At 72.6% G+C, this 56,093-nt stretch carries 50 protein-coding genes, 1 tRNA gene and 1 pseudogene (2 of these 52 running past the window's edge); 20 read left to right on the top strand and 32 right to left on the bottom strand.

Annotated features, from left to right (window positions below; genetic code table 11):
- A protein-coding gene (locus tag BF93_RS07860) for a TetR/AcrR family transcriptional regulator (protein WP_038371754.1) crosses the window boundary here: on the top strand, window positions 1–209 show its 3' end. The gene continues 397 nt to the left of window position 1, outside the view; the window shows 209 of its 606 coding nt (coding positions 398–606); its start codon lies off the left edge, out of view; it ends in the stop codon at window positions 207–209.
- Window positions 210–255: 46 nt separating this feature from the next.
- Here BF93_RS07860 and BF93_RS07855 read toward each other — a convergent pair whose 3' ends face one another.
- The gene (locus tag BF93_RS07855; protein WP_038371753.1) at window positions 256–1,152 is read right to left on the bottom strand and encodes a GNAT family N-acetyltransferase; all 897 of its coding nucleotides are present in this window, start codon (window positions 1,150–1,152) and stop codon (window positions 256–258) included.
- A gap of 84 nt (window positions 1,153–1,236) precedes the next feature.
- Between BF93_RS07855 and BF93_RS07850 the strand changes: the two genes are divergently transcribed.
- Window positions 1,237–2,700 (top strand): protein adenylyltransferase SelO, encoded by a 1,464-nt coding sequence (locus BF93_RS07850; RefSeq protein WP_051486681.1) that lies wholly within the window; start codon window positions 1,237–1,239, stop codon window positions 2,698–2,700.
- A 7-nt stretch (window positions 2,701–2,707) separates the two neighbouring features.
- Here BF93_RS07850 and BF93_RS18925 read toward each other — a convergent pair whose 3' ends face one another.
- Entirely contained in the window at window positions 2,708–3,775 is a 1,068-nt protein-coding gene (locus BF93_RS18925; RefSeq protein ID WP_051486680.1) for a lactonase family protein, read from the bottom strand.
- A 322-nt stretch (window positions 3,776–4,097) separates the two neighbouring features.
- On the opposite strand from BF93_RS18925, the gene BF93_RS18920 reads away from it, so the two are divergent.
- From BF93_RS18920 to BF93_RS18915, 3 genes are all read left to right on the top strand, one after another.
- Complete coding sequence (locus tag BF93_RS18920; protein ID WP_198025380.1) at window positions 4,098–6,122, top strand: HNH endonuclease signature motif containing protein; 2,025 nt, start codon at window positions 4,098–4,100, stop codon at window positions 6,120–6,122.
- Between the two features lie 63 nt (window positions 6,123–6,185).
- Entirely contained in the window at window positions 6,186–6,593 is a 408-nt protein-coding gene (locus tag BF93_RS07835; protein ID WP_038371752.1) for a DUF6157 family protein, read from the top strand.
- Between the two features lie 46 nt (window positions 6,594–6,639).
- On the top strand, window positions 6,640–7,497 hold the full coding sequence (locus tag BF93_RS18915) for a helix-turn-helix domain-containing protein (RefSeq protein WP_051486678.1): 858 nt from the start codon (window positions 6,640–6,642) through the stop codon (window positions 7,495–7,497).
- Here the strand turns inward: BF93_RS18915 and BF93_RS07825 are convergent.
- Together BF93_RS07825 and BF93_RS07820 are read right to left on the bottom strand one after the other, a co-directional pair.
- On the bottom strand, window positions 7,398–8,609 hold the full coding sequence (locus tag BF93_RS07825) for an MFS transporter (protein WP_084148381.1): 1,212 nt from the start codon (window positions 8,607–8,609) through the stop codon (window positions 7,398–7,400). The two genes, BF93_RS18915 and BF93_RS07825, sit on opposite strands and share 100 nt — an antisense overlap.
- Before the next feature lie 93 nt (window positions 8,610–8,702).
- A complete protein-coding gene (locus BF93_RS07820) occupies window positions 8,703–9,683 on the bottom strand; it encodes a hypothetical protein (protein WP_156954082.1) in 981 nt (326 codons plus the stop codon).
- A 147-nt stretch (window positions 9,684–9,830) separates the two neighbouring features.
- Here BF93_RS07820 and BF93_RS07815 point away from each other — a divergent pair, with 147 nt between their 5' ends.
- Both BF93_RS07815 and BF93_RS07810 read left to right on the top strand, forming a co-directional pair.
- Window positions 9,831–10,619: a YceI family protein gene (locus BF93_RS07815; RefSeq protein ID WP_051486677.1), complete on the top strand. Its 789-nt coding sequence runs from the start codon at window positions 9,831–9,833 to the stop codon at window positions 10,617–10,619.
- A gap of 21 nt (window positions 10,620–10,640) precedes the next feature.
- Entirely contained in the window at window positions 10,641–11,120 is a 480-nt protein-coding gene (locus BF93_RS07810) for an SRPBCC family protein (RefSeq protein WP_038371749.1), read from the top strand.
- A 94-nt stretch (window positions 11,121–11,214) separates the two neighbouring features.
- Here the strand turns inward: BF93_RS07810 and BF93_RS07805 are convergent.
- The 13 genes from BF93_RS07805 to BF93_RS07745 form a co-directional block, all read right to left on the bottom strand.
- Window positions 11,215–11,302 (bottom strand) — tRNA-Ser (locus BF93_RS07805).
- A 63-nt stretch (window positions 11,303–11,365) separates the two neighbouring features.
- A complete protein-coding gene (locus tag BF93_RS07800) occupies window positions 11,366–12,928 on the bottom strand; it encodes a GMC family oxidoreductase (RefSeq protein WP_038371747.1) in 1,563 nt (520 codons plus the stop codon).
- A 14-nt stretch (window positions 12,929–12,942) separates the two neighbouring features.
- Window positions 12,943–14,439, bottom strand: a complete 1,497-nt coding sequence (locus tag BF93_RS07795; RefSeq protein WP_038371746.1) for an aldehyde dehydrogenase family protein — start codon at window positions 14,437–14,439, stop codon at window positions 12,943–12,945.
- A 39-nt stretch (window positions 14,440–14,478) separates the two neighbouring features.
- Window positions 14,479–16,566, bottom strand: coding sequence for a choline BCCT transporter BetT (betT, locus tag BF93_RS07790; RefSeq protein WP_084148362.1), 2,088 nt, complete (start codon window positions 16,564–16,566; stop codon window positions 14,479–14,481).
- Window positions 16,567–16,703: 137 nt separating this feature from the next.
- Window positions 16,704–18,317: a cation:proton antiporter family protein gene (locus BF93_RS07785; protein ID WP_051486676.1), complete on the bottom strand. Its 1,614-nt coding sequence runs from the start codon at window positions 18,315–18,317 to the stop codon at window positions 16,704–16,706.
- Between the two features lie 145 nt (window positions 18,318–18,462).
- Window positions 18,463–20,403, bottom strand: coding sequence for an N-acetylglucosamine-specific PTS transporter subunit IIBC (gene nagE, locus BF93_RS07780; RefSeq protein ID WP_051486675.1), 1,941 nt, complete (start codon window positions 20,401–20,403; stop codon window positions 18,463–18,465).
- A gap of 165 nt (window positions 20,404–20,568) precedes the next feature.
- Window positions 20,569–21,495, bottom strand: a complete 927-nt coding sequence (locus BF93_RS07775) for a TolB family protein (RefSeq protein WP_038371743.1) — start codon at window positions 21,493–21,495, stop codon at window positions 20,569–20,571.
- A 121-nt stretch (window positions 21,496–21,616) separates the two neighbouring features.
- Window positions 21,617–22,510, bottom strand: a complete 894-nt coding sequence (locus BF93_RS07770; RefSeq protein WP_232226255.1) for an ABC transporter ATP-binding protein — start codon at window positions 22,508–22,510, stop codon at window positions 21,617–21,619.
- Entirely contained in the window at window positions 22,507–23,466 is a 960-nt protein-coding gene (locus tag BF93_RS07765) for an ABC transporter ATP-binding protein (RefSeq protein ID WP_084148361.1), read from the bottom strand. Before BF93_RS07765 ends, BF93_RS07770 begins: the two co-directional genes overlap by 4 nt.
- Window positions 23,463–24,470, bottom strand: coding sequence for an ABC transporter permease (locus tag BF93_RS07760; RefSeq protein ID WP_051486674.1), 1,008 nt, complete (start codon window positions 24,468–24,470; stop codon window positions 23,463–23,465). The genes BF93_RS07765 and BF93_RS07760 overlap by 4 nt, the downstream gene beginning before the upstream one ends.
- 1 nt (window position 24,471) lies before the next feature.
- On the bottom strand, window positions 24,472–25,482 hold the full coding sequence (locus BF93_RS07755; protein ID WP_038371742.1) for an ABC transporter permease: 1,011 nt from the start codon (window positions 25,480–25,482) through the stop codon (window positions 24,472–24,474).
- A 9-nt stretch (window positions 25,483–25,491) separates the two neighbouring features.
- Complete coding sequence (locus BF93_RS07750) at window positions 25,492–27,309, bottom strand: ABC transporter substrate-binding protein (protein ID WP_038371740.1); 1,818 nt, start codon at window positions 27,307–27,309, stop codon at window positions 25,492–25,494.
- Between the two features lie 138 nt (window positions 27,310–27,447).
- On the bottom strand, window positions 27,448–28,482 hold the full coding sequence (locus tag BF93_RS07745) for a LacI family DNA-binding transcriptional regulator (RefSeq protein ID WP_038371738.1): 1,035 nt from the start codon (window positions 28,480–28,482) through the stop codon (window positions 27,448–27,450).
- 189 nt (window positions 28,483–28,671) lie between these two features.
- On the opposite strand from BF93_RS07745, the gene BF93_RS07740 reads away from it, so the two are divergent.
- Window positions 28,672–30,831: a S9 family peptidase gene (locus BF93_RS07740; protein WP_038371736.1), complete on the top strand. Its 2,160-nt coding sequence runs from the start codon at window positions 28,672–28,674 to the stop codon at window positions 30,829–30,831.
- Between the two features lie 459 nt (window positions 30,832–31,290).
- Here the strand turns inward: BF93_RS07740 and BF93_RS07735 are convergent, their stop codons facing one another.
- From BF93_RS07735 to BF93_RS07695, 9 genes are all read right to left on the bottom strand, one after another.
- Window positions 31,291–32,454: a hydroxymethylglutaryl-CoA synthase gene (locus BF93_RS07735; protein WP_038371735.1), complete on the bottom strand. Its 1,164-nt coding sequence runs from the start codon at window positions 32,452–32,454 to the stop codon at window positions 31,291–31,293.
- Entirely contained in the window at window positions 32,451–33,545 is a 1,095-nt protein-coding gene (locus BF93_RS07730) for a hydroxymethylglutaryl-CoA reductase (RefSeq protein WP_038371734.1), read from the bottom strand. The genes BF93_RS07735 and BF93_RS07730 overlap by 4 nt, the downstream gene beginning before the upstream one ends.
- Window positions 33,542–34,654, bottom strand: coding sequence for a type 2 isopentenyl-diphosphate Delta-isomerase (gene fni / locus BF93_RS07725; protein ID WP_051486673.1), 1,113 nt, complete (start codon window positions 34,652–34,654; stop codon window positions 33,542–33,544). The genes BF93_RS07730 and fni overlap by 4 nt, the downstream gene beginning before the upstream one ends.
- Window positions 34,644–35,783 carry a phosphomevalonate kinase gene (locus BF93_RS07720; RefSeq protein ID WP_038371732.1) on the bottom strand — a complete coding sequence of 380 codons (1,140 nt, stop codon included), beginning with the start codon at window positions 35,781–35,783 and terminating at the stop codon, window positions 34,644–34,646. The genes fni and BF93_RS07720 overlap by 11 nt, the downstream gene beginning before the upstream one ends.
- Complete coding sequence (gene mvaD / locus BF93_RS07715; protein ID WP_038371731.1) at window positions 35,780–36,775, bottom strand: diphosphomevalonate decarboxylase; 996 nt, start codon at window positions 36,773–36,775, stop codon at window positions 35,780–35,782. The genes BF93_RS07720 and mvaD overlap by 4 nt, the downstream gene beginning before the upstream one ends.
- Complete coding sequence (gene mvk, locus BF93_RS07710) at window positions 36,772–37,917, bottom strand: mevalonate kinase (RefSeq protein ID WP_051486672.1); 1,146 nt, start codon at window positions 37,915–37,917, stop codon at window positions 36,772–36,774. The genes mvaD and mvk overlap by 4 nt, the downstream gene beginning before the upstream one ends.
- Window positions 37,918–38,280: 363 nt before the next feature.
- Entirely contained in the window at window positions 38,281–39,123 is an 843-nt protein-coding gene (locus tag BF93_RS07705) for a MetQ/NlpA family ABC transporter substrate-binding protein (protein ID WP_038371729.1), read from the bottom strand.
- Between the two features lie 55 nt (window positions 39,124–39,178).
- The gene (locus tag BF93_RS07700) at window positions 39,179–39,871 is read right to left on the bottom strand and encodes a methionine ABC transporter permease (RefSeq protein WP_038371727.1); all 693 of its coding nucleotides are present in this window, start codon (window positions 39,869–39,871) and stop codon (window positions 39,179–39,181) included.
- Window positions 39,868–40,893, bottom strand: a complete 1,026-nt coding sequence (locus tag BF93_RS07695; protein ID WP_038371726.1) for a methionine ABC transporter ATP-binding protein — start codon at window positions 40,891–40,893, stop codon at window positions 39,868–39,870. The genes BF93_RS07700 and BF93_RS07695 overlap by 4 nt, the downstream gene beginning before the upstream one ends.
- A gap of 303 nt (window positions 40,894–41,196) precedes the next feature.
- Here BF93_RS07695 and BF93_RS07690 point away from each other — a divergent pair, with 303 nt between their 5' ends.
- The 5 genes and pseudogenes from BF93_RS07690 (at window position 41,197) to BF93_RS20265 (ending at window position 45,275) form a co-directional block, all read left to right on the top strand.
- Window positions 41,197–42,105, top strand: coding sequence for a Rossmann-fold NAD(P)-binding domain-containing protein (locus tag BF93_RS07690; RefSeq protein WP_232226254.1), 909 nt, complete (start codon window positions 41,197–41,199; stop codon window positions 42,103–42,105).
- A 161-nt stretch (window positions 42,106–42,266) separates the two neighbouring features.
- Window positions 42,267–43,382 (top strand): ACR3 family arsenite efflux transporter, encoded by a 1,116-nt coding sequence (arsB, locus tag BF93_RS07685; RefSeq protein ID WP_269519545.1) that lies wholly within the window; start codon window positions 42,267–42,269, stop codon window positions 43,380–43,382.
- The gene (locus BF93_RS07680) at window positions 43,379–44,404 is read left to right on the top strand and encodes a metalloregulator ArsR/SmtB family transcription factor (RefSeq protein WP_038371723.1); all 1,026 of its coding nucleotides are present in this window, start codon (window positions 43,379–43,381) and stop codon (window positions 44,402–44,404) included. Before arsB ends, BF93_RS07680 begins: the two co-directional genes overlap by 4 nt.
- Window positions 44,405–44,414: 10 nt before the next feature.
- Window positions 44,415–44,831, top strand: a pseudogene (locus BF93_RS20270) (arsenate reductase ArsC); the annotation flags it as partial.
- A gap of 42 nt (window positions 44,832–44,873) precedes the next feature.
- Window positions 44,874–45,275 (top strand): arsenate-mycothiol transferase ArsC, encoded by a 402-nt coding sequence (locus tag BF93_RS20265; protein ID WP_415749459.1) that lies wholly within the window; start codon window positions 44,874–44,876, stop codon window positions 45,273–45,275.
- Between the two features lie 17 nt (window positions 45,276–45,292).
- Here BF93_RS20265 and BF93_RS19545 read toward each other — a convergent pair whose 3' ends face one another.
- On the bottom strand, window positions 45,293–45,460 hold the full coding sequence (locus BF93_RS19545; protein WP_156954081.1) for a hypothetical protein: 168 nt from the start codon (window positions 45,458–45,460) through the stop codon (window positions 45,293–45,295).
- A 100-nt stretch (window positions 45,461–45,560) separates the two neighbouring features.
- Complete coding sequence (locus BF93_RS07670) at window positions 45,561–46,211, bottom strand: cyclase family protein (protein WP_038371719.1); 651 nt, start codon at window positions 46,209–46,211, stop codon at window positions 45,561–45,563.
- An 83-nt stretch (window positions 46,212–46,294) separates the two neighbouring features.
- Here BF93_RS07670 and BF93_RS07665 point away from each other — a divergent pair, with 83 nt between their 5' ends.
- The 6 genes from BF93_RS07665 (at window position 46,295) to BF93_RS07640 (ending at window position 51,338) form a co-directional block, all read left to right on the top strand.
- The gene (locus BF93_RS07665) at window positions 46,295–47,176 is read left to right on the top strand and encodes a GNAT family N-acetyltransferase (RefSeq protein WP_038371718.1); all 882 of its coding nucleotides are present in this window, start codon (window positions 46,295–46,297) and stop codon (window positions 47,174–47,176) included.
- A gap of 138 nt (window positions 47,177–47,314) precedes the next feature.
- Entirely contained in the window at window positions 47,315–47,587 is a 273-nt protein-coding gene (locus BF93_RS07660) for a hypothetical protein (protein ID WP_038371717.1), read from the top strand.
- An 8-nt stretch (window positions 47,588–47,595) separates the two neighbouring features.
- Window positions 47,596–48,579 (top strand): ABC transporter ATP-binding protein, encoded by a 984-nt coding sequence (locus tag BF93_RS07655; RefSeq protein ID WP_232226252.1) that lies wholly within the window; start codon window positions 47,596–47,598, stop codon window positions 48,577–48,579.
- Complete coding sequence (locus tag BF93_RS07650) at window positions 48,576–49,403, top strand: ABC transporter permease (RefSeq protein WP_051486671.1); 828 nt, start codon at window positions 48,576–48,578, stop codon at window positions 49,401–49,403. The genes BF93_RS07655 and BF93_RS07650 overlap by 4 nt, the downstream gene beginning before the upstream one ends.
- Before the next feature lie 67 nt (window positions 49,404–49,470).
- Window positions 49,471–50,730: a sensor histidine kinase gene (locus BF93_RS07645; protein ID WP_051486670.1), complete on the top strand. Its 1,260-nt coding sequence runs from the start codon at window positions 49,471–49,473 to the stop codon at window positions 50,728–50,730.
- Window positions 50,727–51,338, top strand: coding sequence for a response regulator transcription factor (locus BF93_RS07640; RefSeq protein WP_038371715.1), 612 nt, complete (start codon window positions 50,727–50,729; stop codon window positions 51,336–51,338). The genes BF93_RS07645 and BF93_RS07640 overlap by 4 nt, the downstream gene beginning before the upstream one ends.
- A gap of 25 nt (window positions 51,339–51,363) precedes the next feature.
- Here the strand turns inward: BF93_RS07640 and BF93_RS07635 are convergent, their stop codons facing one another.
- Both BF93_RS07635 and BF93_RS19540 read right to left on the bottom strand, forming a co-directional pair.
- A complete protein-coding gene (locus BF93_RS07635; protein ID WP_038371714.1) occupies window positions 51,364–51,732 on the bottom strand; it encodes a hypothetical protein in 369 nt (122 codons plus the stop codon).
- 21 nt (window positions 51,733–51,753) lie between these two features.
- Entirely contained in the window at window positions 51,754–52,263 is a 510-nt protein-coding gene (locus tag BF93_RS19540) for a hypothetical protein (protein WP_156954080.1), read from the bottom strand.
- Window positions 52,264–52,321: 58 nt separating this feature from the next.
- Here BF93_RS19540 and BF93_RS19535 point away from each other — a divergent pair, with 58 nt between their 5' ends.
- The gene (locus BF93_RS19535; RefSeq protein ID WP_156954079.1) at window positions 52,322–53,668 is read left to right on the top strand and encodes a chymotrypsin family serine protease; all 1,347 of its coding nucleotides are present in this window, start codon (window positions 52,322–52,324) and stop codon (window positions 53,666–53,668) included.
- Window positions 53,669–54,391: 723 nt separating this feature from the next.
- Here the strand turns inward: BF93_RS19535 and BF93_RS07620 are convergent.
- Together BF93_RS07620 and BF93_RS07615 are read right to left on the bottom strand one after the other, a co-directional pair.
- Entirely contained in the window at window positions 54,392–55,423 is a 1,032-nt protein-coding gene (locus tag BF93_RS07620; RefSeq protein ID WP_038371710.1) for an ABC transporter substrate-binding protein, read from the bottom strand.
- 43 nt (window positions 55,424–55,466) lie between these two features.
- Window positions 55,467–56,093: the 3' portion of an ABC transporter permease gene (locus BF93_RS07615; protein ID WP_051486669.1), read on the bottom strand. Its footprint extends 243 nt past the window's final position; only the last 627 of its 870 coding nucleotides appear in the window; its start codon lies off the right edge, out of view; the stop codon is at window positions 55,467–55,469.

Genomic DNA, 56,093 nt, shown 5'->3' with positions numbered 1-56,093 from the left:
CGGCCCGCTTCGAGCGGGTGCGCGAGGACCTCGAGCAGCGGCTGCGCCGCGAGCAGGCCGAGGGCCGCATGCGCGCCGACGTCGACGTCCGCCACGTCGCCGCCCTCATCGTCGCCGCCTCCGACGGCCTCCAGATCCAGTGGCTGCTGGAGCCCTCCGTCGAGCTGCAGGCCAGCCTGGAGACCTTCGGGCGGCTGCTCGCCCCCTGACCGGCCCGCCCCTGTCCGGCGCGCCCGATGCCGGCGGCGGCACCGCTCAGGCGCGGGAGAGGTCGTGCGTGTCCGCGCCCCGCGCGAAGCCGGCCGATCGATAGGTCGCGACGGCCGCCGCATTGGCGGCCGGGGTCGCCACGACCGCGCCCGAGGCGCCCATCTCGCGCAGCGCCTCGAGGCCGGCCCGGGTGATCAGCCGGCCCAGGCCGCGGCCGCGGTGCTCCGCATGCACCCCCATCGGCTCCACCAGACCCGGCAGACCCGGCCCGGCGGACCACACGGTGACCGTGGCGACGGGCGCCCCGTCCCGGTCCCGGGCGAGCAGGCAGCGGGCGCGGCGGGCCGCCGGAGCGGCCGCCATGGCCTGCCATCGGCGAGGGTCCGGGACGGTGCGCATCCCGAACGCCGAGGCCAGCACCTCCCCGACCGCGCGGGTGTCCTCCGGGCCCGCGACGACCGTGCGCACCCCGCTGCGCTCCTGCTCCGCGGCCGCCGCGCCGCCGCCGGCCGGGTGCTGCGCGAGATCGCAGTGCAGCAGCGCCCAGGCCTCGTCGGTGCGCCACCCCCGCTCCCGCAGCGCCTCGGGCAGCGCCTCGCTCCCGCGGACCGCCAGGGAGGCCGGGCCCTCCGGCAGCACGTCGCGCTCGGGATCGGTCGCATCGGCCGCGATGCTCCGGGCGAGCTCGCGGTCCGATCCCGCGCCGGGAGCCAGCGCCACCCGGGCGAGGCCCGGCCCGTCGAGCAGGCCGATGCCCAGCACCTCCTCGCCGCGACTCCACACCCGCAGCGCGGCGGCCGTGGCCTCCGCCCCGAGCCGCTGATGCCAGCCCAGGTCCCCCGGATGCAGCTCGTGCGCGGACCCGTGCGCCCACCATCGGCGCAGCGTGTCGTCCAGCGCGGGCAGGTCGCGGGCCTCGGGGGTGATGCGGCGGATGTCCATGGCCCGATCCCACCAGAGGTCCGCGCGCGGCGCATCGGAATATCCCGCGCCGCCGGCCCCGGGCCGGGCGCGTACCGTGGAGGGGTGAGCACCCCCTCCGCGTCGCCGACGAGGACCGCGCCGCCGCTGCGCCAGAGCTATGCGGCCGCGGTCCCCGAGCTCTCCGTGCCCTGGCGCGCCGAGGCCATGCCCGATCCGCGGATGGTGCTGCTGAACCAGGACCTCGCCCGCGAGCTGGGCCTGGACCCGGAGCATCTGCGCAGCCCCGAAGGCCTGGCCCTGCTCACCGGCGCCACCGACCTGCCGACCACGGCGCAGGCCTACGGGGGCCACCAGTTCGGCTCCCCGAACCCGCACCTCGGCGACGGCCGCGCGCTGCTGCTGGGCGACCTCGTCGACACCCGCGGGCAGCAGCGGGACCTGCACCTCAAGGGCTCGGGGCGCACCCCCTTCTCCCGCGCCGGGGACGGGCGCGCCCCGCTGCGGCCGATGCTGCGCGAGATGGTGATCGGCGAGGCCCTGCACGCCCTCGGCATCCCGACCACCCGCGCCCTCGCCGTGCTCACCACCGGCGAGAGGATCCAGCGCCACGACCCCGCGCCCGAGCAGGGCGCCCTGCTCGTCCGGGTGGCCGCGAGCCACCTGCGGGTGGGCACCGTGCAGTACGCCGCCTGGACGCAGGAGCCCGACGTCCTGGCCTCGCTGGTCCGCTACGCGATCGCGCGCCACCACCCTGCTGCGGCCGATGCCGAGGTGCCGGCCCTCGCCCTGCTCGAGGCCGTCGCCGAGGCGCAGGCCTCGCTCCTGGCGCAGTGGATGTGCGCCGGCTTCGTGCACGGGGTGATGAACACCGACAACATGACGCTGCCCGGGGAGTCGATCGACTTCGGCCCCTGCGCCTTCCTCGACGTGCACGACCCGCGCGCCGTGTTCAGCTCCATCGACCGCGGCGGCCGCTACGCCTACGGCAACCAGCCCGGCATCGCCCTGTGGAACCTCTCGCGACTGGCCGAGGCGCTGCTGCCGCTCATCGACGCCGTCCCCGATGCCGCCGTCGACGCGGCGACCGCGGTGCTCGAGGGCTTCGAGGGCGCCTACCGCACCGCCTGGTCCCACCGGATGCGCGCGAAGCTGGGCCTGCGCGAGGACGCTCCCGAGGAGCAGGTGCTCGACCTGGGCGCAGAGCTGCTGGACCTCCTCGCCGCGCGCGGCGAGGACCGCACGGAGTTCTTCCGCGCGCTCGCGGAGGGCGGCGGCGCCGCGGATCCGGCGCTGTCCGCATGGGAGGCGCGCCGCCTCGCGCTGGCCGGCACATCGGCCGCAAAACGGGCCGCGTCCACCGCGCGCATGCTCGCCGCGAATCCCGTGGTCATCCCCCGCAACCACGCCCTGGACGCGGCGCTGGACGCGGCGGAGGGCGGGGACCTGGCGCCCGTCGAGCGGATCCTGGAGGCCGTCCGCGACCCCTTCGTGCGACGGCCCGGGCTCGAGGACCTCGAGACCGCCCCGGCCGGGTCCCCGGGCTTCATCACCTACTGCGGCACCTGAGCGGCCCTCAGCCCGCAGTCGCCGCCGCGGTGGCGACGATGCAGGCGGGGCTCGGGACGGGGACGGCGTCGACGAGCTGGAGCCCGCCGTCGCCGGTGACGCGGAACCGGGTCACCGCGTCGGAGCGGTTGTTGGCCACCAGGAGCCACGCGTCCCCCGGCTGCTCCTCCACCAGCAGGCAGAACCATGGCCAGGCGCCGCCGCTGGGCACGATCTCCCGCCGATGCGGCACGCCCTGCGCGTCCACGTCGAAGATCGCGATCGAGTCGTGCCCGCGGTTGGTGGCATACAGCCGCGACCCGTCCGCCGAGACGCTCAGGTGCGCCGCCCAGGTCTCCCCGACGAACTCCTCCGGCACCGTGGAGGTCCTCGCGATCCGCGTGAGCGCGCCGTCCTCACCGACCCGCACCGTCTCGAGGGTGCTGTCGAGCTCGCAGAGGATGTGCAGGACCCCGTCCCCGGGCACGATGTGCCGCGGCCCCGAGCCCGGCGCGGTCCGGTGCACCACCTGCACCGGCCCGAAGCCGCCTGCCGGATCGAGCGGGGCCGAGAGGATCTCGTCGGTGCCGAGGTCCGCCATCAGCACCGCATCCCACGCGGCGGTGACGATGCCGCAGTGGGGGTGGCTGCGCTCCTGCCGCGGGTGCGGGCCGCTGCCGGACCCGGCGTGCTGCGCCAGCAGGCGCGGCACGCGCGGGGCAGGGTCGACAGAGCCGGCGGGGCCGGCAGGGCCGCTGTCGAAGAGCGACCAGCCCCCGGGAGGGGCCGTGACGACCAGGCGCCGCCCGTCCGGGGCGACGGCGAGATAGCAGCCGCCCTGTGCGCCCTCCGCGACCTGCGCGAGGACCTCCTCGTGCTGCGGGTCCCAGCGCAGCAGCGCCGAGTCCTCCTCGGTGTTGCGCAGCAGCAGGAGCGTGCCGTCGAGCGGGTCGCGCTCGGCCCAGAACACGGCGTCCGGGGAGCCCGGGACCGGCTGCGCGGCCAGGCGCTCCCCCGCCTCGAGGGTCCAGAGGCCGGCCTGCAGGTCCTCCTGCCCCTCCCGGTTGCTCCAGGTCGTCACCGCGTATCGCGCCATGGCCCCGTCCGTCCCTCCTGCGCCTGCCGGCCTCGTCTCGTCTGCGTCCGATGCTAGCCCCCGCGGCGGTCTCCCGATCATCGCGAGGAGAAGATCCTCGCAATTGTCAATACCGGTGCCGAAAATGTGGATGACCGGGCAGTGGGGAGGAGAAGCGAGAATGGGGATAACCAGGGCGTCGGAGACCGTTCGAGCAGGCCACAGGGGAATTGGGGGCGATGCATCGCCACGGAAGTCGACCTCCGTAGAAATCTTCCAGAAATTGTCCACATCGGTGGACTGCGTGGCGACACAGGCGTAGACTCGACGTAGTTTCGAACGTATGCACGAAGTCCGCACAGGCGCGGAGAGCGGTCTGCGGGAGGGGGTGGGAGCGGTGCTCCAGGAGATGCCGTCGGAGGACCACGGCGCGCCGGATCCGGCGTCCGCCGGCTCTTCGGCCGCCCGGCCGCCGTCCCGCCCCACGGACGGGGCCGATGCGGCGCCGGGCAGGCCGGAGGTGCGGATCTCCCCGACGACGATCCCGCGCGGAGAGTCCTGGCGCATCGAGGATCCGCGGTACGCGCACCGGAGGATGCAGTACCGCCGGGCGATGGCGGACGGCACCCCGCTCCCCGTCGCGGCCGTGCCGGACGAGCCCCTGGAGAGCGTCGCAGGCTTCGTCGCCGCGGCGCCCGCGAGCACGAAGCGGATCCGGGCCCGGGACCCCCGCACGCGGGAGTCCCTGCCGTCGCGGCTGCCGGAGGGGTGGGAGATGAGCGAGGCCGCCCAGGCCATCTGGGATGCCGGCGCCGCCGAGGGCCCCGTGCTCGCAGCCCGCAACCGGGCCCTCGCCGTGCTGTGGCAGCCGGAGGACGACGCCGACTCCGACGGCGACTGCCACGCCCTGGTGGCCGCGCAGGCGCTGCGCGTGCCCCTGCGCCGCGCCCAGTACATGATCCGGGACGCCCACCATGCGGTCACGACGTTCTCGGCCTGCCATGAGCTCCTGGAGCAGGGCGCCTTCCCGGCCTCGTGGTTCACCAGGATGCTGCGCGACACCCGTGACCTCTCCACCGTCTCCCGCGAGGGCATCGATGCGCTGGTCTCGTCCTGGGACCTGCGGATCGGTGCGGAGCGCTTCGAGATCCGGCTGCGGGAGATCATCCGCTGGGCGGAGGACCTCGAGGCGAAGCAGGCCCAGCAGGACCAGGACGCCCCCTCCGAGGTCGAGCGCTCCGTGGGCGTCATGGACCTGGGGCGCGGCATGTCCTGCCTCCAGGTCACCGGCCCCACCCCGGAGATCGCCTCCCTCGCGCGGCGCCTGGACGTCTCCGCCCGCGCGGTCCAGGCGGCCCAGCGCGCCGCGCTGAAGAACGGCGACGGCATCCCGTGGGACGTGGACGGGCTGGTCGAGCAGTCGGGCCACTCGCTCCGGGTCGGTGTGCTGCGCTACCTCCTGCTGACCAAGGCGTCCCTGCAGACCGACGGGATCGACGTCCCCCAGGACCGGTTCCGGCTGAACGTCACGGTCCCCGTGATGACGCTGCTGGGACGGTCCGAGGCGCCGGGCACGCTGGAGGGGACCTCCCCGCTGCCCGCGGATCTGGCCCGCGCCCTCGCCGGGGGCGAGGGGACCTGGTACCGCGTGCTCACGGATCCCTGCACGGGCGCGTTCCTCCCGCTCGCCGCGACGACGTACCGCCCCACCGCCGCGATGCTCGAGCACCTCCGTCACCTCAATCCCACCTGCGCCGTCCCCGGATGCCGGCGGGCCATCTCGATGGGCGCCCAGGCCGACCACATCGAGGAGTTCCTCGCCGGCGGCCCCACGAGCATCGAGAACCTGCACTGGCTGTGCGAGCACCACCACCAGGAGAAGACGGCCGGCCTCCTCGACCCGACCCGCCTGCACCCGGCGCGCCGGGCGGCGGACGGCACCTGGGAAGCAGGGCGGACCCGATGGCTCATCGGCTCCGGCGACGGCCACCACGTCATCACCGAGGAGCGCGATGACGTCGACCTCCTCGGCGCGATGTCGGTGCGCCGGCTCGCGGAGCACTACCGCGACCACCCCGACGGACCGTGCCGCCGCGACTGTCTCGACGGCGCCCGGCATCGGCCCGATGGTCCCCCCGATCCGCCGCCCGAGGGCGATGACGATGGCGGCAGCCTGCCCGGAACGAGCCCGCCCGAGGACGCACCGCGCGTGATCGAGCTGCCCTCCTGGTCGGAGCAGTGGCCGCGCCTGTGGGCGTGGATGCGCTCCGAGGACCGGCGGGGGACCGCCGTGGACCAGCCGCTGCCCCCGCCGCCGGAGCCCCCGGGCGGCGGGGACTGGGGACCCGCCGGCCCCCCGCCCTTCTGAGGCAGCGGGGCGGGTGTCGCGAACGTCCTATCCGCCCCGCGCCCGCGCCGCGAGGATGGGCCGATGAGCACGACCAACTACTACGACACGTTCATCCAGGTGGCCGAGGACTGCCCGGTCCAGCAGGCCGCGACCCCGCCCGAGCGCCCCTCCCCGACGGTCGCGCGGCTCCAGTTCGAGCTCCTGCGCGCCGAGCCCTACGCGATGACTTCGGACGATCTGCTCTTCGCCGTCCACGCCCGGCGCAAGGACATCCCCGAGCAGGATCGCGACCAGGCGCGCACCGCGTTCTTCGCCCGCTCGCAGGCGTGCCTGCGCGCCTCGCCGCTCCCCCAGCGCTACGGCTGGGGCATCCACCATGACGCCGAGGGAAGGATCGCCCTGGTCGCGGCGGGCACCGAGGACTACCGCCGCTTCGCCGAGGACGAGGATCTGGCGCAGGTGCGGGCGATGCGCTCCTCGCGCCGCTGACCCCGCCCCGGGGAATCCCCGGCGGCGCCCGGGCGTTGTGCGCGCCATGAGCCCCTCGCGCGATGATCAGGTCCCCCGGTGGCGCATCGAGGGCTCGGCCAGCATCGACGTTCCCGCCGGCGGCCCCGTGCTCCCGCGGCGCTCCTCGCTGTGGATCCTCGTGCGGTCCGGGAGCATCGGCCTGGGCTGCGGCAGCGCGCAGCTGGAGCTGGAGGCCGGCGACGCCGCCTACCTGCACCGCGCGCGGCTGCACCGCATCACCGCGCTGACCGACGCCCGCGTCGACCTCGCCGATCTGCGGCGGGACCAGGCCGGCACCTCGGACCGACCCCTGGTCGTGCGGGGCTTCGCCGATCGCCAGAGCGGTGTGGTCTCCCTGCTCTCGCAGTGCCCGGTGACCCCGCAGCTGCGCATCTCCCGCCCCGGCGTGGCCGACGCCTACGGCGACCTGCTCGGCTCGGCGATGCTCAGCGAATCGGCGGTGGCGGGCCTTCCCCGCCCCGACGCCGTGGTCCGCACGGTCGCGGCGCTGCTGGAGGACAGCCCGCATCGGCCGTGGACGCTCGCCGAGCTCGCGGCCGCCGCGCACGTGGGCACGACCGCGCTGGTGGATCGCTTCCGGCGGGAGACGGGCCTGGCGCCCATGCAGTACCTGCGGCGGGTGCGGATCGAACGGGCGATGGACGAGCTGCATCGCGGCGACCGGCCGGTCGCCGCGATCGCCCGGGATGCCGGCTACGGCTCCGCCGAGGCCTTCGTGCGGGCCTTCCGGGCGCTCACCGGCTCGACGCCGGGGCGCTGGCGTCAGTCCGCGCGGGGACGGACCCGGATGGAGGCGTACCCGATGGCTGCGAGCCCCGCGAACACGGCGCCGAGGGCCATGGTGGCGGCCGGGCCGCGCTGATCCACGATCAGCCCTCCCACGATCGCGCCCAGCATGATGGCGATCTGGAACGCGGTGACCTGCAGCGCGATGGCGGACTCCACGCGACGCGGCTCGACGGCGGCGACCCACAGCTGGGAGACCACGGGCACCATGTTGAATCCGAGGCCCCAGGCGATCACGGCGACGGCGAGGACCGGGACCTGATCGGTCGTGGCCATGCCGATCAGGGCGAGCATGAGGATGGCGGGGCCCGCGGCGGCGGCCCAGCGGAGCCGGCGGGAGGCCCAGCCGCCGGCGAGGTTCCCCAGCAGACCGCCGAGGCCCCAGGCCAGCAGCAGCACCGCGACCACGGAGACGTCGACCGCCTCGATCGCGACGCGGATGTACGGGTAGGCGGTGAAGTTCGCGAAGGCGGCCAGCCCCACCACGAGCACGCCCGCGATCAGGCGGCGGTTGGTCAGGGTCGCCCGCATCATCGCGAAGCCGGCGCCGGGCGCCGCCGGCACGGGCGGCAGCAGCCGCCACAGGAGCACGCCCGCGGCGAACGTGACCACGGAGACCAGCACGAACACGGCCCGCCAGCCGATCAGGTCCCCGAGCACCGAGGAGACGGGCACGCCGATGATGGTGGCGGTGCTGGTGCCCAGGGCGACGGTGGTCGAGACCAGGGCGGGCCTCCCGGTGACGTGCACGCCCACCCCGAAGGCGAAGGACCAGAAGCCGGCGAGCGCCGCCCCCAGCAGCACGCGGGCGGCGAGCACGACGGCCAGGCTCGGGGCGATCGAGACGACGAGGTTGGAGACCACGGCGAGGGCCAGCAGGCCGAGCATGACGGTGCGGCGGTCCGCGCGCGGCAGCACGGCGGCGATGGTGGGGGCGGTGAGGGCGCCGGCCAGCGCCGTCGCGGCGACCGCCAGACCGGCCCGCCCCTCGCTCACGCCGAGATCGGCGGCCATGCCCGGCAGCACGCCGGCGGGGATGAACTCGGAGCCGACCAGGGAGGCCGTGCCGGCGGAGAGCGCGAGGGCCGTCACCACCGGGTGGTGGGCCCGGCCGGCGGGGCGCGGCGCGGAGGCGGGCGCGTCCTCGGGTCCGCTCGGGGCGAGGGTGCGGGGCGAGGAGCTTGTCATGGTGACAGCATCGCCCATGCGGGCGACCCATGACTGATCGGACCGCCGCACGGATTGATCGTGCGACCGCCGGGGGCCGCCGGGGGCACGGCGTCAGGGGGCGGTCGGGGTGCTGGTCCCGGTGCGGGAGGAGGCGGCGGTCGGAGGCAGCGGCGATGCGGTCTCCTCGAGGGGACGCAGCGTCTCCGGGGCGGCGACCTCCCCCTGGCGGGCGGCGCGGCGGGCCCGGAAGCGCACGCTGGCCAGGACGATCGTGAACACGAGGAACAGCGCGCCGAGGGCGGGCCCGCCGCCGCCGCTGAGGAAGGTCCAGACCGCGGCGCCCGCCCGGTTCGAGAGCAGGCCGTCGATCGCGGGGTCCGGCAGCAGCACCACCGCGGACAGGGCCGGCACCGCCAGGCCCGGCAGGACCAGGGAGTAGGGCGACCAGCGGGTGACGAGGATCCCGAGCACGATCAGCACCGCCCCGACCAGGATGCAGGCCGCCGCGACCACGTCCAGCCGGAAGTCGAAGGTCATCAGCGCCTGGTAGACCCCCCTGCTGTATCCCCAGACCAGCGCGAGCGCCCCGAGCAGGAGCATCGCCGGCACCGCGATCATCCCCAGCAGGGCGGTGATCGCGGGCGCCGCGGGACGGCGGCGGGCGAGGGCGAGCGCCCCGCCCATCGCCGCGGTGATCGGCAGCAGGGCGACGGGCAGCCCGAATCCGATCGCGTCGAGCACGAGGGTCGGCAGGATCGGGCTCCGGCTCCAGAAGGCCTCCATGAGGGCCGGCACCGCGGCCGTCGCCACCGCCGCCAGCGCGTACACCGCCGTGACCAGCAGTCCGGCGGAGCTCCACACCCCCGTCAGCGCCAGGATCACCAGCAGCAGGATGCCGATGAGGATCAGGCCCAGCCCTCTCAGCACCATCGGCTCGGTCAGGTCCGGCACGCGGTCCAGCCGGTAGAAGGTCGTCTGGACGTACTGGTTCCAGGTGCGGCTGCCGTCGGCGAGCAGCGCCAGGGAGAGGGGCGCCAGCACCAGCCCGATCAGCGCCGTGAGTATCCGCGGAAGAATCCTCGAACCGTTCATGCCAGGAGCTCCTCGTGCTGTCCTGCGACGACGACGGGCCTCGATGCCCGCCGCGTCCGGGTCTCCTCTGCAGTCTAGGGCCGATGCTCAGCGGACGCACAGCTCGTCGAGGGCACCGGGACAGGTCCGCATCCCTACGATCAGCACATGAGCAGCCACGGCGACCATCGCCCGCCCCCGTCCTCCGATCCGTCCGGCCCGGTGCGGCGGCGCCGCCTCTCCTCCCGCGCGCTGACCGGGATCGTCGCCGCGGCGGCCGTGCTCGTCCTGGGGCTCGGCGGGTTCCTCATCGGCTCCCGCATCTACGCCGACCAGCGCAATGCCGCAGCCCCGGAGGCCTTCACCGCCACCGCGGAGGCCTCCGCTGCGAGCGACGGCGGCGGCGGCGGGAGCACCGGTGCGCCGGCGGCCGGCGAGGTCGAGGGGACCTGGACGGTCGCCGAGGGATCGCAGGCCGGCTACCGGGTCGCCGAGGTCCTCAACGGCCAGGACGTCACCGTCGTGGGCCGCACGTCGTTCGTCACCGGCAGCGCCGAGATCACCGGGACGTCCCTCTCCGAGACGCGGATCGTCGTGGACCTGGCCTCCGTGGAGACCGACGCGGCCCAGCGCGACGAGTACTTCCGCACCCGGGCGATCGACACCGCGGCCCACCCCGAGGCCGTCTTCACCCTCACCGCGCCGGTCGACGTCGCGGCCCTGGCCGAGACCGGCACCGCGACCGTCACCGTCCCGGGGACGCTCGAGATCAACGGGCAGACCCAGGACGTCCGGATCGCGCTGACCCTCGCCCGGTCGCAGGACGGCGCCCTGACCGTCGTCGGCGCGGCCGATGCGACCTGGTCCGACTACGGCGTGGAGGCCCCGGACCTCGGCTTCGTGAGCGTCGAGGACGCCGGGCAGATCGAGTTCTCCCTGGTCCTCGCGGCGGCCTGAGCGCGCGGTACGGTGCTGGCCATGACCTATGCGCTCCACGGCTCGCTCCCCGTCCCCGCCACCCCGATGCAGACCTACGCCCTGCTCAGCGACGTGCCCCGCACCGGGGAATGGAGCATCCAGACCGAGGTCGTCGCCTGGGAGGGCGATGCCCGCGGCGTCGGGGCGACGTTCTCCGGCCGCAACCGCACCGCGCAGCGGGAATGGACCACCGTCTCCCGCGTGATCGAGGACGTGCCCGGCGAGGCCTTCGCCTGGGCCGTCGGCCCGGGAGAGGCGATCTGGGGATACCGGATGGCGCCGCACGAGGAGGGCACCCTGCTGACGCTGCACACCGCCTTCACCGAGCGCACCGCGGAGTACTTCGTCGAGCGCTTCGGGGAGGACGCCGCCCGCGAGGAGGAGATCCGCCGCCGGGCCGCCGAGGAGGGCATCCCCGCCACCCTCGAGCGCATCGCCGGGATCCTCGCGCGGGAGCACGGGGACGCACCCGAGGAGTGACCCAGCCTCCGCCCCGCACCGGTCCCGACATGACGAAAGCCCCCGCCACACGGCGGGGGCCTTCGAAGACCGGGATGAATCCCCTGGTCAGGAGCGGTAGCGGCGGGATTTGAACCCGCGGTACGGGGTTACCGTACACATCATTTCGAGTGATGCACCTTCGGCCGCTCGGACACGCTACCGCCGGATATCCTACGTCTCCCCCGCGCCGCGACCAAACGGGCCGGCGCCCGCCGCGAGTCAGATCACGTTCCGGTGCGGATCATCTCGGCGCACTTCTCGCCGATCATCATCACGGTGATGTTGGGGTTGACCGTGACGATCTCCGGCATCACCGACGCGTCGGCCACCCGCAGGCCGCGCACGCCCTTGACCCGCAGCTGCGGGTCCAGCGGGGCGGCCGGGTCGTCGGCCGCGCCCATCGGCACCGTGCCCACGGGATGGTAGACGGTGTTGTGGGTGCGGCGGATGTACTCGGCGAGCTGCTCGTCGGTGGTCGCCTCGGCTCCGGGCGCCAGCTCGCGTCCGGCCCACTCGGCCATCGCCGGCTGCGCCATGATCTCGCGGGCCTGGCGGATGCCGGCGATCATCACCCGCATGTCATGGCCCTCCGGGTCGGTGAAGTAGCGCGGATCGACCTTGGGCTTGTCGCGGAAGTCGATCGAGCGCAGCCGCACCGTCCCGGTGGAGCGGGCGTGCGTGACGTTGGGGGTCAGGCAGATCATCTCGTCGGCGGTGGGATAGCCGGCGCGGTAGGTGTGCATGTCGAAGGGCACCGAGCCGTAGTGCATCATCAGGTCCGGCCGGTCCAGGCCCTCCTGCGTGGCGGCGAAGATGCCGATCTCCCACCACTGGGTGGACTCGCGGACCATCGGTCGCTTCGCCTCCCACTGGACGACGCCCTCCGGGTGGTCCTGCAGCGTCGAGCCGACGCCGGGAGAGTCCACCAGCACCTCGATGCCGACCTCCTCGAGGTGCTCGCGGGGACCGATGCCGGAGAGCATGAGCAGCTGCGGGGTGTTGATCGCCCCGGCGGAGACGATCACCTCGCGCCGCGCCGCGATGCGGGTGCGGCGGCCGAAGGCGTTGTCGAGGACCTGCACGCCCGTGCAGGTCCCGGTCTCGTCGACGTCCAGCTTCGCGACCCACGAGTCGGTGAGGATCGTGAGGTTCTCCCGCTCGAGGATCGGATGCAGGTAGGACACCGAGGAGGAGGAGCGGGTGCCGTCGGCCCTGCGGTTGACCTGGAAGAAGTTCGCGCCGCGCACCACCGTCTCGCCGGTGTTGAACCGCGCGCGCGGGATGCCCGCCTGCTCGCAGGCGTCCAGCAGGGCGACGCCGCACGGATCGGTCGGCGGCACGTTCATGAGCCGCACCGGCCCGTCGTGGCCGTGCAGCGGGCCCTCGTCCTCGTTGTCCTCGAGCTTGGTGAACAGCGGGAAGGTGCTCTCGGCCTCCCAGCCCTCGGCGCCGTGCTCGTGCGCCCACTCGTCGAGGTCCTCGCGCGGGGCCCAGAAGGCGATGCACGAGTTGTGGGAGGAGCAGCCGCCGAGGACCTTCGCCCGGGCGTGGCGCATGAAGGAGTTCCCGTTCTCCTGCTCCTCGATCGGGTAGTCCCAGTCGAAGCCGGACTCGAGCAGCTCCATCCAGCGGTCCAGCTGCAGCACCACGTCGTGGTCGGTGTCATGCGGGCCGGCCTCGAGCAGGCCGACGCTGACGTCGGGGTCCTCGCTCAGCCGGGCGGCGACCGCGGCGCCGGCGGAGCCGCCGCCGACGACGACGTAGTCGAAGGTGCGGGTCGTCTTCATGGGTGGGTGCTCCCTCACTTCTCGGTGCCGGCGGTGCTGCCGTGGTCCGCGAACCAGCCGGTCACGGCCGGCGCGAGGTTCTGGTAGATGTGCTTGACCTCCTGGTACTCGACCAGGCCCGTCGGCCCCAGCTCGCGGCCGACGCCGGACTGCTTGAACCCGCCCCACTCCGCCTGCGGCAGGTAGGGGTGGAAGTCGTTGATCCAGATGGTCCCGTGGCGCAGGCGGCGCGCGACGCGCTGGGCGCGGCCGGCGTCCTGCGTCCACACGGCGCCGGCGAGGCCGTAGATCGTGTCGTTGGCGGTGGCGACGGCCTCGTCCTCGCTGCGGAAGGTCTCCACGGTGACCACAGGGCCGAAGGCCTCGTCCCGCACCACGCTCATACCGCGGCGCACCTGGTCCAGCACGGTGGGGAGGTAGTAGAAGCCGGAGGCGAGATCGCCCTCGCCGAACCGGCCGCCGCAGCGCAGCCGCGCCCCCTCGGCGATGCCGGCCTGCACATAGGCGTGGACCTTGTCGCGGTGCTGGGCGGAGATCAGCGCGCCCGTCTCCGCGTCCTCGTCGAAGGGGCCGCCCAGGCGGATCCCCTCGGCGCGGCGCACCAGCTCGTCGACGAAGTCCTCGGCGATCGACTCCTCGAGGATCAGCCGGGCCCCGGCCGAGCACACCTGGCCGGAGTGGACGAAGGCGGCGTTCAGGGCGTTGTCCAGGGCGGCGTCGAGGTCGGCATCGGCGAAGACGACATCGGGGTTCTTGCCGCCCAGCTCGAGGGCGACCTTCTTGACGGTGGCGGCGGCATTGGCGGCCAGCAGCCGGCCGGTCGCCAGGCCCCCGGTGAAGGAGACCATGTCGACGTCGGGGTCGGTGGACAGCGGCGTGCCGCAGGCGGCCCCGGCGCCGAGGACCAGGTTCGCGACGCCGGCGGGCAGCTCGAGCTCCTCGAGCACCTGCATCATGAGGATCGCGGTGTGCGGGGTGAGCTCGGCGGGCTTGAGCACGAAGGCGTTGCCGGCCGCGAGCGCCGGCGCGATCTTCCATGCGGCCTGCAGCAGCGGGTAGTTCCACGGGGTGATCAGGGTGCACACGCCCACGGGCTCGTGCTCGATGCGGCTGGCCACGCCCGCGTTCCCGGCGTCGACCACGCGGCCGGCGTCCTGGCCGGCGAGCTTGCCGAAGTAGTCGAAGCAGGCGGCGATGTCGTCCATGTCGATGCGGGACTCGACGATCCGCTTGCCGGTGTCCAGCGACTCGGCGCGGGCGAACTCCTCCTTCCGCTCCCGCAGCCGGGCGGCCGCGCGCAGCAGAAGGTCCCCGCGCTCGGCGGCGGGGACGGAGGACCAGACGCCGGAGTCCACGGCCCGGCGGGCGGCGCGGATCGCGGCGACGGAGTCGCGGTCATCGGCCTCGTCGACGATGGCGACGACCTCGCCGTTCGCGGGACAGCGGATCTCGCGGGTGCCGCCGCCGATGGCGGACGTCCACTCGCCGTCGATGTACAGGGTGCGGAGCATGGTGCCTCCTCGAGGGGCGGTCGGGGGTCGCGGCGCCGCTCAGGGCGCGGCGTCGGTGCGGAAGTCGTCCTGCCAGTCGGTGACGACGGGATTCTCCTCGGTGATGGCCGCGCCGCGCCGCCCCTCGGAGATCCGCAGGAACTCCAGGTGCGACTCGTAGTGGCCGAGGACATCGGCGATGAGCTGCTCCGCGGTGTAGCCGAACACGTCGTACCCGTGGGAGCCGGTCGCGGTGAACACCTCGAGCCGGTAGTAGCGGCCGCGCTCGCTGACGGTGCGGTAGGCGAAGGCCGGCAGCTCCCGGCCGACGGGATAGATCTGGTAGGTGAAGTCCTGCTGGTCGGGGAACCGGGCCCGCAGCAGCAGCGAGTCGACCTCGCTGCCCTCGACCTCGCAGCGCTCGAGCTCGGCGTCCACCCCTGTGGTCTCCAGCTCCTGGGCGAGGGACTCGAGCGCGGGCCGGGCGACGGTGTCGAGGTAGCGGATGCTCTGGGCGCGCTGGGGGAAGCCCATCGACCGCTTCAGGCGCTGGCGCCAGCTGGTCTCCTGCGCGCCGAAGCGGCTGGGGACCGTCGCCCGATATCCCTCGCGCTGGCGGGCCTCGATCCGCAGGGCGCGCAGCAGGGAGGCCATCACCAGGTACAGCAGCACCGAGACCGGCAGCCCGATGATGAGGGTGGCCGCCTGCAGCGTGGGCACGCCGCCCACCAGCAGCATCGCCAGGGTCAGCAGGCCGGTGGCGACCGCCCAGAACACGCGCAGCCACACCTGGCCGTCCTGCTTCGGATCCTCGATGATCGAGGTGAAGTTCGCGAGGACGAGCGCCCCGGAATCGGCCGATGTCACATAGAACAGGAATCCGGTGAGCAGCGCGACCGCGATCACCGCGGGCGCCGCAGGATACTGCTGGAGCAGATCGAAGAACGCCCGTTCGGGAAGATTCATGGCGGTCTCGGCGAATGCCACGTCACCGCGCATCGCGATCTCGAGGGTCGAATTCCCGAAGATCGACACGAAGATCGTGATGAACGCGAAGGGGATGGCGAGCACGCCGGCCACGAACTGGCGGATCGTCCGCCCGCGCGAGATCCGCGCCAGGAACAGGCCCACGAACGGGGCCCACGCCACCCACCATGCCCAGAAGAACAGGGTCCACGTCTGCATCCAGGCATCGGGCTGCTCCCAGGCGAAGGTGTCCATGAGCATCCCGGAGAACCCGGTGGCGAAGTCGCCGACGTTCATGACCAGGCCGTCCAGCAGCCGGCGCGTCTCGCCCGTGACGAGGATCCACACCAGCAGCGCGATCGCGAGGAGCACGTTGAGCTCGGAGAGGCGGCGGATCCCCTTCTCGACGCCCGTGGCCGAGGAGATCGTCGCCAGCGCCACCGCGAGCACGATCAGGGAGATCCGGGCGGCCACGCCGTCCGGCGTCCCGAACAGCACGTGCATGCCGTAGCTGAGCTGGACCACGCCGATGCCCAGCGTGGTGGCGATCCCGAAGACGGTCCCGAGCACCGCGAGGATGTCCACGCTGTGCCCCGCCCAGCCGTCGACCTTCCTGCCGAACAGCGGCGCGAGCAGGGAGCGGATGCTCAGCGGCAGGTTCCAGCGGTAGGCGAAGAAGGCGAAGGCACCGCCCATCAGCGCATACATCGCCCAGCCGACGGGGCCGTAGTGGAACAGCGTCCACACGATCGCCTGCCGTGCGGCGTCGACCGTTCCGCCCTCGCCGACGGGCGGGGCCAGGTACTGGGCGGCCGGCTCCGAGACGGCGAAGAACATCAGGTCGATGCCGATGCCCGCCGCGAAGAGCATCGCCGTCCAAGTGAACAGGCTGAACTGGGGCGTGGCGTGGTCCGGTCCCAGCCGGATGCGGCCGGCCGAGGACAGCGCCAGGTAGAGCACGAAGACGACCACCACCGCCGCGGTGAGCACGAAGTACCAGCCGAAGCTCGTGGAGATCCACGCCACGACCGTGGTGATGACCGCGCCGGCGCTGTCCCGGGCGATGATCGCCCACAGCGCGGTGGCGAGGATGACGGCCGCGGAGCCGATGAGGACGGGCCACCGGGGAGCGGGATCGTGCACGGTGCGGGATCCGGTCGTCGTCGCCTGCGTCTGCACCATGCTCACCCGTCTGCGTTTCGTATCGTCCGTGCGTCATCGATCTCGTCTGTTCGGCGCACGCCGGGGCGCAGCCGAGGCCGAGTGTAACAAATCGGCGATCCCGTCGTTCCGGAGGGTGATTTCCTCGCCGATTTCCTCTACGATTCTCCGTCGGCCTCCGCGTTCCCGGAGGAGGTTTCCGTGGGCGGCAGCGCGAGGTCCGCCAGGGCGATCCCGGCGCCCGAGTACAGGTTCAGCACCGAGCCCACGCCCTCCGCCTCGAGGTGCTCGACCTGGTCCTGGTGCTGGGCCACGGCGGCGACCGTCCCGGCGAAGTCCGCCTCGCGCAGCTGCTGGAGGGCGAAGACGTTCGAGTCATGGATGGGCATGGCCAGGATGACCGTCTGCACGAAGCCGCCGGTGCGGATCCGATGCCAGAAGTCGAGGTCCGTCGCGTCCCCCTCGACGACGTGGTAGCCCTGGGCGTGCAGGCGCTGGACCACGCCGTGGTCGTTGTCCACCCCCAGCACCCGGCGCTCCCCCGTCTCGAGCAGCCGCTCGTAGGTGGCCCGGCCCACCCGGCCCATGCCGAAGACGACCACGTCCACCCCGGTGGTGTCGATCGGCCGGTCGGCCTCGCGCAGACGGGACGGATCGGCCTCGGGCAGGCGCTCGACCAGCCGGGCGATGATCCGTGCGGAGCGGGCGTTGAGCACCGAGGAGATCACCATGCCGAGGGCGACGGCGATCGCCACCACGGCCAGCCACCGCTGCCCGAGCAGGCCGCCGCCCACCCCCACCGCCGCGACGATGAGGGAGAACTCCGAGAAGTTGCCCAGCACCAGGCCGATCCGCAGCGAGGTCCGGTTGCGCAGCCCGAACAAGCGGCTGAGCAGGGCGAAGCTGATGATCGTGGTGGGCAGCAGCACCGCGCACAGCAGCACCGCCAGCACCAGGTCCTGCCAGCGCGGCACGACCTCGAGGCCGATGGTCAGGAAGAACCCGACCAGCAGCAGCTCCTTGATCCCGAACAGCGCCTTGGACAGGTCCAGCGCCCGCGGATGCGAGGCCAGCAGCATGCCGATCACCAGCGCGCCGAGGTCGCCCTCGATGCCGACCAGCTCGAACAGGGCGTAGCCGGGCCCGATCGCCGCGACCACGCCGAACAGGATCAGCAGCTCCCCCCAGCCGACCAGGTCGAGGACCTGCCGCAGCACCCAGGCGGCCGGGATCAGCAGCAGGACCACGGCGATCGCCCAGGGGCTCGGCGCATGCCCCTCGCTGCCGGAGATGAAGGCGACCGCGGCGAGATCCTGGATGACGAGGATGGCGATCGCCGTCTGCCCGTACAGGGAGCCGTCGTCCGAGCGCTCCTCGAGCACCTTGACGCACAGCACCGTCGAGGAGAACGACAGGGCGAAGCCGACCAGCGCCAGGGTGCGCCAGCCGCCGTCGAGGTCCGCCAGGCCCAGCGCGCCGGCCAGCAGCAGCGTCACCGCCCCCAGGACCATGCTGACGGCCATGTCGGCGGCGGCCGTGCCGAAGGCCTCGGGGCGCAGGATGGTCCGGGCGTCGAACTTCAGGCCGATGGTGAACAGCAGCAGGGTGACGCCCAGGTGCGAGGCCTGCTCGAGCCCGGGGAACGGGGTGACGCCCAGGGCCCCCAGCAGGAACCCGGCCACCAGGAAGCCCACCAGCGGCGGCACCCGCAGCAGGTGCGCGACGATGCCCAGGACGGTGGCCGTCCCCAGCGTCGCCACGATCTCGACCATGGTCGGGGTCCTCACCTCGGATCACCAGGGCACGGGCTTCCCTGCCTGCTCCGATGCTAGCGCCGCGGGGTCCTCCCGGAGGGGCCGCGTGCGGAATCGGCCGTGCCCTGGCGCGGGGGCAGGGCACGGCCGAATCCGGACCCGCTCAGACCAGCTCGAGGTGGGATCCCTTGCGGTTCAGGGCGATCACGGGCGTGATGGTGGGGTGGCCCGCCGCGCGGATCGCCTCGAGATCCGCCGTGATCAGCGGGTCGCCGGCCTCGACCCGCTGCCCTGCGGCGACGTGGGTGGTGAAGCCCGCGCCCTTCATCTGCACCGTGTCGACGCCGACGTGGATCAGCACCTCCGTGCCGTCGTCCAGCTGCAGCGCCACGGCGTGCCCGGTGTCGAAGACATGGGCGACGGTCCCCGCGGCCGGGGCGACGACCTCGCCCGAGGCGGGCTCGATCGCGAGGCCCGGGCCCATGATGCCGCCCGCGAAGGTTGCGTCCGGCACGTCCTCGAGGGCGACGATCCGCCCCGCGAGCGGCTGGCGCAGGCGGACGATCTCGGTGAGGAACCCGGCGCCCGGGGCGGCCTCGGCCGCCGCGGGGGCGTCATCGGCCTCGACGGGGGCCGAGGGGGCCTCCACCCGGCCGGCGATCAGATCGTCCATGGCGTCCTTCACGAACTGCACGTTCAGGCCGTAGATGACCTGCACGGAGGTCCCGCCGGGCTTCATGACGCCGGCGGCGCCGGCGCGCTTGAGGGCGGGCTCGTCGATCACGGAGACGTCGGCCAGCTCCATGCGGAGGCGGGTCGCGCAGTTCTCGAGGTCGACGATGTTCTTCGGGCCGCCGAGCGCGGCCAGGAAGGCGGCGCCGGTGCCCAGGAAGCCGCCCGCCGCGGCGGAGCCCTCGGCGCCGTCCCCGCCCTCGGCGAGATCGGCCGCGTCCTCGCGGCCCGGGGTCTTCAGACGGAACTTCAGGATGATGAACCGGAAGGTCAGGAAGTACACGACGAACCAGAACACGCCCATCACCGGGATCGCCCACGGGTTCTGGGCCATCGGGTTCACCCAGCCCAGCACGAGGTCGATGAACCCGCCGGAGAAGCCGAAGCCCATGCGCACCGGCAGCATCGCGCTGACCGCCATGGAGATGCCCATGAACAGGGCGTGGACCACGTACAGGCCGGGGGCCAGGAACATGAAGGCGAACTCGAGGGGCTCGGTGACGCCGACGAAGAAGGAGGAGACCGCCCCGGAGAGCAGGATGCCGGCGGCGATCTTCTTCCGCGCGGTGAGCGCGGTGGTGTACATCGCCAGGGCCGCGCCGGGCAGGCCGAACATCATCACGGGGAAGAAGCCGGTCATGTACTGGCCGGTCACGCCGCGCGTGCCCTCGCCGCTCTGGAAGTTCACCAGGTCGTTGATGCCCGCGACGTCGAACCAGAACACCGAGTTCAGCGCGTGGTGCAGGCCCAGCGGGATCAGCATGCGGTTGAGGAAGCCGTAGATCCCGGCGCCGATCGGCCCCTGGGTCACGATGAACTCGCCGAACAGGACCAGGCCCGTGTACACCAGCGGCCAGATGACGAACAGCGCCAGCGCCACGACGAGCGACATGCCGGCGGTGACGATCGCGACCGAGCGGCGACCGGAGAAGAACGACAGCGCGTCCGGCAGCTTGGTGTCCTTGAACGTGTCGTAGGCATAGGCGCCGATCAGGCCGCAGATGATGCCGACGAAGACGTTCTCGACCTTGGTGAACGCCGGGTCGACGTCCGCGACCTCCGCGATCCCGCGGAACTTCGCGACGTTGTCCGGGCTCAGCAGCGTGGTCACCGTCAGCCAGGAGACGAGGCCGGCGAGCGCCGCGGTGCCGTCCGCCTTCGAGGCCATGCCGATGGCGACGCCGATCGCGAACAGGACGGGCATGTTGTCCAGCAGCGCGCCGCCGGCGGCGGAGAAGAACACCGCGACCACGTTGCTCTCGCCGCCGGAGGCGCTCGTGATCCAGTACCCGATGCCGGAGAGGATCGCGGCCACGGGCAGGACGGCGACGGGCAGCATCAGCGATCTGCCGAGTCGTTGGAAGAACTTCATCGATACCTCCGGGGGCGGGGACGCGCGGGGTCGGCGTCGTCGTCAGGTGGCGCGGGGTCGGCGACACGGGTGCTGACGAGAGATTACCGTCCGAATCGCCCGAAGTGTGAGCGAAGCTGGCACTTTTCGTGTGCGTTCAACCACGTTCGATCACGTGGCGCTCGCTCAGGAGAAGGGGTAGGCGACGAAGGCGAAGCGGGTGGAGTCCGGGGCCCAGCTGTTGACGTTGATCGTGCCCTGGCCTCCCGGCACCGGGTACTGGCGCACGGGACGGGACCAGTCCGGCAGCTCGACGAGCTTGACCACGACGGGCCGGTCCTCGGGATGGCCGAGGGTGCCCGCCGGGTAGGACAGGTAGCTCGCCCAGCGGCCGTCGGGCGAGGGATGCGGGAACCAGTCGACGGTGCCGCTGGTGAGCAGGTGCTGCGGGCCGTCGCCGCGGGCCTCGTCGAAGGTCGGCGCATCGGCGTTGACGGGAGGGCGCGGGGCCTCGGGGGCGGCGTCCGGGGCGTCGGCGCGCACCCGCGTGATCTGCGCATGGCCGGGGGTGGAGGTGAAGGCCTCGCTCGAGCACAGGATCCAGGCGCCGTCGGGCGTCCACTCGGGCCCGTCGACGTGGCCGTGCCCGGTGGGGACCTCGGTGCGGGCGCCGGTGGCGAGGTCCTGGACGATCACGCGGCCGATCCAGCGCTCGTCCACGTCCACGTAGGCGATGCGCCGCCCGTCCGGGGAGATGCCGTGCAGGAAGTGCCCGCCCTCCCCCTCGGTGACGGCCTCGACGGGCCCGCCGGTCAGGGCGCCCCGGTAGATCTGGCCGTCCTGCGCGGACATGAGGATGTGCTCCCCGTCCGGGTGCAGGACGTGGTCGTTGTTGATGTCCGGCAGGCCCTCGAAGGGGATCTCGGCGAGGTCGGCGGTGGCGAGGTCGAGGGCGAACAGGCGGCCCTCGCCGTTGAGCAGGAGCCGGCCGTCGGCGGTCCAGTTGGGGGCCTCGAGGAGGATCTCGTCGGTCTCGTGGACCACCGTGGGCTCGGCGGCGTCGGGGCCGCCGATCAGCACCGTGGTCCGCTGCCCGGGGCGCAGGGTCCGCATTCGTTCCTCCTGGGGGGTGAGCGTCGATCGTGGCCGCGGGTGCCGCCTGGGACCACCGTAGGCCCCGCACGGCCGCGCCGTCCCGGCGGGAGGCCGGGACGGCGCGGATCGGTGCTTCCCCTCAGCGCTGCTTGAGGCTGCCGCGCAGGTCGGGGACGTCGGCGAGGAGCCGGCGGGTGTACTCGGCCTGCGGGGAGAAGATGACCTCCTCGGTGGTGCCGCGCTCGACGACCTTGCCGTGCTCCATCACCGCGACGCGGTCGGAGAGGTACGTCGCCTGCCCGATGTCGTGGGTGATGAACAGGACCGTCAGCCCGAGGTCGGCCTTGAGGTCGTGCAGCACGTTGAGCACGTTCACGCGCAGCGAGGCGTCCAGCATCGAGGTCGCCTCATCGGCCAGCAGCACCTTGGGCCGCATCATGAGGGCGCGGGCGACCATGACGCGCTGGCGCTGGCCTCCGGACATCTGGTGCGGGTACTTGTGCAGGGCGTCCTTCGGGGTGAGCCCGACGTAGCCCAGGCACTCCTCGATGAGGGCGTCGGCCTCCGCCTTGTCGACCGCGGCGAGCTTGAGGCTGCGCCGCAGCAGCGACCCCACGGTGAAGAACTGGTTGAAGGAGGCGAAGGGGTCCTGGAAGACGGCCTGCACCTCCGTCCAGTACCGGCGCAGCTCGGCGCCCTTGATGTGGGTGACGTCCTGCCCGCGGAAGGTGATCGTGCCCGAGGTGACGGGCATGAGGCGCAGCAGCATGCGGGCCAGGGTCGACTTCCCGGACCCCGACTCGCCCACCACCGCGAGCACCTTGCCGGCCGCGAAGTCCAGGCTGACGTCGTCGACGGCATGCACCTTGTTCCCGGCGACGTTGAAGACCTTGTTGACGTTGCGGCAGCTGAGCACCGCCTCGTCGGTCGGGACGGAGTGGGTGACCACGCCGTCGGCGCTGGTCTGCGGGCCCGATGCGGACTCCGCCCGGTGCGTGTGCGGGGCCGGGTCGGGCGTGGCGTTCTCGTTCACGACGTCGCTCCCTTCGGGGTGTCGGACGGGGAGGTCCCGGAGGCGGCGGTCTCGGTCGCGGAGCGGACCAGCCCGGAGCCGCCCGTGAGCCACTCCTTGCCCTTGCGGCGGGTCTCGGCCGTGGGGTCGAGCACCGAGCCGAGCAGCTTCTCGGTGTACGGATGCTGCGGGTCCTCGACGAGCTGGGCCGTCGGCCCCATCTCGACGATCGCGCCGCGGTTCATGATCGCGAGCTTGTCGGAGATCTGCGAGAGCACCGGCAGGTCGTGGGTCACGAAGACGACGCCGGACATGATCCGCTGCTCGACCATCGCCAGCAGCATCTCCACGAGCATGCGCTGGCTGGACACGTCCAGGGCCGATGTGGGCTCGTCGGCGATCAGCAGGCGGGGGTTCAGCAGCGTGGAGATCACGGTGATCACGCGCTGCTTCATGCCGCCGGAGAGCTGGTGGGCGTACGAGTCGAGCACGCGCACCGGCATCTCGAGCATCTTCAGGCGGTCCCGGGCGAGGTCCAGGGCCTCGTCCTTGGCGACGTTCTTGTCGTGGGCGCGCATCACGTCCAGCACCAGGCTGCGGATCCGCAGCGTCGGGCTGATCGCGTTCATGGCGCCCTGCGGCAGCATCGAGACGGTCGTGCCGCGGTAGGGCCGATGCGCCTTGACGTCGGCCGCGTTCAGCGTCGCGAGGTCGATCTCCCGGCCGTCGATCCCGAGCCGGCCCGACAGGACGTACAGCGGGGGCACGGCGATCATCGCCAGGGCGTTGCCGAGGGTCGTCTTGCCGCAGCCGGACTCGCCGGCCAGGCCCAGGATCTCGCCCTCGTTCAGCTCGAACGAGACGCCGTCGACGGCGGTGAAGTCCTGCTCGCCGCCGCCGTAGACGCAGCGGACATCGCTGACCCGGGCGAGGACCCCGGTCTCTGCCCCGGACTGCGGGGCGGGCGTGGTGGTCATGCGCTCTCTCCTGCCCGGGTGCGTGAGGACCCGTCGACGGCCGATGCGGCCGCCTCCGCGAGGGCCCTGGCCTCGGCGGCGCGGCGCGCCGCCGCCTTCTTCATCTGCTTCTTCTTGCCGCGGCGCAGCCTCGGGTTGAACACCTCGTCCAGGCTGGCCTGCAGCAGCAGGAAGCCGAAGGAGACCAGGGTCAGCACGATCGTCGGCGGGAGGAAGGCCCACCAGGCGCCGGAGGCGACGGCCTGGAAGGCCAGCGCCCAGTGCAGCTGGGTGCCCAGCGAGTCGGTCCCCGAGGGGCCCAGGCCCAGCATCGACAGGGCCGCCTCGGCGAGGATCGCCCCGGAGACCTGCAGCACGAAGGCCATCACCGTGTACGACAGGATGTACGGCAGCACGTCCTTGACGAGGATCTCCGGCAGCCGGGCCCCGGAGAGGCGGGCGACGTCGATGTGCTCGCGGGTGGCGACCGAGGACGCCTGGGCGCGCACGGCGCGGGCGGTCCAGGGCCACGAGGTGATGCCGATGACGATCGCCAGCGACCAGATCGTGCTCTGCGGCAGCGAGATCGAGATGAGGATCAGCACGATGATCGAGGGGATCGCGAGCACCACGTTCGTGAAGCCCATGAGCAGCTCCTCGACCCAGCCGCCGACGAAGCCGGCGATCAGGCCGATGGCCACGCCGATCAGGGTGGCGACGATGCCGGCCACCAGGCCGATGGTCAGCGAGGTGCGGGTGCCGGCCATGAGCACGGCCACGACGTCATGGCCGAAGTTGTCCGTGCCCAGCAGCAGCCCGTTGCCGGGCGCGTCGTAGAGGGAGCCGACCTTCTCGCCGGACCCGGTGGGGTACACGAATCCGGCCAGGCCCAGCAGCATCACGATCGCGACGATGACCAGGGCGATCCAGAAGCGGGAGGAGAGGTTCATCCCGCGCAGAGGGTTCAGGCGCGTCAGCAGCGAGGCCTGCTTCGGCTCCGCGACGGCGGCGAGTTCCTGTGTCATATCACTTCTCCCCGGACTTCGCGGCGCGGATGCGCGGGTCGACGATGCCGTAGACGATCTCCACGCAGAAGTTCGCCAGCAGCACGGCGACCGTGATGATGAGCGTGATCGCCTGGATGACGGGGTAGTCGTTCGCGGCGATCGCGTTGAACAGGAGCGTCCCGACGCCCGGATAGCTGAAGACGAGCTCCGTGATCAGGGCGCCGCCGACGAGCGTGCCGATCGACAGGGCCAGGCCCGTGATCTGCGGGAGCATCGCGTTGCGGAAGATGTAGGTGGTGATCTTGTTGTCGCCGATGCCCATGGCCCGGGCGTAGTTGACGTAGTCCCCGCCCAGCTCGTAGATCGCCATGGAGCGCATGCCCACGGCCTGGCCGCCGATGAACACGATCACCAGCGACAGGAACGGCAGCCAGTAGTAGTCCAGGGCGTCCAGCAGGAAGCTCACGCTCAGCTCGGGCGTGCTGCCCAGCGAGTAGGCGCCGCCCACGGGGAAGACCCCGGCGACCACGGCGAGGCCGTACAGCAGCAGGATCGACAGGCAGTAATAGGGCATCGAGGACAGGAACAGCGAGGAGGTGAACACGCTGCGGTCCCAGTTGCCGCCGCGGAACGCGGCGATCGCGCCCACGAGGTTGCCCAGCACCCAGCCGATGAGGATCGCCGGCAGCTGCACGGCGATCGACCAAGGCAGGGCGTCGCCGATCAGCCCGTTGACCGAGGCCGGGTAGTACGCGAAGGAGGTCCCCAGGTCACCGGAGAACACCTTCCCCACGTACGTGAAGAACTGCTGCCAGAGGGGCTGGTCCAGTCCGAACTCCGCGACGAAGCTGTCGTAGATCTGCTTCTGCTGCTCGCTGGTGACGGAGCCGCCGCGGGCGAGGTTGGAGACGATGACGTCGACGGGGTTGCCGGGGACCAGTCGCGGCAGCAGGAAGTTCAGTCCCACTGCCGCGATCAGGGCCACCGCGTACCACACCGTCTTCGTGGCGATGTAGCGTCCGAGCTTCATGTGAGGGCCTCAGGCGCCGATCTGCTTGATCTTGAAGATCCACTCGTTACCGGCCCCGCGGAACATCGGCGGCGCGTAGTCGTTGTCCTCGGTCGGCCAGTTCGACCAGTTGCTCGCGTTGAACTCGAAGAACTCGTCCGGGCGGTACATGAGCGGGAAGACGGGGACCGCCGTGCGGTACAGGTCGTCCAGCGCCGTCATGGCGGCCTTCTTGGAGGCGTCGTCCGAGGCCGCGGCGGCCGCCGCGAGCAGGTCGTTGACCTCGGCGTTCTCCCAGCGGGTGAGGTTGCGGTAGGCCGTCTGGCCGGCGGGGACCATGTCCTCGTTGCTCATCACGTCGCTGAAGCGCTGCCAGGGCGTGGCGGGGTTGGTGCCCGCGACGTACCAGCAGCACATGTCGAAGTCGCCGTTCTGGATGGCGGTCTGGGCCTGGGCCTGCTGGGGGAAGTTCGTGGAGGCGTCCACGCCGATCGCCTGCAGGTTCTTGGCGACGATCTCGAGGGCGGCGTTCCAGTCGGTCCAGCCCTGCGGGGTGATGAGCTTCCAGGGGCCCAGCTTCACGCCGTCCTTGGCGTAGAAGCCGTCGGAGCCCTTCGCGTAGCCGGCGGCCTGCAGGAGCTCCTCCGCCTTGGCGGCGTCGTAGGTCCAGCCGTCGGCCTCCGCCTTGTCGCGGTCCAGCCACTGGTCCTCGGCGCCGTCGGGGACGATGAGCGAGGCCAGCACCTGCGAGGAGTAGCCGGACATGGCCGTCTCGGCGATGGAGGCGTAGTCCACCGCGTGGGCCAGGGCCTTGCGCACGGCCGGATCGTCCAGGCCGGGCTTGGTGGTGTTCATCATGAGCAGCGGCATCGAGCCGGGCACGAAGTAGGGCTCGTCCTGGAGGTAGGTGCCGACGGGCTTGTTCGACTCCCACATCTTGGAGATCTGGGGGACGAACTGCTGCATGACGTCCAGCTCGCCGTTCTGGAACTTGATGTTGCCGTCCTCGTTGGACTTGAAGATCGGGTGGACGATCTTGCTCATCGCGGGCAGGCCGCCGTAGAAGTCCTTGCCCCAGTAGTCGTCGTGGCGGGCCAGGATGACCTGGGTCTGGTCCGCGGTCTCCAGGGTGAACGGACCGGTGCCCATGAGCTCCTGGGTCTCCCAGGTGGCGAGCTTGTTGCCGGTCTCCGCGGCGGCCTTCTCGAAGACGGCCTTGGGCACGATGAACTGCTGCGCGAGGTTGGTCAGCACCATGCCGATGTTCTTGCGCTCCTGGTTGATCGCGATGCTGATGGTGTTGCCCTCGGCGGTCATCTCGTCGACCTCGAGCCAGAACGCGGCGATGCCCAGCGAGGGGTCGATCTTGCCGAGCTCGAAGGTGTACAGCACGTCGTCCGTGGTGAAGGGGGAGCCGTCGTGCCAGGTGATGCCGTCCTGCAGGGTGAGGGTGATCGACTCGGAGCCGTTGACCTCGTGGGAGGCGGCCAGCCCCGGCTTGAGCTCGCCGGAGACGATGTGGAAGCGCAGCAGCGTCTCGTAGACGTACTGGGCCACGTTGGCGGCGGCGGGCCAGGCGGGGGCGCCGGCGAAGGTGTTGAAGTTCGTGGGAGGGCTCCACTGGAAGCCGGCGATGAACAGGTGCTCGGCGGAGTCCCCGCTGCGGCCGCGGCCGGCCTGGCCGTTGTTCCCGACGCCGACGAGGTCGCTGCCCTCGCCCGCGTCGCCGCCGCCTCCGCCGCAGGCGGCGAGCGCCGCAGTGCCGCCGAGGGCTCCGGTGGCGGCGATGAAGCGCCGGCGCGAGGTGGTGCTGCGCTGGTCCGTCCGGCGCGATTCGAGCTCAGTCATGTCTGAACTGCCTCTCTAGTCTCTGGCTCCCTCATTGGAGCTGCGGGTCGGCACTGACCCGTGCTCGGGATCATACGCACGATCCGGAATGGGTCACGTTCACGCGATCATCACGATCCCGTCACGATATGAACCGGTTCACCTACCAGTGGTGGTTTCTTCGCTGGTCAGCGCCGTGCTCGCCCGCTCGCGGATCGTGCTGGGATCCGCGGCGGAGTCCTCCGGCGCGCCGCCGATGCCGCGCTCCAGCAGGTCCACGAGCTGCGCGCCGTGACGGGACAGGTCCCGACCCAGCGCCGTCACCGGCGGATCGGTGAGCGTGCACAGCAGCGAGTCCTCCATGGCGGCGACCGCCAGATCGCCGGGCACGTCCAGGCCCACCCGGGACAGCGCCACCATCAGCCGCACGGCGAGCAGATCGTTGTCCACGACCACCGCCGTGGGCCGCTGCGCGCGCGGGAGCGCCGCGATCTCGCGGGCCACCGCCTCGGCCGCACCCACCGAGTAGTCCGTCTCGCGGATCCGCGCGAGGCCGTCGGCCTCGCGGACGCAGGTCGTGAAGGACATGATCCGGTGCGCGACGTGGAGGAACTCCCCCGGCCCGGTGAGGAACGTCAGCCGCCGGTGCCCCCGCTCCAGCAGGTGCTCGACCAGCAGGCGCATCCGGCCGCGCTCGTCGGTGACCAGCGTGGAGATGCCGCGCCCCAGCGGCTCGGGGGCGGAGGCCGCCAGCGGCACGCCCAGCCGCGGCAGCGCGTCGATCCGCGGGTCGTCCACCCGCAGGTCCAGCAGGATCACCCCGTCCACCCGCTGCTCCCCCGCCCATCGGCCCAGCAGCGCCGTCTCGTGCTCGACGTCGTCCACCAGCTGCAGCAGCAGCGCCCGGTCCAGCTCGGCCAGGCGCCGCTCGATGCCGGCGAACAGCGACATGAAGAACGTCTCCGCCCCGAGAGTCTCCGCGCTGCGGGCCAGCGCCAGCCCGAACGCCCCGGTGCTCGAGCTGGACAGGGCGCGCGCCGCGTAATGGGGGCGCCACTCGAGGCGCCCGGCGATCTCCCGCACGCGCTGCCGGGTCCCCTCGGACACCCCGGGCTTGTCGTTGAGCGCGAGCGAGACCGCCGTCTTGGACACCCCGGCCTCCCGGGCGATGTCCATGATGGTGATGCGAGGCATGCGCTCTCCCCTCCGACGGCGCTCGGCCGCCTCCCCCGGCGCGCTCCGCTGCGCGCCATGGTGGGCTCACTGTAGACGCACCGTCCGGCCCCGCCGCCGGCCGATGACCGCCGCAGCCCGCCGCGACGGCCGCGCGCCTCGGCCCCCTGCCCGGCTCCCCGGATCGGCCGGGGCCGATAGTCTCGGGCCATGACCAGCGAGCATGCCGCACCCCAGCCCGAGCGCCGCCCCCAGGAGCGGACCTTCCACGGCGACACCGTCCAGGACCCCTACGAGTGGCTGCGCGACAAGGAGGACCCGGCCGTCATCGCGCACCTCGAGGCCGAGAACGCCTACGCCGACGCCCGCACCGCCCACCTCGCCGGACTGCGCGAGACCCTCGTCGGCGAGTTCGTCGGCCACACCCAGGAGACCGACCTGTCCGTCCCGGTGCGCCGCGGGGACTGGTGGTACATCACCCGCACCACCGAGGGCCAGGACTACCCCGCCTTCACCCGCATCCCCGATGCGGCCGACGTCCCCCGCGGGCCCGGCGGCGTCCCGCAGATCGCCCCGGGAGAGCTGCTGCCCGGCGAGCAGGTCATCCTCGACGCCCAGGCCGAGGCGCAGGGCCACGAGTTCTTCTCCCTCGGCGGGCTGCGCCCCTCCCCGCGCCACGACCTGCTCGCCTACGCGGTCGACGTCGCCGGGGACGAGCGCTTCGCCCTGATCGTCAAGGACCTCGCGACCGGCGAGATCCTCGACGACGCCGTCACGGGCATCGGCTACGGGCTGGCGTTCTCGACCGACCAGGAATGGCTGTTCTACGCCCGGGTCGACGACGCCTGGCGCCAGCACCAGATCTGGCGGCACCGCATCGGCTCCTCCGCGCAGGAGGACGTGCTGGTCATCGAGGAGAGCGACGAGCGCTTCACGATCGGCTTCGAGACCTCCCGCGACCGCTCGACCCTCGTGATCCAGGCCGGGTCGACCACGACCAGCGAGGGCTGGCTGCTGGACCTCGCCGACCCGACCTCGGCGCCGGTGCCCGCCGGCGGGCGCCGCGCCGGCGTCGAGTACGCCCTCGAGCACGCCGGCGATCACCTGCTGGTGGTCCACAACGACGGGCACGAGGGCTTCGTGCTGGCCACCGCCCCGCTCGAGGACCCGGCCGCGTGGACCACGATCCTCGCCGCCGCCGACGGCGAGCGGTTCGAGAGCGTCGACGCGTTCGCGGCGGCGGCCGTGCTCGAGCTGCGCTCCGGCGGCCTCGCGAGCGTCCGCGTCATCCCCCGCGCCGGCGCGGCGGCAGGCACGGCAGGCACGGCATCGGCCGAGCCCTGGGATGTGGCCGCGGCCTGGGACATCTCCCACGGCGGCGAGCTGGACTCGGTGTGGCTGGTCGAGAACCCGAACTGGGACCAGACGGCGGTGCGCTACCAGCTGACCAGCCTGCTCACCCCCGCGACCGTCGCCGAGGCCGGCTTCGCCACCGGCGAGCGGACCGTGCTGCGGGTGACGCCTGTGCCGCACTACGACCCGGAGCTCTACGTCGAGAAGCGCCTGTGGGCCACCGCCGAGGACGGCACGCGGATCCCGCTGTCGGTCGCCATGCGCCGCGAGGTCGAGGCCGACGGCACGAACCCCGGGTACCTGTACGGCTACGGCTCCTACGAGGTGTCCATCGACCCCTCGTTCGTGGCGACCCGGCTGTCCCTGCTGGACCGCGGCGTGGTCCTCGCGATCGCGCACGTGCGCGGCGGCGGCGAGATGGGCCGCGCCTGGTACGAGCAGGGGAAGCTGCAGGCCAAGCGCAGCACCTTCTCCGACTTCGTGGCCGCCGGCCGCCACCTGGTCGACGCCGGCTGGGTGGCGCCGGACCGGCTCTCGGCTGAGGGCCGCAGCGCCGGCGGTCTGCTCATGGGCGCCGCCGCGAACCTCGCCCCGGAGACCTTCCGGGCGATCATCGCCGGGGTGCCGTTCGTCGACGCGCTGACCACGATCCTGGACCCCTCGCTGCCGCTGACCGTGGGCGAATGGGAGGAGTGGGGCGACCCGCTGCACGACCCGGAGGTGTACGCCTACATGAAGTCGTACACGCCCTACGAGAACGTGCGGGCCGTGGAATACCCGGCGATCTTCGCCTCGACCTCCCTGAACGACACCCGCGTGTTCTTCGTCGAGCCCGCCAAGTGGATCGCCCGCCTGCGCGAGACGGTGACCTCGGACCAGTCCGAGCGGCCCATCGTGTTCCGCTGCGAGATGGTCGCCGGCCACGGCGGCCGCTCCGGCCGATACGCCAAGTGGGACCAGCGGGCCGATGAGCTCGCCTGGCTCCTGGACCAGATCGGCGCCACCGAGCTGATCTGAGGCCCCCGCCCGGCTGGCTCGCCCGCCCGCCCCGGCGCGGACCCGGAATTGTCACTCTGTATGCCATCGGAGACGCCGATCTGGCATACAGAGTGACAATTCCGGGAGGGACAGCGCCCCGGCGGATCTCCTCCGATCGGACGATGCGCCCTGCGGGCCCCGGCTCCTACGCTCGTCGGGAGCGCTGCGGGTGACGCCGAGCTCGCGCGCCCCGCCCCCGATGTGCGCAGGAGGTGCGTCGCATGGACATCCTCGGCCTCACCCCGCCCCAGCTGCTGATGATCGCGGTCCTCGCCGTGAGCCTCGGCTTCGTGCTGGGCAAGATCCTCGACCGCGCCGGACGTTGAGCGCCGTGTCGGCGGCATCCCCGGCTCCGCCCCGGCTCCGCCGCGGGGCGGCGCGGGGCGTTCCCGCGGGAACGCCCCGCGGGGATGATCAGGGATGATCAGGCGGGGATGATCAGGCGGCGGAGCCGGTGCGCTCGTAGCGGCGCGCGCGGCCCCGGATCCCGGCGAAGCGGAAGGGTGCGCGGGTCACGCGGGGCGTGTCCACGTCCTCGCCGCTGGTCAGCACGGTGCGGTGCAGGTCCACGTACTGCGCGACGGTGACCGGCTCGCGGTTCTCGATGGCGGCGCGATCGGCCTCGGGGCGGCGCACCGACCGGTAGCCGTCCTGGACGATGCCGGTGAAGAACTCGCCGACGCTGCCGGAGCCGTAGCTGAACAGCCCCAGGCGCTTCCCGGCGAGGTCGTCCTCCGCGTCGAGCATCGAGGCCAGCGCCACGTACAGCGAGGCCGTGTAGGAGTTGCCGAGCTCGCGGTTGTACACCAGCCCGCTCTCCATCGCCTCGGCGGGCAGCTTCACGCCGACGTGCCGGGCCAGGGACATGTGCGCCTTGCGGGCCATCTTCGTGAACGGCTGGTGGTGCAGGAAGCGGTCGATCTGCTCGATGGGGACGCCGCCGCGCGCGGCGAAGTCGTCCCAGGCGGCGGTGAGCGAGGAGAGGTAGGCGCCCATCGACAGGGCGCCGTCGACCACGGCGGTGCTCGAGTCGTTGGGACGCCAGAAGTCGTCCACGTCGATGGTCGCCACGCCGGCGATCGGCTCGATCGCCAGCATCGCGGGATCGGCGGTGACCAGCAGGGCCACGGCGGCGGCGCCCTGGGTGGGCTCCCCCGGCGTCTCCAGGGCGTAGCGCGCCACGTCGGTGCTGATGACCAGCACCTTCGCGCCGGGCTCGCGGGCGACGATCCCCAGCGCCATCTGCAGCGCGGCGGTCCCGCCGTAGCAGGCCTGCTTCAGCTCGACCGAGCGCACCGTGGTGGGCAGGCCCAGCATGCCGTGCACGAAGGCGGCGACGGACTTGCTCTGGTCGACGCCGGACTCGGTGGCCACCAGCAGCGCACGCAGACCATCGGTGCCGTGGCGCTCGACGATCCCGGCGGCGGCGGTCGCCGCCATCGTCACCACGTCCTCGTCGGGGGCGGGGACGCTCATGCGGGACTGGCCGATGCCGACCACGTACTTGTTCGGATCGACGCCGCGGGCCTCGGCGAGATCCGCCATGTCCAGCACATGGTGGGTGGTCGCGAGCTCGAGGTCATGGATGCCGACGGTGCTCATGACTGTGCCTCCTCTCCGGGGGTGCCTGCGGGTCGCTGGGCGGCCGAGCCGCGGCCGCGCTCCATGGAGCGGTGCGCGCGCATCAGCTCGCCCTGGTTGGTCTGGGCGGCCAGCAGCGACAGCTCCCCGCACAGCACGGTGGCGGCGATGATCGCGGCGAGCCGGTTCGCGTTGGCGCCGGGCTCCCGCTCGGCGCGGCAGCCGAGGCGCTCGAGGGCCTCATCCACGTGCGCGAGGTGCTTGCCGTTGCCGACGGTGCCGACGATGAGGTGGGGCAGGCTGCAGGAGAAGTACAGCCCCTCCTCGCGCTCCTCGGCGTAGGTGATGCCCTGGGATCCCTCGACGATGTTCGCGGCGTCCTGGCCGGTCGCGAGGTAGATCGCCAGCAGCATGTTGGCGTAGTGGGCGTTCGCGGAGCGCAGCGAGCCGGCGATGGTCCCGCCGACCAGGTTCTTGCGCACCACCAGGTCGACCATGCGCTTCGCGTCCGTGCGCAGCGTCTTCTCGAGGACGTCGTGCGGGATGAGGATGTCCGCGACGACGCGGCGGCCGCGGCCCAGGTCGCCGTTGACGGCGCTGGGCTTCTTGTCGGTGCAGTAGTTGCCGGAGATCGACCCGTACTCCAGGCCCAGGTCCCAGGACAGGATGAGGGCCTGCAGCGCCTCGGCGGCGTGGGTGACCATGTTGTGCCCGGAGGCGTCGCCCGTGGTCAGCGCGTAGCGCACGAACAGCAGGTTGCCGACGACCTCGGTGTGCACGTCGATCAGGCGGGCGAAGCGGCTGGTGCCGGCGACGGCCTCGCGCAGCTCCTCCTCGCGCTCGTGGAGGACCTGGTCGGCGGCGAAGGCGCCGGCGGCGTCGGGGGCGACGAACAGGCTGGAGCGGGCCATGCGGGCATCCAGCAGCGTGGCCCGGATGCCGCCCTCGATCATGCGCGAGACGCGCGCGCCCCGGCCGACGGACGGCCACAGCGGGGACTCGTAGGTCGCCAGCGGCACCTCGACCTCGTCGTCGATCGCGTTGCCGCTGATGCGCAGCGGACCGACCCAGCGGGAGGGGATCTCGACGGTCAGGGTGTCGCGGGGGCTCATGATTCCTCCTGGTCGCTGCCCGCGGGGCGGGAGCCGAGGGGACGGGCGTCGGTGCGGTGGGTGAGGGCGCCGAGGTCGATGCCGCGCAGCTGCGCGAACTCGCGCACCGCGCCGCGCACCAGGACGTCGGTGCCGGCGGCATCGGCCGCGCTGCGGGCCCCGAGCAGGGCCAGCAGCTCGCGGATCCGGGTGAGCCAGGCGCCGATGCCGGCGACCGCGCCCTCCTCCCCGCCGTCCAGGGCGAGGGTGAGGAACGGGCCGGCGACGCCGGCGGCGCGGGCGCCGAGGGCGTAGGCGCGCACGGCGTCCAGCGGGGTGCGCACCCCGCCGGAGGCCAGCAGCTGCGGGCCGTCCGCGGGGGCGTCCAGCAGGCAGCAGGGGGCGGACTGGCCGAAGCCGGCCAGGTAGGAGACGTCGTCGGTGCGGCGGGCGCTCTCGATGCGGGCGAAGTTCGTGCCGCCCGTGCCGGAGACGTCGGCGACCTGCACCCCGGCCTCGGCGAGGCGGCGCTGGGTGCGGCCGGACAGGCCGAAGCCGACCTCCTTGACGACGACGGGCACGCCGGCGCCGGCGACGACCTCCTCGAGGCCGCGCATCCAAGAGGAGAACTCACGATCGCCCTCGGGCATGATCGTCTCCTGCACCGCGTTCAGGTGCAGCTGGAGGGCGTCGGCCTGCAGCAGGTCCACGGCGCGGCGGGCGTCTTCGGCCCTGCGGCCGGCGCCGATGTTCGCCATCACGAAGCCGTCGGGGTTCTCCTCGCGGATCACCCGGAAGCTCGCGGCGGTGCTCGGGTCGTCCAGGGCGATGCCGACGGAGCCGGAGGCCATCGGCACCCCGGTCTCTCGGGCGGCGACGGCCAGCGCGCGGTTGACGCGCCCGGCGGTGCCGGTGCCGCCGGTCATGCCGTTGATGTACAGCGGGCTGGACCAGGTCCACGGGCCCACCTGCGCCTGCAGCGACACCTCGGCGACGTCCACGCCGTCCAGGGCGTGGTGGAGGAACTCGACGTCGTCGAAGTCGTTGCGGGCGATCGGCGCGGAGCGCTGCTCGCGGGCGAGGCGGATGTGGTCCTCCTTGCGGGAGGCGGCGAGGCTCTCAGATCCCATCGGGGTCTCCTTCGGCGGGGTGCACGGCCACGTCCAGGCGGCGGATCCCCTGCTCCCGCCAGGCGGACTCGATGCCGGCGGCGATCTCTCCGCCGGCGCCGGGGCGCACCAGCACGATCCCGCAGTCGCCGCCGCCGGCGCCGGAGGGCTTGCCGGCGGCATCGGCCGATTCGGCGATGTCGCACAGCGCCCGCAGCTTCTGGGTCTCGATGAGGGTGCCGGAGATGGCGCCCAGGCGCTGCAGGAGGCGGCGGGCCTCGCGGATCAGCGCGAGGACGCGGACCTCGTCGTGCGCGCCGAGCGCGTCGACCAGGGCGTCCAGGCAGGTGCGGCTGTCGGCGAGGAACCCGGCGTAGTCCCCGGCCTCCTCGGCGGCGCCGGCGGTCCCGCCGTGCTGCACGCGGTCGCTGCGGGTGACGCCGTGGACCAGGCGCTCGGTCGAGGCCGGCGACCCCGTCCAGCCGACCATGAGGTCCAGGGACTCCGGCGGCGGCAGGTGCCGCACGGAGAACAGCTCCCAGGTCTCGCTCGCGAGCGTCGCCTCGACGCCGTGGGCCCGCAGGTGCTCCAGCAGGGCGGCGCGGTCGGGGGCGGTGTAGCGGATCCAGCCGCCGAAGGTCGAGGCGGCCAGGTCCCCGCCGGAGGCGCGGGGGCTGACCTGGATGGTCGCGAGCAGGGCGAGCTGGAAGCGCTCGGTGCGGGTCAGGCCCAGGCCGTAAAACTCGTCGATCGCGGCGATGGTCGCGACGACCACCGCGGCCGAGGAGCCCAGGCCGAACTTGCGGCCGCTGGTGTCGTCCAGCTCGCTGGAGATGTGCAGGTCGAAGTAGCGCGGCGCGAAGCCGCGGGCGCGGCGCAGCTCCTCGAGGGTCGCGATCGCGCTGATCACGTAGTCGTAGGGGGTGTGCTCGAGGACGATCCCCGCATCCTCGGCGTCGCGGGTCCACACCACCGGCAGCTTGCCGTAGGCGCTGGAGTGCACCCGGCCGGAGTCGGCGCTCTCGGCCAGCTCCTCCAGGCGCACCGACAGGTACCGGTCCACGGCCACCAGCACGGCGGGATGGCCGGGCTCGACCACCGCGTACTCGCCGGCGATGTACAGCTTCCCGGGGGCGCGGGTCTCGATCATCGGACCTCCCCCGTGCTCACCGGCGCGACGCGCTCGTCGACCAGGCGCGCCCCGGGGCCCGGGCGGACCACGCGCACCTCGCCGTGCCCGGCGAGGGCGTCGGCGACCGCGGCGGCATCGGCCGGGCGGGTGATCGCGACGACGTTGGGCCCGGCATCGGCCGTGCCCCAGGCCTGCAGGCCGTCGGCCCGCAGCTGCTCGATCGCGTCGAAGACGCCGACGCTGGCCCCGCGCAGGTAGCGCACCGAGGGCACGGTGGACTGGATGACCGCGTGCATGCGCAGCGCGTTGGTCTCGGCGAGCTCGCCGATGCGCTCCACGTCGCCCTCGCGGCAGGCGGCCAGCATCTCCTCGAGGGTGCGGGCCGTGCTCGCGCGCCAGGCGGCGGCGAACGGCGAGGTCGCGGCGGTCAGGCGCATGGCCTCGCGGCTGGAGACCTTCTTGCCGCCGGCGTCGACGACGACCACGACCATGGCCAGCTCGGGCGCCTCGATCTGCTCGGCGAAGCTCGTCGCGTCGTCCTCGCCGGCGTGCCACACGGCCATCCGGTCGATGATCGAGCGGCAGGCGGAGCCGGAGCCGCGGCGGGCCAGGCGGCTCAGCGACCGGGTGTCCTGCGGCAGCTCGTACACGGCCGAAGCCGCGGTCGCCAGGGCCGCGAAGCCGGAGGCCGAGCTGGCCAGCCCCGCCCCGGTGGGCACCTCGTTGCGGCTGCGGACGACGGCGCGGGCCTCGGAGCCGGCGCGCTCGCGCACCAGGTCCAGGAAGCGGGTCACGCGGCGCAGGGGCTCGCCCTGCGCGACGGCGCCGTTCAGCTCGAGGACGTCCGGTCCGTGGTCCTCCCGCAGCTGCACCGTGGTCGTGGTGGGGAACTCGTCGAGCGTCATGGAGAGGCTGCCGGTGCTGGGCAGCATGATCTGCTCGTCGCGCTTGCCCCAGTACTTCACGAGCGCCATGTTGGGGTGCGCGCGCGCCGTCGCGTCGATGGTCATGCATCGCCTTTCCGAGGTGCGAGCGTCATGGTCCAGGTGCGGGGGGCCCCGGCCGCGTGGAGCGCGAGCGCGAGGTCGTCGGCCGCCTGGGGGGAGGCGGCGAGGGCGAGGACGCATCCGCCGCCGCCGCTGCCGGTGAGCTTGGCGCCGGGCGAGCCGGCCGCCAGGGCGCCCTCGACGAGATCGTCGAGGACCGGGGAGCTCACGCCGATCTCGCGCAGCAGCTCATGGGCGCGCGTCATGCCGGCGCCCAGGCCCGTCATGTCGCCGGAGCCGAGGGCGGCGGCCACGGGGTCGACCAGGGCGCTGAGCTCCTCGATGACCGCGTCGACGACCTGCGGGGCGGCCTCGCGGCGGGCCCGCACGGTGGCGACGGCGACCGCCGTCGAGGCCGAGACGCCGGAATCGGCGATGACGAAGGAGGTGGGCCGGGCCACGGGCACGGAGCCCTGCGGCCGGCGCTGCAGGAACCGGACCGGCTGGTCGGAGACGACGGTGCGCGCGTCCAGGCCGCTGGGGTTGCCGTGGGCGACGCGCTCGGAGGTCTGGATCAGCTCGTGGCGCACCTCGGCGGTCAGCTGCGCCCCGGCGGCATCGGCCACCGCCTCGACGACGGCGGCGGCGACCGCCGCGCTGGAGCCCATGCCGCGGCCGATGGGCACCTGGCTGCCGATGCGCAGGTGGATGCGGTCGGGGTCCAGGCCCACCGCGGTGGCGGCGGCGTGGACGGCGGCGGCGACCGGGGTGAGCTCCGCCGGGAGGGTCGCGAAGGTCCCCGAGTGCAGGCGGCTGGTCAGACGGCTGGTCTCCCCCGCCGGCAGCAGCTCGACCTGGGCGATCGCCTCCACGCTGGGGACCGGCAGCGCGATCGCGGCGGCGCCGTAGACCACGGCGTGCTCGCCGATGAGGATCGCCTTGCCGTGCGAGCGGCCCACCCCGTCGACGGGCCCGTCGGTGAGGGCGGAGCCGTGATGGAGTCCGGTGGCCGAGGCGGCGAGGTCCTGGGCGTCGGGGTCCGCGGGCGAGCCGAGCGCGGTCCGCGTGCCTCCGCCGCGGCGCGGCGTCGCCAGGACGCGCGTCGCCTCGGAGCCGCCGCCGCGCCGGGGGGCGCGGTCCGGGGCGTCGTCTGGCGAGTAGGGCACCGTATGAACCGTCCTCAGTCTCGAGCGGGAAGGGAGGGCGACGGCCGGCCTGTCGCCGCCTGCCACAGTATCCGAGCAGGGGCGTGACGGGAGTCGCTTCCGCCGGTCAGCGTGCGCATCCGCACGCTATCTGCACATCACCTGCGCGCGGGCGGCACGTCCTCGACGCTACGCCGATCCGGGGTTCCCGGGCGGGACCGAGGTCCCGTTCCTGGGCGTTCGCCGTGCGCGCGTGACGCAGCCGACGCGGGCCGCGTGACGGCGCTCGCACCCCCGGCAGAGATCGACGGGAGCTCCCCTCCCGGGGAAGCTCCCGTCGATCTGCGGGGCGCGGGCCGCCTCGGCGGCGGCGGCGGTGGCGGCTCAGAAGGCCGGGATCACCGAGCCGTCCGTGTAGGTGTCGGTGATGAACGTCTTGACGTCCTCGGAGTGCAGCAGCTCGTCGAGCTTGACCAGCGCAGGGTTCTCCGCATCGGCCGCGCGCACCACGAGCATGTTCGAGTAGGGGCTGTCCTCGCTCTTCTCGAGGATCAGCGCCTCCTCGGAGGGCTTGAGGCCCGCCTCGAGGGCGTAGTTGCCGTTGACGACGCCGGCGGCGAAGTCGGCCAGGGAGCGCGGGATCTGCGCGGCCTCGATCTCGGTGAACTCCAGGTTCTTCGGGTTGTCCTGGATGTCGTTCGTGGTGGCGACGGTGAGCTCCACGCCCTCGGTGAGGGTGATGATGTCGTAGCTGGCCAGCAGGGCCAGGCCGCGGCCGCGGTTGGCCGGGTCGTTGGCGATGGCGATCTCGCCGCCCTCGGGCAGCTCGTCGATGCTGGTCAGGGTCTCGGAGTAGAGGCCCAGCGGCTCGATGTGGATGCCCTCGAAGCCGTGCAGCTCGAAGCCCTTCTCGTCCATCTGGGACTTCAGGAAGTTCGGGGTCTGGAAGTAGTTGGCGTCGTCGTCGCCGTCCACCAGGGCCTGGTTCGGGATCTGGTAGTCGGTGTACGGGGTGATCGTCAGCGACAGGCCCGCCGCCTCGGCGAGGTTGTCCTGGACGAACTGGAGGATCTCGGCGTGCGGCTTCGGGGAGGCGCCGACGCGGATCTCGGTGACGCCGTTCTCCTCGGTGGGGCCCTCGGCGGTGCCGCCGCAGGCGGCGAGGGTGGTCAGGGCGGCGAGGCCGGCGCCGGAGGCGAACAGGGTCCGTCGGTTCAGCGTGGTCATGGGGTCTCCTTGCGGGTGATGGGGCAGGGGGAACAGCAGGGGATGCGCTGGGGGTTCAGCTGCGGGCGCGATGGTCGACGACGCGGGCGATCTGCGAGCCGAGGGCCTGCACGCCGATGACGATGGCGATCAGCAGCACGACCGTCGCCACCATCACCACGTTGTCGTAGCTCTGGTAGCCCATGCGGTTGGCCAGGTCGCCCAGGCCCTTGCCGCCGACCACGCCCGCCATGGCGGTGTAGCCGATGGTCGCGATCGTGGTGGTGGTGATCGAGCCGACGATGCCGGGCAGCGCCTCCGGCAGCAGCACCTGGCGGATCAGCTGGGCGCGGCTGGCGCCCATCATCTGCACCGCCTCGATCTTCCCGGCGGGGATCTCGCGCAGGTTGATCTCGATCAGCCGCGCCAGGAACGGGACGGCCGCGACGGTCAGCGCGAAGATCGCCGCGTTCGGGCCGGTCACCCGGCCCACGATCACCCGGGTCACGGGCATCAGCGCGATGATGAGGATGATGAAGGGGAACGAGCGCCCCACGTTCACGACGAAGCCGACCACGCGGTTGACCCAGCGGACCCAGGGGGTGCGCGAGCGCTCCGTCTCGAACAGCAGCAGCCCCAGCGGCACGCCCACGAGCACGGTGAACGCCATCGTCGCGAAGGTCATGTACAGGGTGATCAGGGCGTTCGACCACAGGCTCGTGTTGGAGCCCCAGGTGGTGAACACCGGGTTGCTCAGCCATTCGCTCATGCGACGACCTCCCTCGCGACGACGCCGCGGTCCTCGAGCTCGCCCAGCAGCTGCGCGAGCTGCTCGCGGCCGATGCCGGAGGCGGCCTCGGCCCCGATCGGGCGCAGCGCCAGCTGCACCCGGCCGACCTGCCGGCCACCGATGGTCTCGATGGTGCCGGCGACGATGGTCGCCTCGGCGGCGTGCTGCTCGGCCAGCCGCACCAGGTCCTCGCTGGTGCGCAGGGTCTCGGAGTCGCCGTAGTCGCAGTTGATCACGGTCGCGTCGATGCCGGTGGGCACCGGCGGCAGCGGGATCAGCTCCGCGGAGAGCGGGCCGTGCGGGTCCGCGGCGACCTCGAGCAGGCTGCCGGACTGGGTGATGCGGCCGTTCTCGAGCAGGGTGACGTCGTCGCAGATCTCGCGGACGACGCTCATCTCGTGGGTGATGATGACGACGGTGATGCCCAGGCGCTCGCGCAGGTCGCGGATCAGCCGGAGGATCTGCCGGGTGGTGCTGGGGTCGAGCGCGCTGGTGGGCTCGTCGCACAGCAGCACCTTGGGCTCGGCGGCCAGCCCGCGGGCGATGCCCACGCGCTGGATCTGTCCGCCGGACAGCTGCGCGGGATGGTTCCGCTCCCGGCCCTGGAGGCCGACGAGCTCCACCAGCTCCGCGACACGCTGCTCGCGCTGGGCGCGGGAGGCGCCCGCGATCTCGAGGGGATGGCCGATGTTCTGCGCGGCCGTGCGCGAGTCCAGGAGGTTCGCGTGCTGGAACACCATGCCGATGTTCCGACGCGCCGCGCGCAGCGCCGCGCCCTCGAGGGAGGCGATGTCGGTGCCGCCGACCTCGACCCGGCCCCGGGTGGGCTTCTCGAGCCCGGTGAGGCAGCGGATCAGGGTGGACTTCCCGGCGCCGGAGCGGCCCACGATGCCGTGGATGCGCCCCGGCTCGACATGGAGGTCGATGCCGTCGAGCGCGACGACGGGGTCTCCCCCGTCGGGTGCGGGGAAGACCTTGGTGAGGCCGTCCAGAGTGATCACAGGGGAAGTCAAGCAGAGGCGGAGGGATATGCCGAGCCTTCGTGACACATCACCACATCTTGTGACCCTCCCCGGTGCGGGATCTCACCGGGACCTGGTGCGGGGCCTCACCGCTGCTCCGGGGCTCCGGGACGACCCCGGACCGGGTCCCGCACCGCCCCCTCCCCCACGATCCACGGGACCAATACGGGGACACAGGCCGATATGAGGCCCATGTCCCCGTATTGGTCCCGCGGATGGCCGCGCCCACCCCCGCACCCGCCCGGCGCCCGCCGCGCACCCGGCCGTCGCTACGATCGATGCGTGAACGCCCCCGACCCCGTACCGCCGGCCGAGCCTCCGGCCGCACCCCCACGGCCGCGCTCGGCGTCGCCCCAGCTGCCGGGCACGGCGGGCTCCCCGGCACCCGTCCGCCGGGTGCTGCTGGTGGGGTGCGGGAAGCTCGGCACGCGGCTGGGTCGGCGGCTGCTCGAGGGCGGGGACGAGGTGCTGGCCCTGCGCCGCGCGCCCGATGACCTGCCCGAGGGCTTCGTGCCGATCGCCGCCGACCTCTCCGAGCCGCTGCCGGAGCCGTTGCCCGCGGTCGACGCCATGGTCATCACGCTGCCGCCGGGCGATGCCGAGCTCGGGTACCGCGCGCCGCTGCGGCATCTGGCCGATGTCCTCCCTCGCGTCCCGACACGCACGGTGTTCGTCTCCTCGACGCGGGTGCTCGAGGGCCTCGGCGGTGCGGAGCCGCTCACCGAGGCCGCCGTGCCGCAGCCGACCAGCGTGCGCGGGCTCGCCCTGCGGGACGGGGAGGAGCGCGCCCGGGACCTGTTCGGCGCCCTCGTGGTGCGGCCAGCCGGGATCTACGGCCCCGGCCGGGACCACCTGGTGCGCGGCGTCCGCGCCGGTCGCGCCGTCGACCATTCCCGCCGCACCAACCGCATCCACGAGACCGACCTGGTGCGCACCCTCGCGCTGCTGCTGGACCTCGAGGATCCGCCGCCGCTGCTGCACGCCGTGGACGATTCCCCCGCCCTGCTGGGCGAGGTCCTCGCGCACATCGCCGATCGACTGGAACTGCCGCTGCCTGCCTCTCTGGAGCCGCGGCGCGGCGGCGGCACCGTGCTGTCCGGCCGGCTGCTGGCCGAGCTGCTGGGCCCGCTCGAGGTCCCCGACTTCCGCGCCGGGTACGACGCGATCATCGCCGCCGACCAGCACCGCTGACCCCCGCCGCGAGCACGAACGGCTGCCTGAGGTACTCGAGCCGGGCAATCGCCTGGCTCGAGGACGTGGGACCGCCGTCCGTGCACGCGCCGCAGAGACCTGGGCCACGCACCCGTCGGACACCCCTTGCCCTCTGCTTCGATCACCGTCAATATAGAGACATGTCGATGCACGCCCCGCCGCGGGCCACCCCGAAGCGCCTGTCCACCCTCGACCGCTGGCTCCCGCTGTGGATCGGCCTGGCGATGGTCGCCGGCCTCGTGCTCGGCCGCTTCGTGCCGGGGCTCTCCGGCGTCCTGTCCCGGCTCGAGGTCGGCGGAATCTCGCTGCCCATCGGCCTGGGCCTGCTGGTGATGATGTACCCGGTGCTGGCGAAGGTGCGCTACGACAAGGTCGGCGCCGTGGCCCGGGACCGGCGGCTGCTGGTGTCCTCGCTGCTGCTGAACTGGATCCTGGGCCCGCTGCTCATGTTCGCGCTCGCCTGGATCTTCCTGGCAGACCTGCCGGAGTACCGCACCGGCCTGATCATCGTGGGCCTGGCCCGCTGCATCGCCATGGTCGTGATCTGGAACGATCTGGCCTGCGGGGACCGCGAGGCCACCGCCGTGCTGGTCGCCGTGAACTCCGTCTTCCAGGTCCTCGCCTTCGCCGGCCTGGGCTGGTTCTACCTCACCGTCCTGCCGGCCTGGCTGGGCCTGGACACCCAGGGCCTCGAGGTCTCGATGGCGCAGATCGCCCTGAACGTGCTGGTCTTCCTCGGGGTGCCGCTGATCGCGGGCTTCGCCTCCCGATGGATCGGCGAGCGCCGTCGCGGCCGCGACTGGTACGAGGAGCGCTTCCTGCCGCGCATCGGCCCGTGGGCCCTGTACGGGCTGCTGTTCACCATCGCCCTGCTGTTCGCCCTGCAGGGCGAGGCCATCGCCGCCCGCCCCGGCGACGTCGCCCGGATCGCGCTGCCGCTGCTGGTCTACTTCGCCCTGATGTGGTTCGCCGGCATGGGGCTGGGTCGCATGCTGGGGCTGGGCTACGCCCGCTCGACCACCCTCGCGTTCACCGCCGCCGGCAACAACTTCGAGCTGGCGATCGCCGTCGCGATCGGCACCTTCGGCGCCGCCTCCGGGCAGGCCCTCGCCGGGGTCGTCGGCCCGCTGATCGAGGTCCCGGTGCTGGTGGGGCTGGTCTACGTCTCCCTGCGCCTGGCCCGCACCTGGTTCGGCACCGACCCCTTCGCCGATCCCGCCCCCACCCTCACCGCCGAGGAATCGAGGACCTCATGACCCTCATCGAACCGCTCCCTGCCGCCGACGCGCCCTGCGCGCCCGCGGCGACCCACGCCATCGGCCCCGAGGCGGCGAGCTCCGTCGCCGCCGCCCTCAAGGCCCTCGCCGATCCGCTGCGCCTGCGGATGCTCTCCGCCATCGCGACCGATCCGCGCGGCGAGTCCTGCGTGTGCGACCTCGCCGAGCTCGCCGAGGTCTCCCAGCCCACCGTCTCCCACCATCTGAGGACCCTGCGCGAGGCGGGCCTGCTCACCTCCGAGCGCCGCGGCACCTGGGTCTGGTACCGCATCCCCGCGCCGCGCCGCAGCGCGGTGGCCGCGCTGCTGGACGCCTTCGCCCCCGCCGCCGTCGAAGGGCTCGACCCGGCGACCGGCTCTCCTGCCGAGCCCGTCGCCCCCGTCCCGGACGATCTCGACGACCGGATCACGCACCTCGCTGAGGAGCTCGCCGCCGAGATGCCCGAGCTCGAGGACCATCTGGTCCTGGCGATCGTGCGGGAGTCGTTCACGGCGCTGGCCCGCACGGCGCGGATCACCGCCCATCTGGTCCCGCTCACCGAGCGCTTCGCCCGCCAGCGCCTGGCGGACATCGCCCGCGAGCGCGGCGCCGGAGCGCCCCAGGTGCTGTTCGTGTGCGTCGCCAACGCGGGGCGCTCGCAGCTCGCCGCCGCGCTGGTGAACCAGCTCTCCGAGGGCCGGGTGGTGGCCCGCTCGGCCGGCTCCGCCCCGGCCACCGACGTCCACCCGCACGTGCGCTCGCTGCTGGTGGAGATCGAGGGCGAGGGCGCCACCGCAGAGCGCTTCCCCAAGCCGCTGACCGACGACGCCGTCCGTGCGGCCGACGTCGTGATCACCATGGGCTGCGGCGACGTGTGCCCCGTGATCCCCGGCGTGCGCTACGAGGACTGGAACGTGGGCGACCCGGCCCTCGCCTCCGCCGAGGGCGCCCGCGCGATCCGCGACGACATCGCCGGGCGCGTCCGCGCCCTGCTCGACACCCTCTCCCCCGCCGATTCCTGAGGAGCTCCCCATGACCGCCGCCCCGACCGCCCGTCCCGCCGTCCTGTTGGTCTGCGTCCACAACGCCGGGAGGTCGCAGATGGCCGCCGGCTTCCTCCGCCACCTCGGCGAGGGCCGCATCGAGGTCCGCTCCGCCGGGTCGATGCCGGCCGAGCAGATCAACCCCGTCGCCGTGGAGGCGATGCTCGAGGAGGGCATCGACATCCGCGCCGAGCAGCCCAAGGTCCTCACCCCGGAGTCCGTCCAGGCCTCCGACGTCGTGATCACCATGGGATGCGGCGACGCGTGCCCCTTCTATCCCGGCAAGCGCTACGAGGACTGGGCGCTCGAGGACCCGGCCGGGCAGGGCATCGAGGCGGTCCGCCCGATCCGCGACGAGATCCGCCGCCGCGTGGTCGAGCTCATCGCCTCCCTCGAGCCCTCGGCATCGGCCGAGGGGGCCGCACCGCAGGCCGGGTCGAAGCCGTCCGTGCTGTTCGTGTGCGTGAAGAACGGCGGCAAGTCCCAGATGGCCGCGGCCCTCCTGCGCCATCAGGCCGGGGACGCGGTCGAGGTCCACTCGGCCGGCACGAAGCCCGGCGGCGCCCTGAACGCGCAGTCCGCGGCCTCGGTGGCCGAGGTCGGCGCGAGCATGGACGGCGAGCACCCCAAGCCCGTCGACCCCGATCTGCTGCGCCGGGTGGACCGCGTGGTCGTCGTCGGCGAGGAGGCGCAGGTGGACCCGGTCCCGGGGATGGCCGGCACCATCGACACCTGGGTCCTCGACGAGCCCTCCGCCCGCGGGATCGAGGGCGAGGAGCGGATGCGACTGATCCTCGACGCGCTGCGCGTGCGCGTCGAGGACCTGGCGGCGGAGCTGACCAGGCGCTGACCTGAGGGGCGGCCGGCTCAGGGATGCTCGGCCCAGAGCTCGAGGAGGTCGGGGCCGAGCTGGGCACGGCGCTCCATCGGCAGCGAGTGCGAGGCGCCCGGCCACAGGGTGACCTCGGCCTCCGGGAGCAGTCCGCGGAGGCGCTCGACGCTCGCGGCGCCGCCCGCGAGCTCCGAGGGCACCACGCAGGCCGTCCTCCTGGGCTGGGCGGGCCGGGACGACGCCCGGGCGGCGATCCGCCGCGCCCTGGACCGCATCGGCGCGCCGCAGGGATGACGCCGTCGCTCAGGCGACGGCGGCGAAGGCGCGGACCGGGAAGGTCGCCATCCCCTGCACCGCGACCGGCACGGCGGTGAAGGTCGCGCCGGACGCGGGGAGCTGATCGAGGTTCGTGAGGTGCTCGACCACCGGGATCCCGGCGGCCAGCAGCGTCGTGTGCGCGGGGCGGTCCCCGCCGTCGGTCGCGTCGATGTTCACGGAGTCGATCCCGACCAGCCGGGCGCCGGCCTGCACCAGGTGGTGGGCCCCCTCCGCCGTGAGGAAGGGATGGTCCACGTCCCCGTAGCGCGCGGTGCCCCAGTGCTGCGACCAGCCCGTGCGCAGGAGCACGGCCGCGCCGGCGACCTCGATGCCGCCCAGCGCCTCCGGGCCGATGGGACCGGGGCCGGCGTCCACGACCGCGGCCGGCAGCAGGGCGCAGCTCTCCAGCGGGAGCTGCGCCAGGTCATGGCCGTCGCGGAAGCGGTGGGCCGGCGTGTCCAGGTAGGTGCCCGTGTTGGCGACCATCGTGATCCGGCCGATCCGGAACTCGGTCCCGGGAGCGTAGTGCTCCGCCGAGGCCTCGAAGCTCAGATGATCCTCGATCACCGGGCCGGGAAGTCCCGGGTAGGTGACGGTCCCGTCGGCGATCGGATGGCTGAGGTCGATGCGTCGCATGGGACCGAGGATACGGAGGCCGGCCGCCTCCCCGTCCCGCGGATCATCGTGCGGCCGGGCCGGATCCCTGCGAAGCTGGTGCGATGAGCACCGCCACGCCCGAGGACGACCAGCGGGCCGCCCTGGACCTGATCATCGCGGCGCAGCAGTCGCCGGCGAGCGCCTGCGCCTATCTGGGCACGGACCCGGAGGAGATCCGGGCCGATCTCGCGGACCTCGATCAGGACTGGCGGGAGACGCTGCGCCTGCGCCGGGACGAGGCGGGCCGGATCCTGGCCGCCGCGCTCCTCGAGTGGGACGAGGACCTCGACCTCGCCTGGGTCCACGGCCCGTGGGCGACGGAGGAGGGCTGGCGCACCGCGGCGCCGGCGGTGCTCGCCGAGGTGGTCGAGCTCTCGCCCGTCTCCCGGCACGAGATGTTCGCCGATGACGCCCACGCCCGCCTCGCCGAGCTCGCGCAGGCGGCCGGGTGGGAGCGCGGCGCGGCGCACCATGTGCTCGCGCGGCGCGACGATGCCGTGGACGGGGAGATCGGGGAGCTGACCGGGGGCGACCTGGAGCTGCGCGAGGCGGGGGCCGATGACCTCCCCCGGCTGCGCGCGCTGCACGACTCCGCGTTCCCCGGCACCTACGCGAGCGCCGCGGAGATCCTCGATCCGCGCAGCCCGTACCGCACCCTGATCTGCCCCAGCGGGGACGAGATCGCCGGCTACGTCACCTGGCAGGAGCAGGGAGAGCGGATGCTGCACCTCGACTTCCTGGCCGTGCATCCCGTCGCCCGCCGCCACGGCATCGCCGCCGCCCTGCTCGACGGCGCGCGGCGGCTCACCGGCCGCCCCGAGGCGACCGCGACCGTCCATGAGGACAGCACCGCCGGACAGGCCTTCTTCGTCGCCCGGGGCTTCGCCCGGGAGGCGATCACCCGCCCCTACCGGTTCTCGCGCGCCGCCGCCGCACAGGGCTGAGCCGCACGCGCCGACCCCGCCGGCGGGGACTGCGGGAGCACCCCATGACATCTGTCATGCCCATCCCGTGCAGAACGCATCCGGGCTCGTGATACCCGGCCCTACCTGCACGGACGCCGCCTCGGAAGACTGGGGGGCATGAACACGACGCACCCCTCCCGCCCCTCCCCCGCCCGCGACCGCGGCGTCCTGATGGACATCATCGGCTTCGCCCCGGCTCCCACGCTGTCCCGCGAGCTGTTCGCGCTCGTGGTCAACGCCGCGCTGATCGCGGTGGTCCTGGCCGTCCTCCAGCCGCCGCTGCTCGGCACGATCGTCGTCGCCGCCATCATGGCCGTGTGGCTGCTGGGACGCCTCGCCGCCGGGTTCGCCGTGCGCGGCTACGCCCGTCCCGCCGGGAGCACCCGATGAGCGCGCCGGTGAGCAGCTCCGCCGCCGCCTCCGCCCCTGCGGCGACGCCCGCCGCCGCGGCGGCCTCGGTCCCCGGACCCGCCGGCGAGCCGATCATCACCGCCCACGGCCTCGAGCGCCGCTACGGCCACGGCCGCGACGCCTTCCTCGCCGTGGCCGGGATCGACCTCGAGATCCGGCGCGGGGAGCTGTTCGGCCTGCTGGGCACCAACGGCGCCGGCAAGACCTCCACCCTCGAGGTGCTCGAGGGGCTGGCCCGCCCCAGCGCCGGCACCGTCCGGGTGCTGGGCCGCGACCCGTGGCGGGACCGCCGCCACGTGCGCCCCCACCAGGGGCTCATGCTGCAGAGCGGCGGCTTCCCGGCCGATCTCGCCGTCGCCGAGGCGCTGCGCATGTGGAGCGCCACCCTCACCGCCGCCCGCCCGGTCGGCGAGGTGCTCGAGGAGGTCGACCTCGCCGACCGCGCCGGCACCCGCATCTCCGCCCTCTCCGGCGGGGAGGTGCGGCGCCTGGACCTGGCCTGCGCGATCGCCGGCGGCCCCGACATCCTGTTCCTCGACGAGCCGACCACGGGCCTGGACCCCGAGTCGCGGGCGCGCGCCTGGAGCCTCATCGGCCGCCTCAAGGACAAGGGCACGACCATCGTGCTGACGACCCACTACCTCGACGAGGCCGAGTCCCTCGCGGACCGCCTCGCGATCATGCACCGGGGCCGGATCGTGCGCGAGGGCACGGTGGCCGAGGTCGTCGCCGGGCACCCCTCCACCATCGGCTGCGCCCTCCCGCCCGCCGCCCCCGCGCTCCCGCCGCTGCACGGCGAGGCCCGCCGCGAGGGCGAGCGCCTGCGGGTGAGCACGCCGCACCTGCAGGCGGACCTCACCGCCCTGCTGCGCTGGGCCGAGGCCGAGCGCATCCCCCTGACCGGCATCGACGCTCGCGCCGCGAGCCTGGAGACCGTGTTCCTCAGCATCGCCGAAGGAGAGTCCGCATGACCGCCGCCCCCGCCTCCCCGACCGTCCTCCCCCGCGCCCGCCGGGTGCTGCCCGGCCGTCGCCTGGCGGGCTTGGCCCGCGCCGAGCTGACGATGCTGCTGCGCAACCGCATGCAGCTGGTCACCGCCGTGCTGTTCCCGCTGGCGATCCCGTTCCTCTACCTGCCGATCGCCCGCGCCGGCGCGGAGCCGGCGCAGCTCGCCGGGGCGCTGGGCATGATGTTCGTGATCGCGCTGCTGTTCGTCGTCTACTACAACCTGCTCTCGACGTACGTCGCCCGGCGCCAGGACCTGGTGCTTAAGCGGCTGCGCACCGGCGAGGCGGCCGATGCGACCGTCCTGGCCGCGAGCGCCGTGCCGGCGCTGCTGATCGCCGCCGTGATGATCACGGTGATGGCGGCGATCTCCGTCCCGCTGCTGGACCTGCCGGCGCCGCGCAGCGCCCCGCTGATCGTGCTGGGCCTGGGCCTCGGGGCCGTGCTGCTGGTGCCGCTGGCGCTGGCCACCGCGAACATCACCCGCACCGTCGAGTCAGCGCAGGTCACCTCGCTGCCGCTGATGGCCGTCGCCATCATCGGCACCGGCTCCGCCGTGCCGCTGTCGGCGATGCCGGAGTGGTTCGGGCGCCTGGTCGCCTTCGTCCCCTCCGCGCCGATCGTCGCCCTGGTGCGCGGCGGCTGGCTCGGCGTGGACGCGGACGGCGCGGTCCTCGGCACCGCCGAGCTGTGGACCTCGGCGCTGGGGCAGGTCGGGATCCTGCTGGGCTGGCTGGTGCTGGCGTGCTGGTTCGTGGCGCTGCGCTTCCGCTGGGAGCCGCGGGCGTGACCTCGCGGCGCGAGCGCGGCGAGCGCGGCGAGCGCCCGGCGAGCACGACGTGAGAGGATCGGGAACCATGACCGGACCTGCGACGACACCGCCCTCGCCGGCGTCCGGCCCCGAGCCCGCCGACGTCACCGGGGCCGCTCCCGCACCGTCCGTGGCGCGCCCCTGGGCCGTGTTCCGCCACTACACCGTGTGGTCGCTGGTGGTGCTCGCCGCGCTGCTGCCGCCGATGTGCGCGAGCCTCCTCCAGGACGAGCCGCTGCTGCGCGGGACCCTCGGGGCGCTGCCCACCACCCTGCTGCTGCTCCAGTCCGTCTGCAGCGCCGTCGCGACGCTGCTGATCGTGCGCGCCTGGGACGCGGCGGACCCGGCGCCGATGGGCGAGGACGACCTGCCGCGCCTGGGGGTGATCCGCGCGGGCCGGATGGTGCTGGTCCTCCCCCTGCTGCCGCTGCTCGCTGCGGCGGCGCTGGCCGCGATCCCCGGCCCGGGGCACCTGCACACCCTCGTCGCGGTGCTCGCCGGCTTCGTGCTGGTCCAGGCGATCCGGCTGCCGTGGACCTGGGGGCTGGCGGCGGCCGCGGCGACCGCCCTGGCCGGCAACCTGCTGGGCCTGGACCGGGCGGAGGCCTCGATGGTGTTCGCGCTGCTGGCCGGCCTCGTGGTCGCCGGGCGCAGCTCCCTGTGGCTCGCCGCGCTGGTGCGGGAGCTCGAGCAGGCGCGGGTGGCGCAGGCCGAGCTCGCGGTCGCCGAGGAGCGCCTGCGCTTCGCCCGCGACCTGCACGACGTCACCGGCCGGGACCTGTCGGTCATCGCCGTGAAGGCCGAGCTCGCCAGCCAGCTCATCGAGCGCGGCGATCCGCGGGCCGCGCAGCACGGCCGCGAGGTCGCGCAGATCGCCCGGTCCTCCCTGTCCCAGATGCGCGCCCTGGTCCGCGGGTACCGCGAGGCGGATCTCGCCGCCGAGCTGCGCGGGACGCTGTCCCTGCTGCGCTCGGCCGGCATCGACGCCGAGGTCCGCGGCGAGGCCGCCGATCTGCCGCCCGCCGCCGCCCGCTCCGCCGCGTGGGTGCTGCGGGAGGCGGGGACCAACATCCTCCGCCACGCCCAGCCGAGATGGGTGCGCATCGACCTCGGCCCCACCTCGCTGACCATCGAGAACGACGGTGCAGGCGATGCCCCGCTCCCGGACCGCGGCATCGGGCTGCGGGGCCTCGCCGAGCGCCTCGCCCCCGACGGCACCCTGGAGACCGCCCTGGACCGGGGGGTCTACCGCCTCACCGCGCGCTTCGGCGCCCCGCCCGCCGCCGAACCGGAGGACCCCGCATGACCGCCACGAGGATCGTCCTCATCGACGACGAGCACCTGATCCGCTCGGCGCTCGCGACCATGCTCGAACTCGAGGACGACCTCGAGATCGTCGGCCAGGCCGGGGACGTCGCCTCGGGGGTGGACCTGGTCCGGGACCTCGCCCCGGAGGTCGCGGTCGTGGACCTGCAGCTGCCCGACGGCGACGGCCTCGAGGCCTGCGCGCGGATCGCCCGGGCCGCCGCGGGGACGCGCTGCCTGATCCTCACCTCCCACGCCCGCCCCGGCTACCTCAAGCGCGCCCTCGCACAGGGGGTGCTGGGGTTCCTGCCCAAGACGACGAGCGCCGCCGAGCTCGCCGCCGCCGTGCGCACCGTCGCCGCCGGCCGCCGCGCGATCGACCCCGAGCTCGCCGCGGAGACGATCTCCTCGGGCGACTCCCCCCTGACGCCGCGGGAGGCCGACGTCCTCGAGTACGCGGCCGACGGCGCCGGCGTCGCCCAGATCGCCCGCCGCGCCCATCTCGCCGAGGGCACGGTGCGCAACTACCTCTCCAGCGCTCAGGCCAAGGTCGGCGCCGCCAACCGGCACGAGGCCGTCGCGATCGCCCGCCGGCACGGCTGGATCTGACCCCTGCCGTCCGGTGCCCGGCGGATCAGAACGCCAGGAACACGACCGTCGTCACCAGCACCGCCGAGACGACGAGCGCCGGGACCACGCTGATCAGGCCGATGAGCACCCCGGGGAGCCCGGTGCGCCGCACCAGCACCCCGGCGGCGATGGAGGAGAGCACGAGGGCGCTCACCAGCGTCGGCAGGCCGATGATGACGCCGAGGAACACCAGCGAGTCGTGCGGGGTCAGCGTGCAGCCCCAGCCGATCCCGCTGCACTGCCCGCCGGGGTTCTCCGTCGGCGCCACGAGGATCGCGAGACCGTACAGCAGGACGGCGAGAGCCAGCACCCCCAGGACGGTCAGGGCCGCGCCCCAGCCCCGGCCCGGCCTGTGCTGCTGCTCGTCCGCCATGCCCGCTCCCCCTCGTGCCGTTCAGCGCCCTGTGGAGGACTCTACCCAGCGACCCCCGTGGATCCCTCGGCGCTCCCGTCCGAGCGCGAAGACCCGACCGTCCGCGGAGCGGATCCGGAGGATCGTCCGCGGCCCGCGCAGCAGGCGACGCGCCGTCACGATCTCGTGGCGCCCGGCGATGAAGCCCTCCAGCAGCGCGGCGAGCTCGTCGATCGCGTCGAGGTCCGGTGCGGGATGGTCCGCGAGATCGCAGAACTGGGTCCAGTGCCATTGGTCCAGGAGGACCAGGCCCACGACCTCGCCCCCGACCGCGTAGGTCGCCAGCGGCTTCCGCGCGCCGTCGCCGTCGCGGGAGATGCTCAGCAGGCCCGCGTCCCCGTCGACCGGGTCGATGCGCAGGCCGATCGGCGCGAGGGCCTCCGCCGCCGACGTCCGACACCGGGCTAATCGGACGCGGAGTCCACCAATGCCGTGCGGTAGACCGATTTTTGCATCTTCGCCCTTCGATGGTTGCGGTGGACTTCGGCTCACGATACTCTCTGACGAGTGACATCAGTCACATCAGGGGATACTAAGTCTTGGGGGATTCATGGGGAACTCATACCGCAAACGCCTGCTAGCTTTTGCGTCCATTTTCGTCGTCGCAACTTCCACATGCACATGGGCCACCTCAGCCTTTGCAGACCCGCCGGGAGAAAACCAAAACGACAGCACGGGCAGTCGGGCGTTCCTCTCAGAACCGAGCGCGGAACTCCAAGCTATCGATCAGAAGCTCCGGGAAGCACTGCGGAATAGCGGCGAAATGTTGCTTGGAACGGCTTTCACTTCGGACGGAACCATGATTGAAGTCCACGGCGAGTCCGCCACATCCGAATTACGCTCCGTCGTCCAGGGAGCGCTCAGTCACCGCGAGATGACTTTTGTTCGCTTCGTCGACTCGAACTTCAGCATCTCTGACTTCAATCGCTCTGCGGCGGAAGTACTTGAAGCACGCACGGACTCAGGCGAGCTCGTCGGAATCGGGCTCGACGTCGCGACACAAACTGCGATCGTCACCATTGACACCGACCCCACCGGATCTATATCCGGCCTAAGCGTCCCCGATGGCGAACAGATCACCCCAGATAGTCGGGGGCTCTCGACTGACACTTCCGAACTTATGCGAGAAGTTGAAGCTACTACCCCGCTGCCCGTTAAGTTCACATCGGGAGAACTGAGCGTCTCTGCAGAAAATATGCGCTATCCGAACACTCCGCTTCCTGGCGGTGGACAGATTCGGTCGGCCCCCGACTTTATTTCAGTCTGCTCCATGTCGGTGCCACTGAAGGTGAATGGTGAGACAATGATGCTCACTGCTGGCCATTGCGTAGGCTCCTCTTTCCGAACCACCGGAGCGTCCGGCACATTCGTTGGAAATACGTATACCACCTCCTATAGCACCAGCGGATCCGGCACACTGGAATCATATGGCGATTTTCGACTCCTCCGAGGGGGATCTTATGCCAAGCAGGTTTTGATGGGCCCCGTGTCCACGGCGCACCGCGAGCCTTACGGGGCGGCAGATTTCCTCCTTCCTTCACAGGGCACACTCGTGCTCACGTCAGGAAGAACCACTGGGACCAATGGAAACTACTTAGTACGCCGACCCACTCAACTTTCCAACGTGAACTACGGAACCGAAGAGAATCCGATCATCAAGCGGGTGCGGATGACGGAGATGGTCCTGCCGTCGCCCGACAACCCTCTGGAGTATACATGTGACGGATTCAGGAAGGGCGACTCCGGTGGGGCCGTCTTCCGATTCCGGGCATCTGGAGGGATGATCGCCTCCGGCAACGTGACCGCATTCAACGGCGTAGACAAGACCACCAACTGCCAGTACTACTACTCTCCCCTTGCGTACCTTCTTGATTGGAATTCGGGAGTATCATTTTGACCGGCTATACACCCCCGCAAATGACCACAAGAAGAGTCGTTGCTAGTTCGACGATCTTGGCGATTGCGATTCTCGCAGGTTGCACAGAACATGAGCAGGCCCCAGCCACAGCCCCATCGAAGGAAGCCCTGAGCTCCCTGGAGAGCGATATCGCCACGGATCGTTGCCTGGACGCATATCAGGCGGCACCATGGTTAAGCGAAAGTGACCTTCCTGAAGTTCGCGAACACATAGACTCGGGAGAACCGATCACTATTTGCGATGTCGAATCGTCAGTGGACGCAATGCACGTCAACGTTTACACAGTCCTCCCGCCGCTGTACGGACTAGAGGAGTCCTGGCCCCGCGGCGCGGACCCCGGAGAGAAATGCGAGGTCGACACTGAGAGTTCGCGCACCTCATACTTGATTCTCAACGACGACGTCTGGCGCATCCAAACCCTCATGTGCTTTCCTATGCCCGTTGGATTCCTTTCCGACTTCGACACCCTGAAACATACAATCTAGTGACGTGGCTCACCGAGAGAAATCAATAATGATATCGTATGATGAAGTGGCCCCAGCTTGGCGCGTCGGAGTTGCTATCTTGACCTGCAAACGAACACCTTAGACCCGTTGCGGTAACCGGCGGACGCGAGTCAGCTCGGCGACGGTCGAGGACTGCGGAATGCCATGTCTCATTCCGACGATGAGTGAAGTGTCCGGCACTGCTCGCCCCTGCGGCTCAGCTCGCGCCGGACCCCTCGGCGAAGCTCGCATCGACGATGCCCGCCACGTCCAGCGGCTCGGCGGCCGTGATCTGGCCGGCCTCGATCCACACGGCCTGCATGTTCTCGAGCTGTTCGGGCTGCGGGGCGAGGTCGGGCAGGTAGGTGTACATCGGCGAGGACTTCAGGACCTCGATGTCCTGGCCGAGGGTGTCGGCGAGGATCTGGTAGACCTCGTCGCTCTGCGGGCCGGAGGCGGCGAGGTCCTGCGCGCCCTTCGTGAGCGCGGTGAAGAAGGCCTGCGCCTGCTCGGCGCCGAGGAAGGTCTCGGAGTAGAGCACGCCGGTGCCGGTGACGCCCTGCGCGGGGACGGCGATCGGCGAGGCGACCCCGGCCTCCTCCATCGCGGTGGAGAACGGCGCGGAGGGGGTCGCCGCGTCCACGGACCCGTTGGTGATCGCGGGCTCCTGGTCGGGGGTGGAGAGGTTGGAGACTTCGACGTCGGCGAGGGTGAGCCCGCCCTCCTGCAGCATCGCCGCCAGCAGGTAGCCGCCGGTGGCGCCCTCGCCGCCGGCGACGGCGATCTTGCGGCCCTTGAGGTCGGCGACGGTCGCCACGGAGCCGTCGTCGATCAGCGCCTGGCGCACCTCGAGAGCGGTCGGGGAGTTCTCCGGGTCGCCCGGGGAGATCCCCATCGAGCCGACGACCTTGAAGGCCAGCCCCTGGGCGAGAGCGTTGAACATGCCGGCGCTGAACCCGGCGACCATCACGTCCAGCTGGTCGTTGGACAGCATCGGGATGCCGTCCTGTCCGGACTTCAGCGGCGTCAGCTCGATCGTGATGCCGGCATCGGCGAAGTAGCCCTGCGCATCGGCCACGTACAGCGGGGCGAACAGGCCCGAGGGGACATGGCCCACGCGCACGGTGCCGGAGGCCCCGCCGGCGTCGGAGCCGGCCGGGTCCTCGCCGGTGACGGCGGGACCGCAGGCGGCCAGGGCCCCGCCGACGGCGGTGGCGGAGGCGAGGGAGAGGAGGGTGCGACGACGCATGGTGTGCTCCTGAGGCAGAGGAAAGGGGGACGGGCGGCGGGCGTCAGCGGCGCCAGGGCAGCAGCAGCTTCTCGCTGCGGCTGAGCAGGGTGGTCAGGACGGCGCCGATGATCCCGATGACCAGCAGGCCGACATACAGCTTCTCCGGGATGAACAGCTGCCAGGAGTTCCAGATCAGGTACCCCAGGCCCGTGGTGGAGGCGCCGGTGAACTCGACGGCGGTCACCACGACCACGGCGGTGCCGGTCGCGGTGCGCAGCCCCGAGAAGACGAAGGGCATCGCCCCCGGCAGCACCACGAAGCGGAAGCGGTCGAAGCCGGTGGCGCCGTAGGCGGAGCCCGCCTCGAGCAGCTTGCGGTCGATCGCCCACACCCCGGAGACGGTGCTGATCTGCATGACGAAGAACGTCGTGATGAACACGGCGATGATCTTGGGCAGCTCGGTGGGGCCGAAGATCATCAGCAGGATCGGGAAGATCGCGATCTTCGGCAGCGGGTAGAGCGCGGAGAACAGCGGCCCGAGGGCGGCGTTCAGAGCCCGCGAGGAGCCCATCAGCAGCCCGACGGCGATCCCGCACAGCGCTCCGAGTCCGCCGCCGATGAGCAGCCGGGCCAGGGTGGGGGCGGTGTGCGTCCACAGCTCGCCGCTGCGGAGCATCTCCCCCAGCGC

The sequence above is a fragment of the Brachybacterium phenoliresistens genome, assembly GCF_000576425.1.
Lineage (GTDB): Bacteria > Actinomycetota > Actinomycetes > Actinomycetales > Dermabacteraceae > Brachybacterium > Brachybacterium phenoliresistens.
This window is presented reverse-complemented; position numbering and strand designations above follow the sequence as displayed.

Excerpts from the sequence above, each read along its gene's own strand:
- BF93_RS07855 (WP_038371753.1), bottom strand. The coding sequence starts at position 1,152 with ATGGACATCCGCCGCATCACCCCCGAGGCCCGCGACCTGCCCGCGCTG.
- BF93_RS18925 (WP_051486680.1), bottom strand. The coding sequence starts at position 3,775 with ATGGCGCGATACGCGGTGACGACCTGGAGCAACCGGGAGGGGCAGGAG.
- BF93_RS18920 (WP_198025380.1), top strand. The coding sequence starts at position 4,098 with ATGCACGAAGTCCGCACAGGCGCGGAGAGCGGTCTGCGGGAGGGGGTG.
- BF93_RS07835 (WP_038371752.1), top strand. The coding sequence starts at position 6,186 with ATGAGCACGACCAACTACTACGACACGTTCATCCAGGTGGCCGAGGAC.
- BF93_RS18915 (WP_051486678.1), top strand. The coding sequence starts at position 6,640 with ATGAGCCCCTCGCGCGATGATCAGGTCCCCCGGTGGCGCATCGAGGGC.
- BF93_RS07825 (WP_084148381.1), bottom strand. The coding sequence starts at position 8,609 with ATGACAAGCTCCTCGCCCCGCACCCTCGCCCCGAGCGGACCCGAGGAC.
- BF93_RS07820 (WP_156954082.1), bottom strand. The coding sequence starts at position 9,683 with ATGAACGGTTCGAGGATTCTTCCGCGGATACTCACGGCGCTGATCGGG.
- BF93_RS07815 (WP_051486677.1), top strand. The coding sequence starts at position 9,831 with ATGAGCAGCCACGGCGACCATCGCCCGCCCCCGTCCTCCGATCCGTCC.
- BF93_RS07810 (WP_038371749.1), top strand. The coding sequence starts at position 10,641 with ATGACCTATGCGCTCCACGGCTCGCTCCCCGTCCCCGCCACCCCGATG.
- BF93_RS07800 (WP_038371747.1), bottom strand. The coding sequence starts at position 12,928 with ATGAAGACGACCCGCACCTTCGACTACGTCGTCGTCGGCGGCGGCTCC.
- BF93_RS07795 (WP_038371746.1), bottom strand. The coding sequence starts at position 14,439 with ATGCTCCGCACCCTGTACATCGACGGCGAGTGGACGTCCGCCATCGGC.
- betT (WP_084148362.1), bottom strand. The coding sequence starts at position 16,566 with ATGGTGCAGACGCAGGCGACGACGACCGGATCCCGCACCGTGCACGAT.
- BF93_RS07785 (WP_051486676.1), bottom strand. The coding sequence starts at position 18,317 with ATGGTCGAGATCGTGGCGACGCTGGGGACGGCCACCGTCCTGGGCATC.
- nagE (WP_051486675.1), bottom strand. The coding sequence starts at position 20,403 with ATGAAGTTCTTCCAACGACTCGGCAGATCGCTGATGCTGCCCGTCGCC.
- BF93_RS07775 (WP_038371743.1), bottom strand. The coding sequence starts at position 21,495 with ATGCGGACCCTGCGCCCCGGGCAGCGGACCACGGTGCTGATCGGCGGC.
- BF93_RS07765 (WP_084148361.1), bottom strand. The coding sequence starts at position 23,466 with ATGACCACCACGCCCGCCCCGCAGTCCGGGGCAGAGACCGGGGTCCTC.
- BF93_RS07760 (WP_051486674.1), bottom strand. The coding sequence starts at position 24,470 with ATGACACAGGAACTCGCCGCCGTCGCGGAGCCGAAGCAGGCCTCGCTG.
- BF93_RS07755 (WP_038371742.1), bottom strand. The coding sequence starts at position 25,482 with ATGAAGCTCGGACGCTACATCGCCACGAAGACGGTGTGGTACGCGGTG.
- BF93_RS07750 (WP_038371740.1), bottom strand. The coding sequence starts at position 27,309 with ATGACTGAGCTCGAATCGCGCCGGACGGACCAGCGCAGCACCACCTCG.
- BF93_RS07745 (WP_038371738.1), bottom strand. The coding sequence starts at position 28,482 with ATGCCTCGCATCACCATCATGGACATCGCCCGGGAGGCCGGGGTGTCC.
- BF93_RS07740 (WP_038371736.1), top strand. The coding sequence starts at position 28,672 with ATGACCAGCGAGCATGCCGCACCCCAGCCCGAGCGCCGCCCCCAGGAG.
- BF93_RS07735 (WP_038371735.1), bottom strand. The coding sequence starts at position 32,454 with ATGAGCACCGTCGGCATCCATGACCTCGAGCTCGCGACCACCCACCAT.
- BF93_RS07730 (WP_038371734.1), bottom strand. The coding sequence starts at position 33,545 with ATGAGCCCCCGCGACACCCTGACCGTCGAGATCCCCTCCCGCTGGGTC.
- fni (WP_051486673.1), bottom strand. The coding sequence starts at position 34,654 with ATGGGATCTGAGAGCCTCGCCGCCTCCCGCAAGGAGGACCACATCCGC.
- BF93_RS07720 (WP_038371732.1), bottom strand. The coding sequence starts at position 35,783 with ATGATCGAGACCCGCGCCCCCGGGAAGCTGTACATCGCCGGCGAGTAC.
- mvaD (WP_038371731.1), bottom strand. The coding sequence starts at position 36,775 with ATGACCATCGACGCGACGGCGCGCGCGCACCCCAACATGGCGCTCGTG.
- BF93_RS07705 (WP_038371729.1), bottom strand. The coding sequence starts at position 39,123 with ATGACCACGCTGAACCGACGGACCCTGTTCGCCTCCGGCGCCGGCCTC.
- BF93_RS07700 (WP_038371727.1), bottom strand. The coding sequence starts at position 39,871 with ATGAGCGAATGGCTGAGCAACCCGGTGTTCACCACCTGGGGCTCCAAC.
- arsB (WP_269519545.1), top strand. The coding sequence starts at position 42,267 with ATGTCGATGCACGCCCCGCCGCGGGCCACCCCGAAGCGCCTGTCCACC.
- BF93_RS07680 (WP_038371723.1), top strand. The coding sequence starts at position 43,379 with ATGACCCTCATCGAACCGCTCCCTGCCGCCGACGCGCCCTGCGCGCCC.
- BF93_RS07670 (WP_038371719.1), bottom strand. The coding sequence starts at position 46,211 with ATGCGACGCATCGACCTCAGCCATCCGATCGCCGACGGGACCGTCACC.
- BF93_RS07665 (WP_038371718.1), top strand. The coding sequence starts at position 46,295 with ATGAGCACCGCCACGCCCGAGGACGACCAGCGGGCCGCCCTGGACCTG.
- BF93_RS07660 (WP_038371717.1), top strand. The coding sequence starts at position 47,315 with ATGAACACGACGCACCCCTCCCGCCCCTCCCCCGCCCGCGACCGCGGC.
- BF93_RS07650 (WP_051486671.1), top strand. The coding sequence starts at position 48,576 with ATGACCGCCGCCCCCGCCTCCCCGACCGTCCTCCCCCGCGCCCGCCGG.
- BF93_RS07645 (WP_051486670.1), top strand. The coding sequence starts at position 49,471 with ATGACCGGACCTGCGACGACACCGCCCTCGCCGGCGTCCGGCCCCGAG.
- BF93_RS07640 (WP_038371715.1), top strand. The coding sequence starts at position 50,727 with ATGACCGCCACGAGGATCGTCCTCATCGACGACGAGCACCTGATCCGC.
- BF93_RS07635 (WP_038371714.1), bottom strand. The coding sequence starts at position 51,732 with ATGGCGGACGAGCAGCAGCACAGGCCGGGCCGGGGCTGGGGCGCGGCC.
- BF93_RS19535 (WP_156954079.1), top strand. The coding sequence starts at position 52,322 with ATGGGGAACTCATACCGCAAACGCCTGCTAGCTTTTGCGTCCATTTTC.
- BF93_RS07620 (WP_038371710.1), bottom strand. The coding sequence starts at position 55,423 with ATGCGTCGTCGCACCCTCCTCTCCCTCGCCTCCGCCACCGCCGTCGGC.